This is a genomic window from Hwanghaeella grinnelliae (assembly GCF_004005845.1).
Lineage (GTDB): Bacteria > Pseudomonadota > Alphaproteobacteria > UBA8366 > Aestuariispiraceae > Hwanghaeella > Hwanghaeella grinnelliae.
Genome location: NZ_SADE01000004.1, coordinates 515,635 through 571,303 on the forward strand (window position 1 = coordinate 515,635; position 55,669 = coordinate 571,303).

Sequence of the window (55,669 nt, forward strand, 5' to 3'; positions counted from 1 at the left end):
ACCTGCCGCTTGTCGTCGATGCGGATACGGGCTTTGGCAATGCGATCAATGTGCAGCGTACCGTAAAGGTGTTCGAGCGCGCCGGCGCGACGGCAATCCAGCTTGAGGACCAAGCCATGCCGAAACGCTGCGGCCACCTGAAGGGCAAGTCCCTTGTCCCGACCGCGGAAATGACAGGCAAGATCAAGGCGGCGGTCGATGCCAGGGCCAGTGAAGAAACGCTCATTGTTGCGCGGACCGATGCTATCGCGGTTGAAGGCTTCGCGCCCGCGCTTGACCGTGCCGATGCCTATGCCGCGGCGGGGGCGGATGTGCTGTTTGTCGAGGCGCCCCGCACGGCTGAGGAAATCCAAGCGGTGATCGATCGGTTCGGAACCCGCATCCCTTTGCTGGCGAACATGGTGGAAGGCGGACAGACCCCGTTGCACGATGCGGCGCAGTTGGAGGCGCTGGGCTTTTCCATCGCGATTTTCCCGGGCGGCCTGGCCCGTGCCTTGGCCAAGGCCGGGGCGGACTATTTCGCCAGCCTCAAGCAGCACGGCACAACGGATGCCTTCCGGGACCGGATGCTCGACTTTACCGAACTGAATGCCGTGCTGGGAACCGACGACATCCTTAGCAGCGGCCAGCAATACGACGCGGAGAACCAGGAATGAGCCCGGATACGGGGAAAGTTGAAACGCAGCCGATGGATCCCGTCACGCTGGCGGTCTTGAAAGGACGATTGGAGCAGATCGCCGACGAAATGGACGCGACGCTCTTCCGCAGCGCCTTCAACCCGATCATCGCTGAAGCGCATGACGCCAGTCACGGTCTCTATCATGCGGAAACCGGGGAAACCCTGGTGCAGGGCAAATCCGGCCTGCCGGTCTTCGTCGGCGCAATGTCCTTTGCCGTGAAGGCGGTGATCGACCGGGCCGCCAAGGCTGGCGGCGTGTCGCAGGGGGACGTTTATATCTTCAATGACCCGTATGAAGGCGGCACGCATTTGTCCGACTTCAAGCTGGTCCGCCCCTTTTTCCGGGATGGCAAACTGTTCTGCTATCTGGCCTCGGTCGGTCACTGGCACGATGTCGGCGGCAATGTGCCCGGCAACTACAATCCGGTGGCGACCGAATGCTTCCAGGAAGGCATGCTGATCCCGCCGGTGAAGCTGTATGACAAAGGCGAGTTCCGGCCCGACATCGTCGAGATCCTGAAGTCAAATTCGCGTCTGCCCGGCAGCCTCTATGGCGACCTGAACGGTCAGATCAACGCCTTGGAACTGGGCGATCAGCGCTTGAACGCCTTGCTGGACGACTACGGCGCGGAAACGGTGGCCCAAGGTCTTGCCGAATTGAAGGCGCGTGCCGGACAGTTGATGCGCAGCTTCATTGCCGACCTACCCGATGGAACCTATTCCGCCGACGATTTCCTGGATAATGACGGCATTACTGACAGTCCCTTGCAGATCGGGTTGGACATCCGCATCGAAGGCGACCGGATGATGCTTGATTTCGCCCGGACGTCGCCGGCCTGTGCCGGGCCGGTGAACATCTCCCGCTCGACGGCGATCGCATCCTGTTATGTCGCCTTGAAGCATGTCTTCCGCGACGTGCCTGCGAATGCGGGCGTGTTGGAGCCGATCGACTTCAACATCCCTATCGAAAGTCTGTTGAGTGTCAGCGCGCCCAAGCCTGTCGGCGGCTATACCGAGACAATCCTGCGGGTGATCGACGTCATCTTCGTGGCCCTTTCACAGGCCGCGCCCGACATGGTGAACGGCTGCGCCTATGGCACGATCAACGCTTTGTCACTCGCCGGACACCGAGCGGACGGACGGCGGTGGGTCATGTTCTCCTTCTTCGGCGGCGGACATGGCGGCAATCCGGAAGGCGACGGGTTGAACCACGGCAACGCGCCGATTTCGACCGCGACCATACCGCCATTGGAAATCCTGGAAGCGGCTTATCCGGTTCAATTCACCCAATGGGCCTTGCGCCCGGACAGCGGTGGTCCCGGCACACAGCGCGGCGGCAATGGCGCGATTTACGAAATCAAGCTGCTTGAGAAGAATGCGGACGTTTTCCTGTTCGGGGAACGCGGCAAATATGCGCCGCCGGGGGTCTTGGACGGTGAAAGTGCTGCCTTCAATAAGTTTACCTATGAACAGGATGACGGGCCTCATGAACCGCCCATGGTGTCCAAGATGGTGGGGATCAAATTGACGACGGGGCAGAAAGTGCGTTTGGAAACGCCCGGCGGGGGCGGCTATGGCAGTCCCTTGCAACGCGATCCCGACCTGGTGGCCGAGGATGTGCGCCTTGGCTATGTCACCAGCGCGGCGGCCCGTGACCGCTATGCCTGTATCGTCGACGAAAGCGGCGAGCTGGATCGACCGGGAACCATCGTCCTGCGTCAGGAGGTCGCCAGTCAATGAGTAGCCCGTCCAACCGCATTATCGTCGGCGTCGATGTCGGCGGTACCTTTACCGATGTCTTCTTCTTGAACGAAGCCGACGGCACCTGTGATGTCGCCAAGGTTCCCTCGACGCGGGGTGATCAGTCCATCGGGATCCGCGAAGGGATCACCAGCCGGATCGCCGATCTGGGGCAGGTCGGCACCATCGTTCACGGCACGACCGTCGGCACAAACGCGCTGCTGGAACGGAAAGGCGTCCGCACAGGGCTGATCACCACGCGCGGTTTCCGCGATGTGCTGGAAATGCGCCGCCGCGACCGCCCGCAAACCTGGGGGTTGTGGGGACATTTCGACCCCATCGTGCCGCGCGATTTGCGGCTTGAGGTCGACGAACGCGTATTGGCCGACGGCACGGTCGCCGAAGAGCTTGACCCGGAACAGGTACGGGAAGCCGCACGAACCTTGCTGGAGCGGGGCGCGCAGGCTTTGTGTATCTTCTTCATCAACGGTTATGCCAATCAGCAGAACGAGCAGAAGGCGCTGGAAGCGGCGAAGCAGGTCTGGCCGAACGAGCATATTTCGGTCGCAAGTGAGATCCTGCCTGAAATCCGTGAGTTCGAACGCGGGTCGACGGCATCGTTGAACGCGTACCTTCAGCCGCTCGTCGGTTCCTATCTTGAGCGTCTGGAAGCCGGATTGCGGGACGGGGGCTTTGGTGGGGAAGTGCTGATCGTGCAGTCGAACGGCGGGGTCATGTCCGTCGCGACGGCCCGCGCCCTGCCGGTCCGGACCGCCTTGTCCGGTCCCGCGGCCGGCGTCATCGCGGCCGGCTATATTGCGGAAAGCGCAGGCTTTCCGAACGTCATCACCTGCGACATGGGCGGCACCAGCTTCGACGTCTCGCTTGTTGCGGATGGACAAAGTGCGCTGGCCGCCCAAACCAGCATCGATTTCGGCATGATCGTCCGGACCCCCATGATCGAGATAACGACCATTGGCGCGGGCGGGGGGTCAATCGCCTCGGTCGACCGCGGCGGCTTACTGCAGGTCGGACCGGAAAGCGCTGGGTCGGATCCTGGCCCGGTCTGTTACGGATTGGGCAATGACCGGCCGACCGTGACCGATGCGAATGTAGTTATGGGGCGGATCAATGCCGACAGGCCGATCGGCGGAAAGCTCGACCGACTGGATGTGGAGGCCGCCAAACAGGCGATCGAAAAGCACATTGCCAAGCCACTGGGATTGGATGTGATGGCGGCGGCTGAGGCCATCGTGCGGGTTGCGAATGCCCGCATGGCCGGCGCGATCCGCTTGGTTTCCATCGAGCGCGGCCATGACCCGAAACGGTTCTCCGCCATGCCCTTCGGCGGCGGCGGGTCTCTGCATGCGGGCGCGTTGATCAAGGAAGTCGGTTTGGCGAGTGCGCTCGTGCCGCGCTATCCCGGCGTCACCAGCGCGCTTGGCTGCGTGATCGCGGATATGCGGCACGACCGGGTGCAGACCGTGAATACGCGGCTGGACGATCTGCCGGTCGAAACCGTCGAGGCCCAGATTTTGGATATCGTCGGTCACAGCGAATCCATGCTGGGCGAGGCTGGTGTCGGGTTCGATCGGATCGACCATATCGTCGAATTCGACATGCTCTATGTCGGGCAGACTCATACTGTTACGGTGCCTGTGCCCTTACAGATCGAGGCTGGTCGTACTCAGGCTGGCCGAACGGGCCTTTCCCGCGATCTGATCAAAACGTCTTTCGAAGATGCCTATAAGGCTGCATTCGGCCGCCTTTTGGACGGCATCCCGATGCAGGTCATGAACCTGCGTGTCGCCGTGGTGGGCCGTCGTCCGAAATTCGATTTGGCCCTTCTGGCGCCGTCCGCCGAGGGACAGGTGGCGGATGCGGTGTTGGGCCAGCGGAACGTTTGGCAGGATGGCGATTGGAGGGACACGACCATATACGATCGCATGGCCTTGCCGCTCGGTGCGCGGGTGGAAGGACCGGCCTTGCTTGAACAGGCGGACACGACCATCTTCGTCGATGCAGGCTTGGCCGCTTCCGTCGATCGGTTCGGTAACCTGATCATGGAACGCCAATAACAGCCGAAGGGACGGGGCCGTGGATTTCAGCGCCATAGACAAGACTGCCCTGCTGCTGGTTGATTTGCAGAACGATTTCATCCACCCGGATGGCGCCTATGCGCGCGGCGAGGCGAAATCGGAAGACATCGCCGCCCTACCGGCACGTCTGACGCCGCTGGCGGAGGCTTTTCGGGCCAATGGCGGCTGGATCGTCTCGACCCATTTCACCCTGGTGCCGGGCAGGGGTGGGGAGCCGATGATCTCGGATCATTTGCGGCGCTTGCGACCCTTCCTCGCCAAAGGAGATTTCGCGCCGGGCAGTTGGGGACAAGGGCTGCTGGAAGGATTGGGGCCGTCGGATATCGAAGTGGAGAAGGTCGCCTTTTCCGCTTTCTATATGAGCCGCCTTGAATGGGTGCTGCGCAAAGTCGGTATTGAACATTTGGTGGTCGGCGGGATCGTGACGAATGGCGGCGTCGCCTCCACGGTACGTGACGCCCATGTGCGTGATTTTCATGTGACCGTACTGGCCGATGGTTGTGCGGCCTTCGATGCCGAGGTTCACAAGACCAATATCGAAGCGCTACGCAGTGTTGCGGATATTTCTTCCTGCGAGCAGGTCCTTGCCGGTCTGGCATCAAGATCGTGACACTCCTCTCGCCCGGTGAAGCTTCTTTTTCTGTTACGGCCCCCGTCCTGGTGATCGGGGCCGGGGCCTGTGGACTGACCGCCGCATTGACGCTGCGAGAGGCGGGGCGGGATGTCCTGGTCCTCGAAAGGGATGCCTCGCCCAGTGGGTCGACAGCACTGTCATCCGGCATGATCCCGGCGGCGGGAACGCAACGACAGGCGGCAGCGGGCGTAACCGATACGCCGGACCTGATGGCTGCGGATATTCAAGGAAAAGCAAAGGATCGCGCCGACCCGGCCGTGACGGCGGCGGTGACACAGGTGGCTGGGTCGACCGTCGATTGGCTCGACAGCCTGCCGGAAGTCGACCTGCCATTGGTGACGGGGTTTCTCTATCCGGGGCACAGCGTGGAGCGCATGCATGCGCCGCCGAACCGCACGGGGGAGGCACTGATGGGGATGCTTCTGACCGCGGCGGGCCGCATGGACATCGATATCGTGACCGAAGCGCATGTGACCGCGCTCTTCGCCGGCGAAGACGGCCGGGTCAAAGGTGTTCGCGTCACCCGGCCCGACGGGACGGTCGAGGATATCGGCTGCGACACGCTGATTCTGGCCTGCAACGGCTATGGCGGAAACAAGACGATGGTCGCCGAACACATTCCCGAAATGGCCAAGGCGGACTATTTCGGACATGTGGGGAACCAGGGTGACGCGGTGCGCTGGGGTGTCGAACTTGGCGGTGAGGCCAAGCACATGTCCGCGTACCAGGGACACGGCTCCGTCGCGGTGCCGCATGGCATCCTGATCACCTGGGCCCTGATGATGGAAGGCGGGATTCAGGTCAATGCGGCCGGCGAGCGCTTTTCAAACGAACATCAAGGCTATTCCGAGCAAAGCGTCGCTGTGTTGGCGCAACCCGGCAAGGTCGCCTGGGACGTCTTCGATGATCGGATCCACAAACTGGGCATGGAATTTGACGATTATCGCAATGCTTCAGACCAACGGGCGGTTGTTCATGCGAATTCTGTCGAAGATTTAGCGTCCAGGATCGGTGTCGATGCAAGGAAGCTCGCCGCAGCGATTGCGGAGACCCATGCGGTCGGAACGGACAGGTTCGGACGCGACCTTTCCGTGAATCCGGGATTAGACGCGCCGTTTTATGCCGTTAAGGTGACCGGCGCGTTGTTCCACACCCAGGGTGGCCTGCGGATCGACGGTGCCGCGCGCGTGTTGCGTTCCGGAACCGATGATCCTTTGCCGAACCTCTATGCCGGGGGCGGAGCCGCCTGTGGTGTCTCCGGCCCGGAGGTCAGCGGATATCTATCCGGCAACGGGTTGCTGACAGCGGTGACACTCGGGCGTCTAGCGGGGTTGGATGTGAGGAAAAGTTAGCACACCATGAAGCTAGAACCGCTTGATCAGGCCGATACGGAGATTGTGAGAATCAAATGCGGCTTCATGCTTGATGGAGGCGCCAAACACGGTCCCTCCAACCGATCTGGCGAAGGATTGGCGTTCATTGATGATTTCGGGATAGTAGCTGGAAACATAGTCCCCACGAAGTATCCAGCCATTGTCGAGGTTATATGAAACACCAAGATTCGACGATACGCCGAAGGCAATCGTGCTGTCGGTGAAATCGGAAGGGCCGCCGCCCGAATTGTCGTCGTCATAACTGAAATCATATTTGAAGTGGCCAACCGACGGACCTGCCGCAGCATGAACCATCCAATTACCGATCACGTAGCCGATTTTCGGGCGGATGCTGAAGGAGTAATTGTTTTCGATGGTGGTCCGTATCGCGAATCTCACAGGGACAGCGGCGGCCACGAAACTGCCCGACGCGTTTGACGTTTCCGAATAATTCATGACCGTTGCGTCGGCCTCTATCCCATAAACCAGTGCTCCATCCTGGAAATCGTACCCAAACAAGCCGGAGCCGCTAAACGACGTTCTGTCGATGGCTGACTGCAAGCTCGGTCTCAGGTCATCCAGATCGAATTGAGAATTGAAGTAGGGCGATAGTTCGGCCTCGCTATCCGGGCGAGATGCCCCATAGACGCCGCCGACTGTAAATCCGCCATACAAGCCTTGCCAGCCGGTATCTGGGCCTGAACCTGCGTGGGCCTTTGGCGTGAAGGTCAGAGCCATCGCAATAGAAACGGCGGCAAAGAAGGAGAAAACTATGCCGTTGTCCCTCTTGCCGCGCGGAAATGTTATTGCATGAATATGATTGCGCACGGAATCTCCCCCGAAAACGATTAATGCTCACGCGTTTTCTATAGAATACCAAAAGTATCTTTTTGGTTAATGGAACAATATTGTCGCTGTATTGCTGCGATCTAGGGAAGAGGCATTAGCTGAAAATCAATTAGAATATTCTGCAATAATACATTCTTCTGGTGTGGGCAGCACGGAAACATCGGGCGGGCCGGTCGGGGAAAATGACCGATGGCTTTTCCCCGCACCGAGTAGTCCGCAATTGGACGCCGCGATAATAAAGGGGTCTAGATCAACCCCTTATCGCGCATCGCCTGGATCACATTCTCCGCCGCTTGTTCGGGCGTCAGGTCGCCGGTTCGTAGATGCAGTTCCGGGGCCTCCGGCGGCTCATAAGGGCTGTCTATCCCCGTGAAGTTCTTGATCGCGCCCTCGCGGGCCTTCGCATACAGGCCCTTCGGATCACGCGTTTCGCAAACTTCCAGCGGTGCATCGACGAAGACCTCAAGGAATTCGCCATCTTCCACCATTTGCCGCACCATGTCCCGCTCGCTGCGGAAGGGTGAAATGAAGGAGACGACGACGATCATGCCCGCATCAACGAACAACTTCGCGGTTTCCCCGACGCGGCGGATGTTTTCCACACGGTCGGCATCGGTGAAGCCCAGATCGCGGTTCAGCCCGTGGCGGACATTGTCGCCATCCAGAATATAGGTGTGCTTGCCCAGCGAATGCAGGCGTTTCTCCACCAGGTTGGCGACGGTGGATTTACCGGCGCCCGATAGGCCGGTGAACCAAAGAATGCTGGGGGTCTGCCCCTTCATTCGGGCACGTTCGGCCTTGTCGATGTCGATTTCCTGCCAAACCAGGTTCGTGGCCCGGCGCAGACCGAAAGAGATCATGCCGGCGGCGACTGTCTGGTTCGTGAACTTGTCGATCAGAATGAAGGCGCCGGTCCGTTGGTTCTCCGCATAAGGGTCATAGGCAATCGCGCGATCCAGCGAGAAGTTGCAGAACGCAACCATGTTCAATTCGAGTTCCTTCGCCGAGTTGTGTTCCAGCGAGTTCACATTGATCGCATGTTTGATTTCGGTGACCGTGGCGCTGACCGTCGCCGAACCGATCTTCATCAGATACGGGCGACCAGGATACATTTGCTCATCCGTCATCCAGATCATATGAGCTGCAAACTGATCGGTAATCTGGGCTGGTTGCTCGGCGGTTGAGATGACATCGCCGCGGCTGATGTCAATTTCATCCGCCAGGGTGATCGTTACCGCTTCGCCCGCTGCAGCTTCCCTAGCTTCGCCATCCTGATCCAGAATGCCGGTGACCGTGGATGTCCGACCCGACGGCATGACGGCTATTTCCTCGCCGATCGCGATCTTGCCGCTGGCGACAGTTCCGCTGAAACCACGGAAGTTCAAGTTTGGCCTGTTCACCCACTGAACCGGCAGACGGAAAGGGGCGTTTTCCAAGGTGTCGGTGACGGAGATCTTTTCCAAAGCGCCCAGAAGTGTCGGCCCGTCATACCATGGCATGGCGTCGCCGCTTTCCAGCACATTGTCCCCTTTCAATGCGGAAAGGGGGACGGCCGTGACGCTTCGGATGCCTACTTCTTCTGCAAAGGCGCGATATTCCTTGGCGATTTCGTCGAACCGTTCTTGCGAATAGTCGACCAGATCCATCTTGTTGACGGCCAGAACGACATCTTTGATGCCGACAAGGTGTGCGATGAAGGTGTGCCGTTTGGTCTGTGTCAGAACACCCTTGCGCGCATCGGCCAGGATGACGGCCACATCGACATTCGAAGCGCCGGTCGCCATGTTGCGGGTATATTGCTCATGGCCCGGCGCGTCGGCGACGATGAACTTCCGGGCATCGGTCGCAAAAAAACGGTATGCGACATCGATGGTGATGCCCTGTTCGCGCTCTGCCTGTAAGCCATCGACCAGAAGGGCGAAATCGATGCCGTCTTCGACCGTGCCGACCTTTCGGCTATCGGTTTCGAGGGATGCCAATTGATCTTCGAAGATCAGTTTCGAATCGTAGAGCAGGCGACCGATCAGCGTGCTCTTACCGTCGTCGACACTGCCGCACGTAATGAAGCGCAGCATCGGCTTTTCGCTCTGCTCACGAAGATAAGCGTCGATATCCTTGGCGTGGAGGGCGTCCATCAGAAGTATCCCTCCTGCTTCTTCTTTTCCATGCTACCGGATTGGTCATGATCGATGATCCGCCCCTGGCGCTCCGAGGTGCGGGCGATCAAGGTCTCGGCTACAATTCCCTGTAGCGACGTGGCTTCGCTTTCGACCGCGGCGGTGAGGGGATAGCAGCCCAGTGTGCGGAACCTGACGCTCCGCTCTTGGACCTCTTCACCCGGGTCCAACGGCAAACGGTCGTCATCGACCATGATCAACTGGCCGTTCCGTTCGACGACCGGCCGCTTGGCCGCGAAGTAGAGGGGGACAATCGGGATCTCCTCCATCAGGATGTATTCCCAGATGTCGAGCTCGGTCCAATTTGAGATCGGGAAGGCGCGCACACTCTCCCCCGTCTTGATCCGGCAATTGTAGAGGTTCCACAATTCCGGCCGCTGGTTCTTCGGGTCCCAGCGATGGGTCGAGGTCCGGAAGGACATAATCCGTTCCTTCGCGCGTGATTTTTCCTCGTCCCGGCGTGCGCCGCCGATGGCGCAGTCGAATTTATAATGGCTCAGCGCCTGTTTTAGGGCTTCGGTCTTCATTGTATCGGTATAAAAGGACGACCCATGCGTGAACGGATTGACGTTGTCCCGCACGCCCTCTTGGTTTGTGTGGACGATCAGGTCCAGCCCCAATTCCGCAGCCCGTTGGTCACGGAAAGCGATCATTTCCCGGAACTTCCAGGTCGTATCCACATGCAGAAGCGGGAAGGGGGGGCGCCCGGGCTGAAAAGCCTTCATCGCCAGATGCAGCATCACCGACGAATCCTTGCCGATGGAATACATCATGACCGGGTTACGGAACTCGGCCGCGACCTCCCGGAAAATGTGAATGCTCTCCGCTTCCAACGCGCGGAGATGAGAGCGTCTGCTCAAACTCATGACGGGATATTTGCCTCAATTTCGGAGGATTTGAATAATTGTGCAGCCGTGTATCGGCCTACCTTGCGGATGTAAACATTTAGATAGGCGAAACGTATTGGCACTGCTCAGGCTTTCGATCGTTCAATTTTGCTGCGGGACGCTTCAACGAGACGGTCGTATAGGGCCGAGACTTCTTCCAACAGGGACGGATCTGCGGAGGCGTCGTCCTTCGCATTACTGATGACGAATGACTCCGCGCTGCTGTCGGTATCCTCAATTTCGCAGATCACGGCGAGTCGATTCCAGGTTTCTGGATCGCTGCACAGATCCTCATAACACACGAAATAGTCTTCATCGGACGCGTGCTCGAGTAACCACGAATAGGTCTGCCGCCAGATCTCAAGCCAATACTCGATGCCGTCTGGAGCCAAATCGGAAAGGCGCTTCTGTCCTTCGCGATCGAATTGGAAATGCCGGTGATCGTGCCCAAACTCATGGTGCCCAAGCCATGTCATGTAAGATTGGACAAATGGGTCTTCCTTCTGTTGCTTGAGGAAGTTGGCATGCTGACGCATTAACGATCCGGCATGTGTTATGGGATCCCTGAACGGGATCAGAGTGATGGCATTCGGGAAGGTCTGCCGAATGGCCTTCAACCTGAGAATATTGTTGTTGTTCTTGGAAAGATACCGTCGGCGCCCGTCACTATCCGCATTTAGGATGGCGGAGACATAAGCAGCAAACTTCTCAGTAACATCCTGTGCCGGTAAATGCGGTTTTAGGCATGTCTTGGTGATATAGTTTTCGCCGTCGAATATGCGCCAAAAGACTTCGTCCAGGCTTTCGGGGCTATCGACACCGACAAGAATGCGGTCACCATGCGCCCGCTCGGATAGGCTGTCGTCGCCCTGCGACCGGGCCGCGACCTTGCCCCAAATCTTAGGGGCCAAGACAAATGGCATGTTTCGATAGGTAAGCGAACAAAAGGCGCCGGATGCATAGATACGGCGCATCAGAATGGTTGTTCCCGCGCGGGCCAAACCGGAAACGAAGATGTGCCGGGTGTAGCGATCCTGTTCTACATTGTGATCGCCGGCCTTTTGATCGATGTCGAAGCTCAGCTCCGCAATCGGCGTAAATTGAAGGGCAATCCGATGGAGGATCCGGTCTAGAAAGCTATATTCAACCATGGAAAATTGCCTTCCGTACCCAAACGTACAGACTGGCTGCGACGACGCTTGCAGCAATACCGATCCAAGTGAGGATGAAAGACTGGAACCCGCTGAAAACCCAGTCGAATCCAACAACCAATAGACCGGCAATACTCAGGACGACGGCCAGAAGGAAAGCGATTTTAAGCGACGCCCCAAATGTCCGTTGGGCATAGGCGGCCATTGCTTTTTCTTTCCAGTGATCCGACACGGATTTCGCCATGACGGTGCGCAAAGCGCTTTGGCTGGAATTGCTTAGCCTTCGCAGTGGGGGCAAGAATGGCAGGGCCATGACGACTTCGACGAGGACGACACATAGAATGGTTGTCAGAAACCAATTCACGGCTTGTCGGCGCCTTTCGTGTCGTCGTCCACGGCGGGATCGGTCGCGACAGCCTGCTTGGCAGCCTTGCGTTTCTTCATGATCCGTTTGACCGGGTACCAAAGGATTGCGAAAAAGGCCATGACAATTGATGCCAATATTCCGAGCACGACGGCGATTGTACCCGCGCCGGCCCCTGGGCCGATGTAAGCCCAAGCGGGGGCTGGCGTTAAAGCAACCAACGCTATCAGAAAAACAACTGCTCTTATTCTTGAGTCCGGCATTCGAAAATCCTTTCGTCAAAGAAATCCTGTGGCAGCCACTTCATTTCTGAGACCACATAGTTTGTATCATTGGTACCAGGTTTCATGTTTGCGACTTTGAACACGACCTCTCCATTGCTGTCGACTTCAAAGGCTTCGCCTTGTTGGGCGCTTGTGACGAAAATCGATCCGTTTTCAATGATTTGCGCTTTTCCGCGGATCCTGGAGTAAAAGCCGTAGTCGTTGCCATCAACCAACACAGACGTTTCAAAAGTGTCCGGATCGATAGCTACGATTTCGCTGAAATCCCGGCTCATTCTATTGTTAAAGATCGAAATTCGTCCATCGGGCAGCCAATCCGGGTCGTGTTGCCGTTGCGTCGCTCCGACACGCCACCACTTGATCTTATGTGACTTCCTATCCAGGACAAAAACCAAGTTCAGCGAACGGGCGCTGATCAGCAAGTCGCCGGCCTCAAAGGAGTCAAACTGGTTGGCAATGGAGGCGGGCAGGGGGTCCACATCGTTGAAATGGATGGCGTCCTGCAACCAAGTGCCTGTCGTATTGCGGCTGTTACCGCCGAGATCGTCCGAATGCTTACGTCGAACTTCCAGGACATCGATTGTCGGGTTTGCAGAAATGATTTCGGCCAGCGAAATCTGATCCAAAATGCTTCCATCGGACACGGACACTTGGGTGATCGTTTCAGGGTCAAAAAAGGTCCAAACGCTCTTGCCGTCGATATCCGCTGTCACCGCGTGGTGGAAGTGACCGGGCGTTGTCCAATCTCTCTCGCCGCAAGCAGTGAATTTCTGGATTGAGACACTGCCGTCGAAAGTAAAAACAATCGAGCCATCGGGAAAGATCTCGACACCGTGAACAAATTTTCGATGTTTTGGGCGCGGGGTTACCTCGCCTACCGACACTTCGTCGAGAATCCAGGACTTAACCAATTTGAGATCTGGCGACAGCAAGAGCACGGCGTTCTCAATGCTGCCGTTGATGTCGAATGCTCCGATCAAGGCGCGCCATCCAGAAGCCATTTTCGTTGGATCGGCTTCCATGACCAAACCATTGAGCTTTAGGCTAGGTGCATCCGGCACTGGGGTGAAACCGGAATAATCGACCCCTGCCGGCCGCGGTGTCCGAACCGGTTCATCTTCGTAGGCCCCTGAAACGAAGCTCAGCAATTCATGCACGACTTCTTTCGTGGTTGTCGGAAATGAAGCGACATGAACTGCAGCTTCACCGAACCACCCCGACTTATCGCTACCGGCGATCGTTGATTTTATCGACCAACCAAACGCAACCGTGAAAAGGAGCCATAAAAGGAGACATAGAAGGAACAACCATATCGGAATACGTTGCTGCATGCTGCGTTTTAATCCTACGTCACAACGTCTAAGCTGGCGAAACTGGCTTATTCTTTAGTCGGCATTCCTAGCATAGTTGACTTTGTGCTCAAACCTTTACGGGCATATGTTCGAATATATTATTACCTTAAATGGGGCCTAGTTTACCGCTCCAGCCGCTTTAACGAATAGTTTTCCTGACGGCCACGTTACAATCTCTATGCGGCTTTTTTCGCCGGCTTTTTAGCCTGCAGATCTTGGTCATGGGTCCGGATCCATTTTTTGACGACCGGCGCGATCTGGTTGCGCCATTTGCTGCCGTTGAAAATACCGTAATGGCCGGCAGCCTTCTGAAGGTGATACAGCTTTTTGTCGTCCGATAGTCCGGTGGCCAGTTTTAGCGCGGCTTTGGTTTGGCCCACACCGGAGATGTCATCCAACTCACCTTCGACGCAGAGAAGCGCCGTCCGGTCAATCTTACCAACGTCCACCGGGTGCCAGCGCGCCATCATTTCACCCTTTGGCAAAGCGTGGTCCTGGAACACGGTCTTCACGGTTTGCAGATAGTATTCCGCCGGCAGATCCATCACCGCACGATATTCTTCATAGAACGCGATCTTCTTCTCCGCGGCGTCATCGTCGCCCTGAACAAGATGATCGAACAGTTCATGATACGACGCCAAATGCCGGTCCAGATTCATGGAGATGAAGTTCGTCAACTGAATGAAGCCCGGATAAACCTTCCGCATCGCGCCCGGATAAGGAAGGGGAACATTGACGATGACGTTTCGCTCGAACCACTCGATCGTATGTTCCTTGGCCAGTTTGTTGACTGCGGTCGGGGATTCGCGCGTGTCGATCGGTCCGCCCATCATGGTCAGCGTCGCCGGTGCGCAAAGATCGCCCCAGCCTGACATGATCGCGGTTGCGGCAAGCGACGGGACAGCAGGCTGACAAACCGCGATCACATGCGTGTTTGGGCCAAGAACGTGAAGAAAATCAACCAGGTAGTCGATATAGTCGTTCAGGTTGAACTTGTCTTCCGTCACCGGGATCATCCGTGGATCCTGCCAGTCGGTGATATAGACTTCGTGGTCGGGGATCATTTCCTCGACCGTGCCACGCAACAGCGTGGCGTAGTGGCCGCTTAACGGTGCGACGATCAGAAGTTTGGGATCGTTGCGCTTACGGGCCAGCTTCCGTTTGAAATGCACCAGATGACAGAACGTGCGATGCACAACGGTCTCATACTCGACGTCAACTTCTTTGCCGTCGATCACCGTTGTGTCCAAATCCCATTCCGGTTTGCCAAAACGGCGGGTCAGGTGTTCGAACAAGTCTGCGGTGGACATCATCGTCCGACCGGCATTGGTATAAGCTAATGGATTCATAGGGTTGCGCATCGCCAAGCGAGCGCCTTGAGCCAACATACGGCTCGGCGCCATCATCATGCGCTGCATTTCATGCATGTAATAGAGCATCTAAAATCCCGCTGAATTATTTGAATATGCGCTTAGTTTGCGTTGCAACAGTATGCGTCCCGCACCGCAACTGGGCAATCCTGCAAATTGCCTATGCCGGGCAAATCTGCCTTGCTTGGCCTGTTTACGCTACAGAGGTAACGAATTCCTTAAAATTCTAATATTTTGCCGAGGACTAGGCGGAGAGGGAGGGACTATGAGGCTTTCCGGCAAGGGGGCGTTCATCACCGGCGGGGCATCGGGCCTGGGCTATGGCTGCGCGGAAGCGTTCCTGAATGAAGGCGCGCGCGTCGTGATCGCGGATGTGGATGCGGAAAAAGGGGCGCAGGCCGCCGAAAAGCTGGGGGAAAAAGCGTTCTTCCTAAAGCTTGATGTCTCGGTTGAGGAGGAATGGGTTACCGCCTTGCGGGAGGCGGAAACATGGCTCGGAAAACTGCACACGCTAGTGAATTCGGCGGGAATCGCCTTCTTCCTGGATGTCGAAAAGACAAGCCTGGACGATTGGCGCCGGATGATGGCGGTGAACCTGGACGGTGTGTTCCTCGGCTGTAAGCACGGCATTGCCCCCATTGAACGGGCCGGCGGAGGCTCGATCATCAATCTGTCCTCGATCAGTGGCATTATCGGCGGCGCGAACCTGGCGGCCTACAATGCCAGCAAGGGCGGCGTCAGGCTGCTGTCAAAATCCGTGGCACTGCATTGCGCCCGCAAAGGGACAGGGGTGCGATGCAATTCCGTGCACCCAACCTTCGTCCAGACGCCGATGGTCGACGAATTTGTCGCCAAGACAAAGAACCCGGAACGCACCCGCGCCGCTTTGGTCGCGCAGATTCCCATTGGCCGAATCGGGGAACCCGCGGATGTTGCCGCGATGGCGGTCTATCTCGCCTCCGACGAGTCTAGCTTCGTCACGGGGGCGGAAATGGTGCTGGATGGCGGGCTAAGCGCCCAGTAGAGGAAAGAGCCTGCGGACCTTGATGCGGTTGATCTATTTGGCGGCGAAGCCGAATTCCTCGTCGAAGGCGTTATAGCTGACGACGGATTGCGGTTCGGCCACGCCTTTCATCGCGTGCTTCCCGCGGGGCGTCACAGGGACATCGGCGATCCGGCCCATTTCCTCCGAAAGAAGCAGGGGAATGCCTAGTTCCTTGGTGAGGGATTCCAACCGCGATGTCCGGTTGACGGCAGGGCCCATGACGGTGAAGTCCAAGCGGCCCGGCGCGCCGACGTTGCCATAGACGACATGGCCGAAATGAAGACCGACACCGAAACGGGTTTCCGGTTTTTTATCCCGCCGCCGAAGGCTGTTCATGACCGCCAGGCTGCTGAACGCGTCTACCGCAGCGTCCAGGGCGGCCCGGCAGGCGTCACGGCGTGCGGTTTCAGGATGCTTGCCCTCTTGAACAGGGAAGACAATCAACATCGCGTCACCGATGAAACGCAGGATTTCTCCGCCATAGGCGGTGACGGCGGTGTGGACGTGTTCGAAATAGGCGTTCAGCAGGTCGAGGACATCGTCGGCGGTATAGGCCTCGGTCAGGTGAGTGAATTCCCGTAGATCGCTGAACCACAGGGCCGCGTCGATTTCTTCGCCGTCACCCCGTTTTATGAGGCCGGCGAAGACTTTCCTGCCGGTTCGCGGTCCAAGATAGGTATCCAACAGCCCGACCGCGATGGTGTGTGTGACGAGAACCTCGACAATGGGGCCCAGATGTTTCACCAGCCTGTCAAATTTGGCGATATCGCTTTCCGTGAACCCGCCCGGTACATCCGTGTTGACCAGGAAAGTGCTCTGCCGTTGGAAGGTGAAAGGAATAATCTGCCCGTAATAGTCGGTCACGCCGGCCTTGGCCAAGTCGAACAGCACCTGATGATCCCGGTCGGGGTCTAGGTCGGTTAGTTTGCGGTGATAAGGCTTGCCGGTCGTAACGATGGTTTCGATCGGGCTGCCCCTGTACGCATCTGTCGACCAGATATTGTGATCCGACCGACGGTGGGAAATCATTCCCTTGCCGCGTTCCCAAAGCACGCGTTCAGCCGAGAATTGCGGATGCAGTGTTCGAAATGTCATGACCAGACGCATGATTGGCGCATCCGCTGCAACCAAGGCGCGAGCCAAGCCGGACGTGAATTCGTCCAAGGATTGGCACTTGCGACCATCGTCAATCATCCAATCGATGACGGTGTCGAGGTCCCAGTTTTTACCGCTCAAATCAACATTCCCCGATATGCCCGCCCTGTTTGCCTTGGCTTCATTCAACTGTACCGCGCCGCGTGTTCTGAACCGGCACCGCGTCCAAGCGTATGTTTATCGATGGCAACCGCTTTGATCAGCGCATAGACAAGAGAACCGGTCCGCAGTCCCAATTCGTCGAGCGATTTCCGCGTGATCCTGACGCGCAGGGGTGCACCGATGTCGACGGAGACTTCCACCATTGCGTCCGCGGCGGCGTCGCTGCGTGTATGTATGCGCTCCCCAATCTCACGAACAGTGCCGCTCAAGATATTTTGAAAGCTTGTCCCGGTGGGGCGCTCTATGGCCAGTGCCACGTCACGCGCGCGGATTCGCAAGCGAAGCGATTGTCCGGGGGGAAGCGATAGCTGCGGAACCCGGATGTCGCCGCCGGGCGTGTCCAGCACTGTCAGTCCATAATCGGCGTCCTGGTCCTTGACCGTCGCGGCCAGCACGGACCCCGCCTCGTAACGTCCGGTGAGGGGGTAGAGATCGAGCCTGCTGGTGATATCGCCGACATCGCCGCTGGCGGCGACACGTCCATCGTCGATCAGCACCATGACATCGGCCAGCCTCACCACTTCCTCGATGGAATGGCTGACATATATGATCGGCAGGCCCAACTCGTCCCGCAAGCGCTGGATGAAGGGGAGGATTTCGGCCTTCCGAGCCCCGTCCAGAGAGGCCAGCGGTTCGTCCATCAACAAGATCCGTGGATTTGAAAGGATGGTTCGTCCGATCGAAACGCGTTGTTTTTCCCCACCCGACAGCTCACCGGGGCGGCGTGTAAGAAGATGCCCGATATCCAACAGATCGGTGATCTGGCCCAAGTCGAAACGTGTTTCCGATTGCCGGCCCGCACCGTAGAGCAGGTTCGATTTCACCGTCATATGGGGAAACAGCCGGGCATCCTGGAAGACGTAACCGACATCCCGCCGATAGGGCGGTATGTCGACCCCGGCCGCGCTGTCGAACAGGACACGTCCGTCAATCGCGACCTTCCCCGCGTCGGGGCGCAACAAGCCGGCGATCATGTTGATGATGCTGGTCTTGCCGCAACCCGATTTGCCGAACAGGGCGACGATGCCGGATTCCTCCGGCTCGATAACGATCTCCGCATCGATCGCGAAGGAGGGGAAATGCTTCCTGGCGCGAAGCTCTATCATTCCGTCCCCCCGATCGATCGTCGGATCCGTCGCGCCATATATTCCGAAGCAATCATGGCGATAAGCGCCACAGCGATGGATATTGCGGCCAAGCGCGCAGCCGCGGCTTCACCGCCGGGCGTTTGGATTTGGGCGTAGAGCGCTAGTGGAATGGTCTGGGTCTCGCCGGGAATGTTCGAGACAAAGGTGATTGTCGCGCCAAATTCGCCGAGCGCCCGGGCAAAGGCCAGCAGGGCGCCGACGAGAATGCCGGGTGAGATCAGCGGCATGGTGACGGTCGCAAACACTTTCAGCGGCTGCGCCCCCAAGGTCTTCGCGGCGTCTTCCAGGCCACGGTCGACGCTTTCGATGGCAAGCCGCATTGCGCGGACAGCCAGCGGCAGCGCCATGACTGCAGCGGCAACGGCGGCGCCTTTCCAGGTGAAGGCGATGCTGATCCCGAAAACGTCGTAGAGCCAAGCCCCGACAACGCCTTTCCGGCCGAGCAGAACAAGCAACAGATAGCCGACGACGACCGGTGGGACGACCAGGGGGAGATGGATCAGCCCATCGACCAATGCCTTGCCGGGAAACCGGAAGCGCGCCAACAGGAAAGCGAGGGCCAAGGCGACCGGCAGGCAGCCGAGCATGGAAACGACGGCGACGCGGAGACTCAGCGCCAATGCCTCCCACTCAGCCGGGGAAAGAAGATCCGTCACCCGTAACTACCCTCACGTCACTGTCTTGCCGATAGCGGTTCGAAACCATAGCGACGAAACATGGCGGCGGCATCCCCGGTCTGCAAGGCGTTCAGCAAGCCTTGCGCCTTTTCGCTGAGCAGTACTGATCGATAGACAACGGGATCGTACAGGCCGGGGCTTATTTCCTCGGCAATTCGTAACTTGGTAGATGCCACCGCGTCGCTTCTATAGACGATCGCGCCGTCGACCTCGCCCCGTTCCGCGAAAGCAACTGCCATCCTGACATTGGCGCCGAAAACCAGACGCGGTGACAGCTTGTCCCAGATTTTCAAGGTTTCCAGGGCTTGCTTGGCATATTGCCCGGCGGGCACATGGGCGGGATCGCCGATCATCAGCCGGCCGCTTTCGGCGAAGTCCTTTAGCGTCACTGTCGCCTTGGCTTCCGCGGGCACGACCAAAACAAGACTGCTGGAGAGCAGATCGACGGTCCGATCCGCGGGGATGCCATTCTCTTCGATCAACCAGGCCGCCCATCGCGGGTTGGCGGAAATGTACAAATCCGCGGGAGACCCTTGCGCGATTTGGCGCGCCAACGTGCCGCTGCTGGCGTAGATGGTGAGAATTCGGTTCCCGTCGATTTCGCCGCCGTAGCCCAGGATGAATTCTGAAAGCACCGGTTGCAGGCTTGCGGCCGCCATCAGGTAAATGTCGCCCGCGCGCGCCGATTGGCCGGATGATGCGATTTGGCCGACCAGTACGGCACAGCCCAATAACCCGGATAGCAGAAGGCCTGTCAGGCGGCGCATTGTGGCCTAGCGCCGAGCCGAATTGAGGCGATCGAACCCAGCCGTCAGGTCGTCGATCAGGTCCGCGGTGTCTTCCAGTCCCACATGCATCCGCAAGGTGGTGCCGCCGGCTTCCCATTTTGTCGCGCTGCGCATTTTGGATGGGTCGCTGGGCAGGATCAGGCTTTCATATCCACCCCAGCTGGCCCCCATGCCGAACAGCGCCAATCCGTCCAGCATCGCGCCCAGCGCGGCGCGGTCGGTGCAGTCGACAACGAAGCCGAACAACCCGCTGGCCCCCGTGAAATCACGCTTCCAGATCTCATGCCCGGGATCCTCCGGCAGGGCGGGGTGCATGACCCGGATCACCTCCGGCCGGTCGCGCAGCCATTCGGCCATTTTGATGCCGTTCTCGTGCTGACGGTTCATGCGCACCGCCATGGTCCGCAAACCGCGCGTGCCCAGATAGACATCGTCCGGACCGGCGCAATTGCCCTGCTGCAGGAAGGTGTCCAGCACCTTCGGATAAGCGGCTTGGTTGCAGGCGATGGTGCCCAGCATCGCGTCGGAATGGCCGACGATGTATTTCGTGGCGGCCTGGACCGAGACATCGACACCCAGCGTCAACGGTTTGAAGAAATACCCGCCCGACCACGTGTTATCGATGGCGGTCGGCACACCGTGCTTTTTCGCGGCGGCGACGATGGCGGGCACGTCCTGCATCTCAAATGTCAGCGACCCCGGGGATTCCATCCAGATCAGATTGGTGTTCGGGCGGATCAGCGCCTCGATCCCATTGCCGATCAACGGGTCGTAGTATTCCGCTTCGATGCCGAGGCGCGCGAGCAACCCGCTGGCGAACTTGCGGGTCGGGAAATAGGTGCTGTCGGTCAGCAGGACATGGCCGCCGGCCTGGACAAAGCTCATCAGCGTGGTGGTCACCGCCGCCAGACCCGAGGGGGCAAGCACCGTGCCATGTGCTTGTTCCAAGGCGGAAACAGCCTCTTCCAGCGTAGATGTTGTCGGCGTGCCTTTCCGACCGTAAACATATTTCCGGTCGCGACTGTCGAAATCCGCCAGAGTCGGAAACAGGATCGTGGAAGCGTGATACACAGGGGTGTTCACGGCGCCATGGTTCTCATGGGGATGCCGGCCCGCATGGGTCAGTTTTGTATCGTCTTTCATAACAAGGCTCGGTGATTTCGTGTCGTTGGGTGGCGGCTAGAGTGCAGTGCGCTGCACCGGGGAGCAAGCGCCAGACAAGGAAGTAGGCATGGAAGAAGCGGAAGTCGAAACAGTTGTGATCGGGGCCGGTGTCGTCGGGCTTTCCTGTGCGCGGTCGCTCGCGATGGCGGGCGATGACGTCATCGTACTGGAGGCGGCGGACGCGATCGGCACGGAAACCAGCAGCCGGAACAGCGAAGTCATCCATGCAGGCATCTATTATCCGACCGGCAGCGACAAGGCGCAGCTCTGTGTCGAGGGTAAATGGATGCTCTACGACTATTGCGCCAGCCACGGCGTGCCGCATTCCAATTGCGGCAAGCTGATCGTCGCGACGGAAGACGCGCATCTGGAAAAGCTTCAGGCGATCCTGGACAAGGGCGCGGAAAACGGTGTCGACGACCTTGAACAGATCGGTGCCAACCACGCGATTGCGATGGAACCGGCGCTGTCCTGTGTCGCGGCCATCAATTCGCCCTCGACCGGCATCGTGGACTCCCATTCTCTGATGCTCGCCTATCAGGGCGACGCGGAAGATCATGGGGCGATGATCGCCTTCAATTCCCCGGTGATCCGGGGTGAGGTGACACCGACCGGAACCGTGCTGGATGTGGGGGGTGAGAACCCGATGCGCTTGCGCGCCAAGAAGGTGGTGAACTCCGCCGGCCTGCACGCCATGAAGCTGGCGGCGATGATTGAAGGTCTCGATCCGGCGAAGATTCCACCGACCTTCTATTGCAAGGGCAGCTACTTCACCATGGCGCGGAAAAGCCCCTTCAAAGGTCTGATCTATCCCATGCCGCAGGCGGCGGGCCTCGGCGTCCATGTCACGCTCGACATGGGCGGGCAGATCCGCTTTGGACCGGATATCGAATGGGTGGATGAAATCGATTACGAGGTAGACCCCGCGCGCGGCGACAGCTTCTATGAAGCCGTGCGCGCCTATTGGCCGGATTTGCCGGACGGCGCTTTGGAACCCGGTTATTCCGGCATCCGTCCGAAAATTGCCAAGCCCGGCGGTGCGGGCCTGGATTTCATGATCCAGGGACCGGAAGAAACCGGCGTGGACGGTTTCGTGAACCTGTTCGGAATCGAGTCCCCCGGGCTGACCTCTTCGCTCGCCATCGGCAAGCGGGTGCAGGGCCTGCTGGCCCCTTAACCGGGGATGACGCCCAATGCCCTTGGGTCGGGCACCTTGTTCAGTTCCCGTGCATAGGGCGTGAACCCTGCCTTTTGATAGGCGCCCAATGCGGACGGGTGGTCCAGCGTACAGGTATTGACGGTCAGGCGCTTCGGTGCTGGGTCGCGGTCCCAAGCGCAATGCACGGCCCAATCCAGAAGATAGGGGCCAAGACCCTTGCCGATGAAGTCGGGCATCAGTCCGAAATAGGCGATGTCGGCCTCGTCGGGCATGTCTCGGAAATCCAATTCTACGAAGCCGGCAGGGACGCCGCCTTCGGAAAGCACATAGATTTCGACATCCTCGTCGGTGATGATGGCGTGGATCTGTTCGTCGTTCATTTTGCGGCGTTCGTACCATAGCCACGGATCGCCGACCGTATGCTGGATATAGCGGTAGTAGCCGACGGTCGGTCTATGCAGACGGACGAGCGAGAGGGGCGACCCCGTCACGGGAATAGGGCGGGGCGGGGCGGTCGGACGGGACGTCATCTCCAGGAAAGTAACCGTAACGTCCAAAAGCGGCACCGTCGGATCGGCCGGTGTCACCTCGACCGGTGTTTCGGTTTGCGCAACAGGCGGTTCGACCAGCCATTTCGCCATCAGAATACGGTCTTCATGCGTGTATCCGACTGCTTCATAGAAGGCTGCCACCGGCTTGTTGCTGCCCCGTATGATCAGTTCCACCTTCGGACAGTCCTGTTCCGCAAGCCAAGCTTCGGCGGCGGACAAAATCTTGCGCCCGGCGCCGGTGCCCCGCAAATCCGGATGGGTCGCGACGTAATAGAGCCAACCACGATGGCCGTCGAAACCGCACATCGCAGAGGCGACAACGTCATCGCCATCCATACCGACAAAAATCTCCGATGCCGGCGCACGGCGCGCCAGGGCGATATCGGCGGTCGGGTCGTTCCACGGGCGGACCAAATCACAGGCGGCCCAAAGGGCAACAATGCCTTCTTCGTCCCCATCCCGAATGGGTCTGATTTCCATTTCTAAACTCATTTGCTCGATTTTCGAGGTCGCGCGCCTATCAGGTTTCGATCGGAAGTTCTTCCCGTAATCCCCATTCAGACCAGGACCCGTCATAGACCGCCGCGTCCTCACGGCCCAACACATAGAGGGCAAGCGCCAGATTGCAGGCGGAAACGCCGGAACCGCAGGAGGTTATGATCGGGTTTTCCAGGTCGATGCCGGCGCCGGTGAAGATGGCTTTCAGTGCATCGGGGGATTTCAGCGTCCCGTTATCGGCCAGGATATTCTGGAAGGGGATGTTGAAGCTGCCCGGGATATGGCCGGACCGAAGCCCGGGACGCGGTTCCGGGTCCTTCGCCAGAAAACGGCCGGCGGAGCGGGCGTCGATAATATCGGCTGTCTCCAGCGCATCCAGGACGTGCTGCGCGCTACGGACCAAATGTGGGTGGAAGCTCGCCTTGAATGTCGCCGGTTTCGGCTGGGTGGGAGAGGTCGTTTCCACATGCCGGCTTTCGTGTTCCCATTTCGGCAAACCGCCGTCGAGGACCGCGACATTTTCATGCCCGAAGGTGCGGAACATCCACCAGCAACGGGAAGCGGAGAAGATGCCGTTGACGTCATAGGCGACGACGAAGCTGTCGTTCGAGACGCCAAGCGCGCCCACTTCCCGTTCGAATCGGTCGGGGGAGCAGAGCATATGCGGCTGATCGGCGTCGGGATCCTTGATCTTGCCGTCGAAGTCGAAGAAACGCGCGCCCGGAATGCGCAGACCCTCAAACTCGGTGGCCGCGTCGCGTTTGACCGTGGGCAGGTGATAGCTGCTGTCCAGGATAACGACTTTCGGGTCGTCCAGATGATCGGCAAGCCATTCGGTGGATACGGTGGGCGTCGGATAGGCGTCGGTCATGTCTCGGCTCCGCTGCCGGCGAGAACCCGCCGGACCGTTGAGAAAAGGGATCAGTCAGTATCGAATACGATGTTAACGCGGCGATTCCGCTTGCCCTTGTTCTCGATCTTGGACACGCGCACGGGACCGATTTCGCCGGTATTTTTTACATGGGTTCCGCCGCAGGGCTGCAGGTCGACTCCTTCGCCGATCTTCAACAGGCGAACCTTGCCGGACCCGCGCGGCGGTTGAACGGACATGGTGCGGACCAGATCGGGGCTCGCGTTCAGTTCCTCGTCAGTGATCCATTGCGCGGTGACCGGGTGATTTTCCCGGATCAGCGCATTCAGTTTCTCGGTGATTTCTTCCTTGTCCAGCGTGTGCTCGCCGACATCGAAGTCCAGGCGGCTTTTGTCGATGCCGACCTGGCCGCCGGTGACGCCGCAGGGAACAATGGAACAAACCAGATGCATGCAGGTATGCATCCGCATCAGCTGGTGGCGGAAATCCCAGTCGATCGTACCGTGAACCTTGCTGCCGGGCGCAAGCGTCGGCTGGTCTTCCCCCGGCACATGGACGATGTCGCCATCCGCCTTGATGGTCGTACCGATCTCCACAATGGTGCCGTCCTCGGCCGTCAAGGTACCCTTGTCGCCCGGCTGCCCGCCGCTGGTGTAGTAGAAGAGTGTTTGGTCGAGGACGATGCCGCCGCGCTCGTTCACCGCCGTCACGGTGGCGTCGAATTCGGTTTGATAGGCATCGTCGCGGAACAACAGCGCCGTCATCGGACCTCTCCCTTTTTCCCGGTTTTCTTTCCCTATTCTGTGGCGGAAGCGGCGGCTCAAAGCAAGGGGGCGCAAGGCTGAAAGCCTTGCCGTTCGGCCTCAGGTGCTTGGACGGAATGTCACAGCCAATCGGGAACAGGTAGGTCCTTCGACTTCAGAAATTCGGGGTTGAACATCTTGGATTGATACCGTTGGCCGCCGTCGCACAAGACGGTGACGATGGTGTGCCCAGGGCCCATCTTCTTGGCCAATTTGATCGCGCCCATGACATTCAAGGCCGCGGACCCGCCCATCAGTAAGCCTTCATGTTTCAGCAGGTCGAAGCAAACCGGCAGCCATTCCGTGTCGGGTACCTGGAACGGTTCGTCCACCGCAAGGCCTTCCAAATTGCCGGTGATGCGGCCCTGGCCGATCCCTTCGGTGATGCTGGTGCCGTCGCTGGAAAGCTCGCCCTTGGTGAAATAGTTGAACATCGCGGCCCCCATCGGGTCGGCCAGGCCGATAACGATGTCCTTCTTCTTCGACCGCAGATATTCGGCGGTTCCGGCCAAGGTGCCGCCGGTGCCGACCGCGCAGATGAAGCCGTCTACCGTGCCGTTTGTTTGCTCCCAAATCTCAGGCCCGGTGGATCGGATATGGGCGTTCCGGTTCGACAGATTGTCCCACTGGTTGGCATAGAGAACGCCGTGCTTTTCGGTCTTCGCCAGTTCTTCCGCGGTGCGTTTGGCGACATGGACGTAGTTGTCCGGGTTCTTGTAGGGCAGCGCCGGGTTTTCGCGAAGCTGTGCGCCGCACAGGCGCAGCATGTCCTTCTTTTCCTGGCTTTGCGTTTCCGGAATGATGATCAGCGTTCGGTAGCCGCGCGCATCGGCGACAAGCGCAAGGCCGATGCCGGTATTGCCCGCGGTGCCCTCGACGATCAGCCCGCCGGGTTCCAAGTCGCCGCGTTCTTCGGCATCCAGGATGATGTGTTTCGCGGCGCGGTCCTTGACCGACCCGCCCGGATTGAGGAATTCGGCCTTGCCCAGGATGGTGCATCCCGTTTCCTCGGAAGCCTTTTTCAGTTTGATCAGCGGCGTGTTGCCCACCGCATCGACGAAACCGTCACGTATCTGCATGCGTCTTGCTCTTCCGTCTCTTCTTGTTGCGCGTCGGGCGGTATTGGCGGCCGCGGCGCGGAATGCGTCAAATCACACTGTCGCGTGAGTTGTTTGAGTTATTATGGTGCGCCCCATTCCCGGAGCAACCTTTCCCGGTGACGCCACAGCCATAGCAATGGCAGCGCGCCGAAGGCCGATTGGATCTTCCCGGCATTGAAAAGGGCGATAGCCTCGTCGAAAGGGAACACCGAAACGCGGATGTTCTCGCCTTCGCGTGCGATGCCGTGGATGCCGCCGACACCGTCGGTCGAGGTTTTGCCGATGAACAGGTTCGTTCGTTCCGAGAAGGCACCCTGGGATGAATAAAGCGGCCCGCCATAGTCGAGTTCCGTGACCGTACAGCCTGTCTCTTCGCCCACTTCACGTTTCGCGGCCTCATTCTTTTCCTCGCCGGGCTCGATGAATCCCGCAGGGGCTTCCAGCATCCAGGGATGTTCCTCACCGGCCGCATAGGCGGCGGCACGGAACTGTTCCACCAGCACGACCTCGTCCCGGAGCGGATCGTATGGAAGGCAGCAGATGCTTTGGTTTCCGATCAGCACTTCGCGTTCGATTTCCGGGCTCATGCCGCCACGGAACAGTTCGAATCGCAACGTGAAGACATCCATCTTGAAGAAGCCGTCATAGGCGCGGTCACGTGCCGCGATGTCCACCGTGTTGGGCATCGTCATGTCCACTTCGCGCGCAGGGCGTCGCGGTGTTGCGCCAGCCACAGCAACAGGATTGCCCCGGCCGCGGTTTGTCCCTGACCCGCGTCGACGAGGCGGATGGCCTCTTCGAATGGTTGGGTGAAGACGCGGATGTCCTCGGCCTCGTGGTCCAACCCGTGGATACCGCCAATGCCTTGGGTCACCGTGCGCCCGATATACATGGCGACCCGTTCGGACGTGGCACCGGGGGACGGGTAGAGGTCCATCACGAATTCAAGGTCGGTGACGGTGCAGCCCGCTTCCTCCTGCACTTCGCGGCGGACGACGGCATCCGGTGTCTCGCCCGTCTCCACGATACCGGCCGGCGCTTCGATCAGCCAGGGGCGGGGATCGTCCGCGGCCAAGGCACCGGGCCGGAACTGCTCTATCAAGACGACCTCGTCCCTGGCGGGATCGTAGGGAAGGCAGCAGGCCGATTGTCCGCGTTCGAACACCTCGCGCTGAAGAATCGGGCTCATCCCGCCTTGGAACAGCGGGTGGCGCAGAAAGTAGATGTCGAGCTGGAAATATCGGCGGAAGGGCGTTTCTTTCGCGACGAGTTCCACATCGCGGCGGTTGAACGGGGCAGGATCGGGCATGACGAGGATTTCCGGAAGCCGTCAAAGTCATTGTGTATGGACCCGCATGCCAGCCTGTGATTCATAATCGGACAGTCGGCCATTCGGGGAATAAATTGTCGGGCAGACATAGCAGCCCGGCATTGGGCTGGCCACCGCGGGGCGGCGCACGGCGGAAGAGGGTGTTGGGGACAGTGGGTCACAAACGGGCATGAGAATAGAGCGGATCGAAATCTCCCGGCACTCGCTCACGCTGGAGCCGCCCTTCGCCGCCGCTTGGGACAGCCGCCCGCGCCGCGACTTCATCGTGGATATCGTTCAAGTCTATGCAGATGACGGATCCGTCGGGATCGGGTCCGGCGACAGCATGGCGGGGATCGACGACTATCTCGACCATTTCATCGGCGGGGATCCGCGGGATATGGACCGGCATTTCAAGGTCCTCGACAATATCGCCTTCCATGTCGGCCGACCCTGGCCCTTGGATGTCGCCCTGTGGGATCTGCGCGGAAAGGCGGAAGGCCAGCCGGTCTACAAGCTTCTCGGCGGGACGCAGGGAAGGCTTCGGACATATGCCTCTCTCGGTGTCCTGCGGTCGGAGCCGGATATGGCGGCGCAAGCGCGCCGGTTGGCCGCGGCTGGCTTCCCGGCACTGAAGATCCGCTTCCAACGGCCGGATGTGGCCGAGGATCTGGCTGTCCTTGCCGCGGTTCGGGCCGCCGTCGGCCCCGATATTGAATTGATGGTCGACTGCAACCAGGGTTGGCGCATGCCCTGGGACACCCAACCGCCTTGGACCTATGACAAGGCGTTGACGGTCGCCAGGGCGTTGGAAGGCCTAGGCGTCTATTGGATGGAGGAACCGCTCCATCGCGGCGACTATGCCGGCATGGCGTCGCTGCGGGCCGCGACGGGACTGATGATCGCGGGTGGGGAGATGACCCGCGAATTGCACGAACTGCGCACCCTTGTGGAACGCCGGTGCCTGGATGTCCTGCAACCCGACTGTGCGTTGACCGGCGGGATAACGGGCCTTCACCGTGTCGGGCTATTCGCCAAGCACAATGGGGTCGTCTTCACGCCGCATACCTGGGGCAACGGGATCGGCCTGATGGCGAACCTGCACCTGGCCGCCGGTCTTGGCGGCGCGCCTTACCTGGAATTTCCGTATGACCCCCCGGACTGGACGCCGGACCGGCGAGACTTTCCCCTGGCCCTGCCGCTTTTCCCCGATGCCCAAGGATACATCACCGTGCCGGACGCACCGGGGTTGGGCATCGATTTGAACGAAGAAATGCTGGAGAGAACCCGGATCGGGTAACGATAACCTTGCCGTCCCCGGACGCATATCGAAGAATTAGGTAAAACAAAGTCAGGGGGTTCTATGTCGGGAAATGGTTCGGTCACGATCAGGCATGCGACATCGGCGGACAAGGATGCGGTGGGGGACTTGGCGCACCGGCTGTTGTCCGATGTCGACGCCCCCAGATTCGACCCGCAAGGCTATGCCTCCGTCGCCGCGGACTTGTTGGATTCCGATTCCGGTTTCATCGCCTATCTGGCCGTGACCGGCGGTCGCGATGACGGAGAGTTCACGGAAAAGGTCGTGGGGCTGATCACCCTGGCGGAAACCTGCGCGCTGTTCTCCGGCGGGCATTTCGGCGAGTTGCAGGAATTCTTCATCGATCCGGACTATCGCAGCGGCGGGCTGGGCCAGCGCATGCTGCGCTTCGCGGTCGAGGAAGGGAAACGGCGAAACTGGCAACGCCTGCAGGTCAATGCACCGGCGCCGGAGAAAAGCCAGCGATCCTACGATTTCTACAAAAAGGCGGGGTTCGAGGATATCGGCCCCTTGATGCGTTACTTTCTGGACAAGGACGGGCTGGACAAGGACGGGCTGGACAAGGACGGGCTGGACAAGGACGGGCTGGACAAGGACGGGCTGGACAAAGATGGGGCGTAGACGGGCATGTCCTTTGGTGTCAGCAGGAAGCGCCGCGCGACCTCAGCATATCCCTTGAACACGTAACCGCCATTACGCCGTGCGATGGCTTCCTTGTTCCGTTCGTAGGCGGCGGGGATCTTGTACCACGCCAGTTTCGGCTGGGCGTGATGGACGACGTGAAGGTTGTTGTTGAGATAAAGTAAGCGCGTGAGCCAACTGCCCTCGACCACCGCAGTGCGTTCCTTCTGCGTGGCGCCCGGCCGATGCTCGACGAAAGAGCGCATCAGCAAGAGCGACGTCCCCGGGAAGACGAAGAAGGCGAGATACATCCACACTGGCATGCCGCAAACCCCGACAATCCAGGTCAGCAGGACGGCGACCGCGGCGGCATGGCCACCCCAGATCGCCGCCCTGCTACCCGTACCCCCAACGGCATTGACGAGTTCTGATTTCAGGAAGCCAAACGGGACAAGCACCGGGCCCAGCAGCAGTCGCCCCAGCAACGTATTGTTCGCCGTCAAAAGGGCCTTCGACACGCCCGACAGTGACGCCCAGCGTTCGGCGGGAAGGTAGTAGGATTCCGGGTCATCCAGGGGATCCGCCAATGTCTGGCTACGGTGATGGGCCAGATGCTGTTCCTTATAGATTGGATAGGGGATCCACAAAGAGAGAGGCGGGAAGGCGAGTGCGTCATTAAGCCCTTGATTTCGGGTCGGATGGCCGTGGATCAACTCGTGCTGCAAGTGTCCCTGCCAGCAGGTCACAAAAGCCGCTGCCGGCAGCAGCGCCCACCAGGGCAGATCGGTGCCGAAATACGTCAAAGCCAGCCAGGCCCCGTAGATCATCGTGATCAAAGCCCAAGTCGGCCATTCGATCTCAGTCGTTCTTCGGAATACGGCGGGACCATCACGCACTTTCGAACCTCCTCACGGTTTCATGTTTGACCATGAGGAATTGTTCCTAGCTATGTTGCATTGCGCAATATGATCATAATAAACTGAAAGCCGCATCTGTTGCGTAAAATCACCAGACTGATGGAAAATAAACTAATATGCGGAGTTTTGAGCGGCAGGAGACGGTCAGGGTCTTTCGGGAAAGATTGCATCTGGCGATGGATCGCGCGCATATGTCGAAATCGGGTCTGGCCAGGGCCGTCGGGATAGATCGGTCGACCTTGTCGCAATTGCTGTCCCCGGAAAACGACCGATTGCCGAGGGCCGATACGGTTGCGGGCATCGCCTCCACGCTGCGGGTCAGTCTTGATTGGCTGATGGGACTGACGGCGGATGAGCGATCCCACGCCGCGATTCTGCAGGAATCGATCATTTTTTCCCCGGCGACGCGAAGCCCGGTGGATGAGAACCTGGCACGCTGGCATCAGGAATCCGCAGGACGGAAAGTGCGTTACGTACCTTCATCGCTTCCGGATCTGGCGAAGACCGAACGGACCTTGATCCACGAATATCAGGACTTCGCCTCGAAATCGACGGATCAAGCCATCTTGGCGACGCGTGACAAACGGGCCTATTCGCGTTTGCCGGATACGGATATCGAAGTCTGCATGTCGACCCAGGGGCTGGAAACATTCGCGGCGGGCAAGGGTATCTGGACCGGGTTTGAACTGGATGCGCGGCTGGAACAATTGGCTGAACTTCAGTCACTGTTGCGGGAACTTTATCCCCGCCTGCGTTTGTTTCTGTTCAATGGGCGGACCCATTATGCCGCGCCCTATACCATCTTCGGCATGCAACGCGCGGCGATTTACCTGGGCCAGATGTATTTCGCCTTCACCACACGGGAACATGTGCGGACGCTGACCAATCATTTCGACGATCTGATACGCGCAGCTTCTGTCCAGTCGCACGAGGCGGCGGATTTTGTCGGCGGGCTCTACGAACGCACACAAAATTCTGAATAAGGGGCCAACATCATGACCGGCCGCGTATCCTTGCCCATGTACGACTTGCCCGGCCTGCAGCCGGTTTGGGATGCTTGGTGGCGCGGCATGTGCCGGGCGATGACCGATGCTGGTGTCGGCGGGTTGGACGAAGACCTGACCCGACTTTCCGATCATGTGTCTCATTGGCGCGACCCGGCCATGCGCCTATCCCAGACCTGCGGATATCCGTTTACCTTGGGGCTCGATCGAGACTGGCAGCTTGTTGCGACCCCAATCTTCGCCGTCGATTGGTGCATGGGGCCGAAATATCGGAACCTTGTGCTGGTCCGGCAGGATGATGCGGCGGAAAGATTGGAAGACTTGAAGGGCAGACGTGTTGCCTTCAACAGCGAGGATTCCCATTCCGGCTATAACAGCATCCGCTGGATGATCGCGCCTTGGGCGGAGAAGGGACGGTTCTTTGGTGCATCCGTCCAATCGGGAAGTCATCTTGCCAGCATCAAGGCCTTGGCGGCGGGGGAGGTCGATTGCTGCAGCGTCGATTGTGTCACGTTCGCGCTGATCGCCAAACACGGCATTGTTCCGACAGACGGCTTGCGGGTTGTGGCGGAAGGGCCCTTGGTGCCGGGGCTTCCTTTCATAACCCCCCGTTCGACGCCCGACGCTGCGGTTGAAGACATGCGGTCGGCCTTGATGGCGGCCGTGGCCGAACCAGGCATGGCGAACATAAACGAGACGCTGCTTTTTGACGGTTTCGCGGCGGTTCCGGCTTCGGCGTATAAGGCCATCGCGGAAATGGAATCCGTGGCGGTTGACCAAGGTTATCCTGCGCTGATCTGACCCGGGAGAAACGCGGGGGTCATATTAGGAACGCGTCGTCCTCATCTTCACCATTCCCATCTGTATCGTCAGCTTTGTCCGACTCATGCCCCGCGGATGCGGTTTGTTGATCCATGACGGACGTTTCCAAGGTGCGGGTTCCTTGGGAAAGATCCTGTAATAGGCAGTCCAGGTCCGCCCCCTTTTCGATCATCGAGCGCATATTGGTGGCCAAGATGTTGTAAAGGGCGGCAATGAAGGCGTCCTCTGTCTTCAGCTTTTCCGTAAGCTTGTCGCGGTGAATGACCACGCATTTGGTGGGTAGCTCTGCAACGGCACTGTTCGGCCGTGGCCCAATGGACAGCAGCGCGTGTTCCCCAAAGACCTGGCCAGGGCCTGCATGGCCGATCACCTGCTTCTGGCTGGATGATCTTTCCCGTTGGATTTTAACACGGCCTTCGCGGACGAGGTAGGCCATCCGGCCGACTTCCCCTTCACGAAAGATCGTGTCGCCTTCTTGGTATGACAGGATGGCGATTACATCGCTGCTCATCGCTTGGCGCTCCCCGTCGCCAAGGGGGCGGCGCCATCGTCCTCTTGAGCGACCCGTATCAACTCCTCGGCAATCTTGTTGCTCTGGCCGCCATGCTCGGCAAGCGTCCTGATCATTCGGATCATCATGAGGATCAGCATTCGCACGACCGGATCGGCACGTTGCAATTTCTTCTGGACGACTTCCTTTGGAATCGTGATCAGAACCGTCGGCTCTTCGGCCCGGGCAGCGGCCATGCGGGGGCTGTCGTCGACCAGGGCCATTTCCCCGAAGATCGCGCCTGTTTGCAGCGATCCAAGTTTTACCGTGCTGTCGTCTTTGTTTGTTTTCTCAATCAAGACACGACCGGATTGAATCACATAGGCGTGGTGTCCCGTGTCCCCTTGGCGGAAGATGAAGGCGCCGGCCTTCACACTTCTCCGGTTCAGAATATCGGTCATCCCCGGTGCTCCAATCGCAGCCAATGCAAAACGATAACCCAGGATGGAAGTGATCCAGGCATACAATCCCCCTACCTAACCTTGCTGAAGTATCGGGGTTAACCGCAGCTTCACGCAACAGGGATGTTGTGTCCTTGATTGTACGTCACGAAACCTGGCGCAGGATCAATCGAAGAGCGCGTCAATCTCATCCTGGCTGATGCCCTCGTTTCCGAGTTGCGGACCTTGCAACAGATTGTCGTCGCCATCGGCAGCACCGTCTTCACTGCTGACGCCATCCGCTGGGACGGGCAGATCTTCAAACGCCTGTGCGCCCCAAATAGCGATCATCGCCAGGATCCGATCTTCGATGAAGCGCACTGTCTTGACCACCTTGGTGATCCGCTGGCCCGTAATGTCCTGGAAGTTGCAGGCCTCCAGGATTTGGGTGACCTGATCGTTCAGGTTGTCGACCATCTCGAGCATTTCCTGGTCCTCTTCGGCCAGGACGGCGAGACTGCTGAAACCCGCCTCCAATTTTTCGGTCGCCTCAAGGATGGTCTGGGTAGCTTGCTCGGTCGCCATGACGATGGCGTCGAGCTCGCTATGGGCGCGCTCAATCTTGTCCCCCTCGTTGCCGAAGGGGTGTTTGATCTGGGAAATTTCCTGTTTGGTTTTGGCGATCACGCGAACCATTTGGGCGATTTCGATGCGCACGTCACGTGCCATCTCGTCCATTTCAGGAGATTGCTCTGCCGCGACTGGGGCCGCTGCTGCCGGCATTTGACCCTGCATTTCCTTCAGTTCGCGGACTTCTTCGCGCAATGCCGTTATGGCTTCGAGAATCGCGGCCCCGTCGCCAGCCAGTTGGGCCCCGGTTTGCGGCTCCTCAAAAAAATCGCCGGTATCGACCCTTTGTTTCCGCATCATACGTTCTACGGAAAACTCTTTGCGCGGTGCCGAATTCGACATGTTTGCTCCCCTGCATCGGAATCATTCACAGTGTTATACGTGTTATTTTTCCAATTGGTAAGAGCATGCTAATAGTTACTGGCATGTAACGACAGTTGATGCGGGGATGTTCGGCTTTGGCCGCTTCCGATCAACTAAGACGGTTCAGCACCCGGGCCCGGATCGTGCCGCCAAGAGAGCGGATTTCCTGGACAATTTTTTCCGGGGTGGGGACGTTGCCGTCGGCGTCAAGGACGACGTAACCGATCTCGCCGTCGGTCTGATAATACTGCGCCGCGATGTTCACGTCATGCCGCGCAAAGACGTCGTTCAAGCGGCCCAGCTCCCCGGGCAGGTTGCGTTGCACCTGAATAAAGCGAGTACCCGAGGGCTTCGGCGGCAACTGGACCTGCGGGAAATTCACGGCACCGATGGTCGAGCCGACATCGGAATACTCAACCAGCTTTCTGGCGACTTCATCGCCGATCCGCTCCTGTGCCTCGATCGTCGAACCGCCGACATGGGGGGTCAATATCACATTGTCCAAGTCTTGCAGCGGGGAGGTGAATGCGTCGGCGTTGGAGGATGGTTCCGACGGGAAGACATCGATGGCGGCCCCGCCGAGGCGTCCGTCGCGCAGGGCGTCCGCCAGGGCTTCCAAAACGACAACCGTGCCCCTTGCATTGTTGATCAAGTAGGCGCCGGGCTTCATCCAGGCGATTTCCTGGGGGCCTATCATGTTTCGGGTCGACTCGGTCTCGGGCACATGCAGGCTGACCACATCGCTTTCCTGAAGCAATTCCCGCATTGAACCGACAGGCAGCGCATTCCCGTGGCGCAGTTTGTCCGTATGGTCCAGGTACAGCACCCGCATGCCCATCGCTTCGGCGATGACCGCAAGCTGCGAACCGATGTTTCCGTATCCGATGATGCCGAGCGTCTTGCCGCGAATCTCACTGCTGCCTTCGGCCGATTTGTCCCAACGGCCGGCATGGGCGGCGACGGATTTCGGGAAGGTCCGCCGGAATAGCATGATGATCTCGGCGATGGTCAGTTCCGCCACGCTCCTGGTGTTGGAGAAGGGGGCGTTGAATACCGGAATTCCGCGGTCGCGCGCCGCATCGCCGTCTATCTGATTGGTGCCGACGGAAAAACAGCCGACGGCCGTCAGGCTGGCATTTGCCTCCAAGACCTTGTGCGTGACTTTTGTGCGGGACCGAATGCCGAGGAACCGGACGCCCTCCAGCGACTGGATCAACTCCGGCTCATCCAGGGCGCCCTTTATGCGTTCGACATTCCGGTAGTTCGAGCGCGCCAAGACGTCGTCGGCGGTCGAGGAGATTCCTTCGAGCAGAAGAAACTTGATCTGCTCTTTGGGGAGCGAGGGGTTTTGAATTTGGCTCATCTTTGTCCCGGGAAATGTCGCTATGGTTGCGATGGGTGTCGCTTTGGGGCTGTTCTTCAAGCATGGCCGTCACGCTATGTCTACCAGGAAGCTGCCGGAAACAGCTTTCGGGCCTAAAGGCTACGGGTGTCGATCGTGGTCAGCAGCGCCCCATCCACGGTCGACAAGACGCCCGTGACCGGTTTCAAATTGATTGTTGTGTGGGATTGGCATCGGGTCCCAAACACCTGCCGCGCGTCGCTTCGCACCGGTGTCGCATAGGCACTGGCGGGGAGGGCGATCACGTCCAAGCGCACCTCATTTCTCTCGATCGGTCCGATCTCAGCCGGTAATTCCAAGGGCGCGTCAATTAGACGCTCCCAGCGCACTGCAATATTCATCGTGAAACAGTGCTTGTTCAGCGCGGTTCGAAACGTAATGGCCTTGGGAGGCGAAACATTTTCGTCTTCCCAGGCAAAACGTAATCGTGGTGGGTTGTCCGGTGTCTGGCTTAGGCGCGCGAAAAGCGGCACGGCAACGGGCTTGTCGCGCACCATGTCGATGAGCGCGAGGAACCGCTGATCAGGGTTCGACAATAGTGGGTCCGTCTTGGACGCGAAGTAATCGGCCAGTTCGACAGACAAGTCGGTGTCGCCGTCCAGCCAGAAATTTGCAGCGATTGCCCCGATAACCAAAGCTGACGCTTCCTTGCCGGGTTCCAGTTGCGGAGGCTCAAATAGCCGAATGACGCGGTTCCCGGGCGCTGTAAGCGGCGAATTGACGCCGGGTGGCTCGTCGATCCGAGTTTGGGAAAACGCCTGTGAAGCTGCCGCCACACAGAAAAATGCCGCAGTGATGAGGAGCGCCAGGAAAAAGCGTGGCGCAAACGACAGAAGGCTCAAGGCCTTGGCCTTTTGTCGGTCCTGTGTCGACCAAGTTCGGTGCAGGATACCGCGCTTAAAATCAACCGGAACGGGCGGTAATCTAACCTGATCTGCTTTTGTTACCAAAATATGTAGCTTGCTCAAGGGGATGATACCGTGCAAAGCTGATTCATCCTTCAGGAGGTTATTGGGTCATTCGCCGATGGGACCGCCGGTAAGCGGTTTGCCCAACGGGGGGTAGAGGAGTGTTTTGCGGTGAATGCGACAACTGATCAAGCATTCAACGAGCGGTCACGACGCCAATCCGGCATCAGTCTTCGCAAACCGAAACAGGAAATGAATTCCGCTTCGGGCGAGGAATTGTTCGAGGGGCTCGACTCCATGGACAAGGAGAAGATTGCCGGGCTGCACAAGGTGTTCGCCGCTGCCGATTTCCGCAGCCTGATAGAAATGGTCCATAAATGCATCTCGACCGAATTGGCCAGCGTCGAAGACTCGCTTTCCCGGCAGGATGTCGGCACTGCGATGATTGCGGCTCATAAGATAACGGGCTCGTCCGGCAATTATGCGCTCAACAAGGTATCGAAATCCGCCGCTAAACTCTCCGATGCCCTGAGCAATGGGGGGCGTGACGATGTCGACTCGGCCCTGGCTGATCTGCGGACCCATTCCCATGCGGCGATCATCGATTTGGAAGCATTGCTTTCGCGCTTGCCGGCTTAGAGCTGCGCATAGGTTTTGTTCGGGCGGCGTCCGACCGGAGCCCGATTTTCCAAACTCACAATTCGCTCTTTAAGATTAAGACGCTTGGCTCGACGCTGCCGCAGCGCGCTTTACCTGCTGGGTCAATGCCCGTGGCGATTTCCGCCAATGCATAACGGTCCGCATCGCCTGGCGTGAATCCAGGTCGCGATATAGCGATAGAACTTCCTTGAACTTGTTGCGGTCCAATTCGAAATTCTCGCCCTTCAGTACCGCCACCGTGCGAGAGAAGGTAAGGGGATCCGCACCCTTGGCCTTGTACAAGGTGGCCAGCAGTGTCGGGTCGTCTTCCAGCAAAATCGTCCGCACCGCGGCGCCTGGAAGCTGCGACCAATGTTCCACCAAACGCTGGGCCGTCGTGACGTCGCCGTTCCGCAGGGCATTTATGATTTGTTGTTCCAGGCGTCCCGAAGGACCGTCCGAACTTTCCGTATCGGGTGGCGGGGCCGGCGGTTTGTGGGCGCGCCGCCGCTGCGACATTTCCTGCAGCGACGCATCGCGGGCCCTGTCCGCAATCTCTGTAAGATCGTCTATCGACATCGACCATTTTGCCGAAATCGACACGAGCAGCGCCTCGGAAACCAGCGAAACCACTTTTTCGATCGCCGGCCACGGTGTGTCCTGGCGATTGACGAGGGGCTCGTGCAGGTCCGTCGTCGACGCGCAAAGGTCGGCGATCTTCAGGAAGGATTTCTCTGAAACGTCGGCTGTGTGGTTGCGTAGCAGGGTGGTCAGCGCCTTCACATCGCCCGTATCGACGATGGCTGCTGAAACCATTTCCGAAAGCCGCGCCCTGATGGCGATGGCGCTGCGATGATCGGTCGTCCGGTTCGTGACGATGTCGATCAGATCTTCATCGAGCAGAACGGCGCTGCGTGTCAGAATGGGGCGGGCAATCTCAATCTCGTCATTACCTAGGACGACGATCAACTGATGGGGTGCATCCAGTCGGCGCGCCAATTCCTCGGCGAATTTGGAACGCACCACCGTTTCCACATCCCGAACGATCAGTTCGTAGATTTGGGAAATCAATTCCCATTCCATTTCGGTCGGAGGGGCGTCCTGACTTTGAAGAAGTCCGGTCAAATGCTCGCCCAACTGGCCGCGTGCAGCCGGTGTCTTCGCCATGGCAAGCTTTTGCATTTCCTGAAGACGGTCCTGGATCGGCATCATCGACCGACCCCTATTCCCAGGCACGGTCGCACGATGGAACGGTCGAAGAACCGCCGATCGCCTATGCCACGCCTGTAAATCATCTGTTAGGCACCCTTATCCTGGTTTCGCGTCACATCGATTAGGCGATAGCCGATGCCGCGAACCGTTTCGATGATCAGAGTGTCGTTATGATGCTCCCGCAGTTTTGCGCGAATACGGCTGATGAGCGTGTCGACCGTGCGGTCCGACGTATCGGCGCTGTTCGCGCTGACCACGTCCAACAGAAAGTCGCGACTGACCGGCGCGCCGCGATACTTCAACAGCGCACTCAAAAGGTCGAACTCACCGCGCGTTACGCGGACCATGTTACCATCGTCTTCGGTGATTTCACGCCGGGTCAGATCGACAAGCCACTTGCCCAGTCTGACGGGGCCTGCGCTGTCGTTTCCACTTTGCTTTTCCGTCGCGCGGCGCAAGACAGTCCGGACACGGGCTCGCAGTTCCGGCAGGCTAAAGGGCTTGGCGACATAGTCGTCCGCGCCCAGTTCCAACCCCAGGACTGTGTCGATTTCGGTCGACCGCGACGTGACCATGATAACCGGCGTAGCGGGGTAGTTTGCGCGAACTTCGCGCAATACTTCGAACCCATCGTCGTCCGGTAAGTTTACGTCCATCAAAACCACGTCGAATTCACGAGAACTGATTTCCAGTCTTGCCGACATGCCGTCCTCGCAAGCCGTCACCATAAATCCCTCATTCCTAAAATAGGTCGTAATGAGGGCGCGGGTAGCTTCTTCGTCTTCGACAACGAGGAGAGAATTTTTATGTGATGCCACCGTGTTCTCTCAACTGTTGCCGTGTTTGCATACTCTACCAGCCACAAACACAGAATGTGCTGCGGCAGGGCGCGTCCAACCTCGTTCCATTTTATCCCCTCCCGGGCGTACCCTTGGGCCGACCGCAATTGTGTTCTCATTAGGGGGCGCCGTGTGAGCGCTCGAGTCATACAAACACAGTATGTGTACCATGCTTGGGTCCAGTAAATACATTTTTCATACGTGTCATTGTTAACTAGCAGACACAATCTCAAGAGGATACGCGCTACCGTTAACAATTGCACAAAGATTTAGACAAAACTTAAGCATTCGTTAAAGCCTCCACTTTGAATTTAAAGTGAAAATCCATGGGACGAACCAGTGACCACATGTAGGCGAGTGTCAATCTAAAGAGTGATTCTGGGATTATGCTACCGCATTTTACGGTGCGGCCTAAACTGCGGTCCGGCCGCGAATTTCGGTTGGTTCGGGCGACCTGATTTCGTGAATCGGGCCCGCGCAAACGAGTCCGGAAAAGCACGTGGCGCTATGAGTAGAGCGTGGACACTTGCCTGTAATTGTCGTTGTCGTGGACAGTCGACCCGGCGGATGCCTAAGATGCAAGGGGTGTTCCTTCTTGCTGTTTTGATTGTGGTTGGAATAGGTGACGGATGTCATGAGATCAGGGCGAACCATTGGGGCCATATTGCTGGCGAAGAGCGGGCATGTGGCGGTCTTCGGGCCGTTATCGGATCCCCGACTGGGGGCCATGGTCCTGGAGCGCAAATGGCTCGCCGAGATAAAGCGGCGCCGGATAGCAACTTTGTCTCTCGACGGAAAAAGCTACACGATATTTTGCATTCCCACGGACGCGGGTGAGCTATTGCTCTTCAATACCGGTGTCGGCGATGCGCTCACGACATTCCTTGCGACCGTCGATTTTGCCTTTGATGCTCTGACCGATCTAATCGACGACCCCGACTGCGCAATGACCGTGATCGACCGGGAAGGGCGCCTCTCCTACTTGTCGCCCCGTCATGAGACTTTTTTCGGGACCGATCTGCAGGGCGGATTGGGCGGCAGCGCGCGGGATGTCATCGGAAATACCCAATTGGACCGCGTTCTGGGTACCGGTAAGGCGGAACGGGGCGATGTCCAAAATATTGACGGCGTCAGCAGGCCGATCGTGCGGATACCGGTTTCGCAGGACGGCAAAGTCGTCGGGGCGATTGGCAGGATCGCCCTGGAAGCCCCCGATGAAATCGAAGGGCTGACACGGAGGATCAATGAGCTTGAGCGCGATGTGGCCTTCTTTCGTCGGCTGTCAGGCACCGGTCAGGTCGATATCGCGGGTGAAGAAGCCATTATCGGCGGGTCGGACAATGCCCGACGAGTAAGGATGGATGCGGCGAAGGCCGCCCCTTTGGGCAATCCCGTTCTGATCCGCGGTGAAGCAGGCACGGACACAGCCCAGATCGCCTATGCAATTCACCGGACCGGGCCGCGCCGGGAAGGACCTTTCGTGATCGTCAATGCAGCGGCCTTGCCATCCTCTATGTTGGAAATTGAATTGTTCGGCTGTGAACTGGGTGCCATTCCCGGGGCCGACAAGAAGGCGGCCAAAGGCGCGGTCGAACGGGCAAATGACGGGACGCTTTTTATCGAAGGGGTTTCGACCCTTTCCCTGTCGCACCAGCAGGCATTGTTGGACGCGCTTCAACGGCGGGAGGTAATGCGGATCGGCGCGGCGCAAGGTCGAAAGGCCGATGTCAGACTCATTGCGGCCAGTTCCAGAAACCTGCATGGACTTGTGGAATCCGGCGCGATGTTGCCGGCCTTCCTGGACCGCATCAGCCCGATTGTCATAGACGTGGCACCGTTGCGAGGACGTTTGGACGACCTGCCGGATTTGCTGTCGGATATTCTGAAGGCGGTGGCCATGCGCCATCACCATGCCGTGCCCGCTATTGCGGATGACGTCGTGCCTTTTTTGAAAGGACAGGGCTGGCCCGGCAACGACCTGGAGCTTCGCCAGGCGGTCGAGCGGGCCTTCGCCGTCGGGGACGGCGAGACCCTGCGCATGGCGGATTTCGTTCCGCGGCGCGGACGGGTTCGGTCGGTTGATGCGGCCGTCGCCCCGACGGGAAGCGGGTTGCATGCGGCGACCGAAGCGCTTGGCATGGATTTGATCTACGATGCTTTGGAACGGTGCGGCGGAAACAAGAAGAAGGCCGCGGCCCAGTTGGGGATTTCCCGGTCATACCTTTATAAGCGGTTGGCCGAAGCAAAGGCCTGACCCGTCCTGATTCAACTCTCTTTTTTTGTCCCGGTCCAGCACCGGCGTTCCACCGCCCGGTTGGGTGCGTTCGCGTATTATTGCCATTGTTTTGATTAGGCCTAAATTGGTATCACAAGAACAAGATGAACAGTGGCAAGGTCCGGCGCCGAGGGCGGTACGCGACCTTTGGGAGGGGATATGACGGATCAAATGCATGTCTATGCGTTGGATTGCTATCCGGATCCCAACGGGGATCCTTCGGTGGTGATGATCGTCGCTGCGCGTTCTGAAACAGATGCGGTGGAACTGGCTTTCACCCACCCGAACGCCGCGCAGTACAAAGCCGTGCAACTCAATCCAAAGAGCAAGCCGGGGCGGGCGATCACCATCGACCGGGGTGTGCATGGTTTTGTAAGTTGGCGCGCCTATAAAGCGCTTTGAATGTGCAACCGTTGCCGACGGGTTCTTTCCGGGGTCGGCGCAAACTAATCTTATTATGGGTGGAAGTATGACGGATGCGGGCGGCGCGCCTGAGCGGCAAGAGAAGGTTCTGATCTGCGATTGCGAAGGAACGATGACCCTGGACCGCAAGGCGCTGGAAGGCGGGTTCGCCGAAGGCTGCGCCAAAGCCGGTTTTACGCAATTGTGCCGGGGAGAACTCAGTCAATTCATTGACCAGGCCCGGACTGCATCAGGGCTGATGGTCGCGTGCACTCAGGAACAGCAAACCTTTCACGAAGCGCTGGGGGAGGCGGATATAGATCTCCAGCCGTCTTTCGTGAATATCCGCGAACAGGCGGGTTGGTCCGAACAAGGAAGTAAGTCTGCGCCCAAAATGCGCGCCCTGCTGACAGCGGCCGAGGTTCGAATGCCGGATGTCCCGACAATCGACATGGCATCTGCTGGCGTGTGCCTGATTTACGGGGCGGGCGATGTCGCGCTTGAAGCGGCATCGCTGCTGAAGGACCGGTTGAACGTCTCCCTCTTGCTCACCGATGCCGGCGACCTCATGCCTCTGGGCGCGATGGATCTGATGATCGCGGCGGGGCGGATCGCCGGGGCGACCGGTCACCTGGGTGATTTCGAAATCCACGTGAACGGCTACGCGCCTGTCAGGCCCTCCTCGAAGGATGGGCTGCAGTTCGACATCAAGCGGGACGGGGCCGCGGCAAGGTGTGACCTGATCGTCGACTTGTCGGGCGGCGCGCCGCTTTTCCCGTCCCATGAACGCCGCGACGGCTATTTCAAGCTGGACCCGGAAGACCGACCCGGGCTGTACAAGGTGTTGTTCGACATCGCCGATATGGTGGGCGAGTTCGAAAAGCCGAGATATGTGGATTTCCAGGATGCCCTATGCGCCCATTCGCGTAGCCGGGTTACGGGATGCACCCGCTGCCTCGATGTCTGCCCGGCCTCTGCCATCAAGCCGGACGGCGACCATGTCACCATCGATCCCTATCTGTGCGGCGGCTGCGGCGCGTGTAACAGCGTCTGCCCGACCGGCGCGGCAGGTTATGCGGCTCCCTCGACGGAAGCCCTGTTGCGGCGTGTGCGGACCCTGTTGTCCAGCTACGCGCAGGCGGGCGGCAAGGGCGCGGTTCTGCTGGTTCACGATCCTCGGCACGGGCCAGCGGCGATCGAAGCGATGGCGCGCTACGGGCGCGGTTTGCCGGCCGATGTTTTGCCTTTCGAAGTTAACGAAATCACGCAGGTCGGACTCGATTTCCTGCTTCCCGCCTTGGCCTATGGCGCCGACGGCATCGTCATCATGGGACCGACCGCAAAGCGGTCTGAAATCGACGGGCTTGCGGGGCAGGTCGCCATGGCGGAAGCGGTCGCGACCGGCCTTGGCTATGACAGTGGATTGGTGTCGCTTGTTCTGGAGGACGACCCCCAACCGGTCGAAGACCTATTATATGCCATGCCTGCCGTAGCGTCGGATCGGGCCGCAGCATCCTTCAACCCACAGGCACAAAAGCGCACCAATATCCGTTCCGCCTCGACGCATCTGCATGCCCATGCGCCAGCGCCGGTCGACAATATCCGGCTGCCGGCGGGCGCCCCGTTCGGCGCGGTTCGTGTCGATACCGACGGCTGCACGCTGTGCCTTTCCTGCGTCAGTTCCTGTCCCACCGGCGCGCTGACGGACAACCCCGACAAGCCCCAACTCGGGTTCCAGGAATCCGCCTGTATTCAGTGCGGGTTGTGCAAAAGCACCTGTCCCGAGAAGGTCATCACCCTTGAGCCGCGGTTCAATTTCGCCGCGAACGCGGTCGAGCGGCACGTGGTGTATGAGGAAGAACCGTTCGAATGCGTTTCCTGCGGCAAGCCATTCGCGTCCAAGAGCACGATCGAGAAGATGGTGAAAACCTTGGCCGAGAAGCACTGGATGTTCCAAGGGGCGGCCGCCGAAAAGCTGAAAATGTGCGAGGATTGCCGCGTGCAGGCCCAGTTCAACGAACCCGGTGGGCCGATGAAACTGGGTGAGCGCCCGACGCCGCGCACGACGGAGGACTATCTCCGCGAGCGCGAGGAAGAAAACGGTAAAAACTAGGCCGTTAGGCGCAGGGCCTTAGCGGCGTAATGCTCAGGAACCCGGCGTGCGTTCGCGCGACGGAAGCCTCGACACCGTAGACATCGCGCAGCCTCTCCTCCGTCAGGACATCGCCCGCCGGGCCGCTGGCCACGACCGTTCCCCCAGACAGGCAGATGATTTCCTGCGCGAATTGCGCCGCCAGGGACAGGTCGTGCATGGCGGCGATGGCGACCACGCCCCGTTCACGCGCATGGTCGCGAACGGCGTTCAAGACGACCAACTGATGCCGCAGGTCCAGGGCCGCCGTCGGTTCGTCCAGCAGCAGGACGTCGGGGTCGCGGAACAGGGCCTGTGCCAAGAAGACCAATTGCTTCTGACCGCCGCTCAAGGCGTCCAGTGATCGGCTTTCAAGATGCCCGATACCGAAGCGGTTCAGCAGCGCCAGGGCCTCGGTAGGAAGATGGGCCGGTACGGAAAGACCGAGCGAACGCAGCCTGCCGAGCAGAACGACCTCCAGCACCGTCAGGGAGGAAGCCCCCCCGACATCCTGCGGCATGTAGGAAACGGTCTTGCTGCGCTGGCGTTGCGGGATTTCCAGTCCGCAAAGGGCAATGCTGCCGGTTGCCGGGATCAATCCGGCGATGGCCTTCAAGAAGGTCGACTTGCCGGTACCGTTCGGACCGATCAGCACGGTCAATCCGCCGGGCCTCGCGCAGGCCGACGCGCCGGCGATGATCGTGGTTGGGCCGTATCCTGCCGTTAGGGATTGTATATTGAGTGTCACCATAACCTCCGTCGGCGGTCCAGGATCAGGAAATACAGGAAAGGCACGCCGATCACCGCCGTTACGATACCGATGGGAACGACGGTGCCGGGAGACAGGATTTTGGAAACGATGGAAGATCCGACCATGATGATCGCGCCCATCGCCGCTGCCATTGGAACCAGAATGCGTTGATCCTCCCCGACCAGCATGCGCGCAATATGCGGCGCGACCAGGCCCACGAAACCGATCGTGCCAACGAAAGAAACGGCACCGGCGGTCAGCAGGGCAACCACCGCGAAGACCCGCATGCGCAGGTGGCGGACATCGACCCCTATGGCGGAAGCACGGTCATCCCCCAGACGCAGCGCGGTCAGACGCCAGAAATCGGGCACCAGCGCGACGGCGCCAAACAGAACGATCACGGCGGTGATGCCGACATTCGACCAATTCGCCTTCAACAGGGACCCGAACAGCCAGAAGACGATCTGCTGCAACACTTCGGGGGAGGCGAGGTACTGCACCATCGATTGCAGCGACTGAAATAGGAACATCGTCGCGATCCCGGCCAGAACCATGACTTCCGCGCTCATCCCGCGGATGCGGGAAAACCCGAACACCGTGACAGCGGCCAAGGCGGCCATCACGAAGGCCGCTACCGGAATGGTCAGGTGCGGTAGCATCGGCAGGCTGACGCCCAGCAGAATAACCGCCGCCGCCCCGAAACCCGCGGCCGCCGAAAATCCCAGGGTGAAGGGACTGGCCAGGGGATTGCCCAGGATCGTCTGCATATGGGTACCCGCGATCCCCAATCCCGCGCCAACAAGGATGGCCATGCAAGTCATCGGCAGGCGAATGGCGTAAACGATGGCTTGTGTCGTCTTGTCCGCCGTTTGCGGGGCGAAAATGGTATTCAGAACTTCGCCCACCCCCAGAAAGGCGGGGCCGATCAGGATGTCCGCCAGGGACAAGACCGCCAACGCGCCAAGCGCGACGGCCAGGATACCCATACGACGGGCGATAAGCCGGCCATAGCTTCCGGACGGTGACGGCCCGACTGTTGAAGAATGGGACGCCCGGTCAAGGGCGCCCCGTTCTGTTGCCGTGCTCATCGTGGAAGCTGCGTCATGTAAGTGCCGTCCGCCGGGATCGGCAGATAGGTCGCGAAGAAGCGCTTCAACGTTTCCTGCGGGTCCACATCCGCGAAGGCGTCCGGATGCAAAACCTTGGCGACATACTGCAGGAAGGCGTAGTCGTAGAGCGTCCGGGCGCCGCCGTGGTAAAGGGCATAGACATCGCCGGTCTCTACTGCGGCCAGGCCGGACCAGCCGACACGCTGGGTGAACGGGCGCATCCTTTCATAGGTGAATGACGCGTCGACGCCGGGTCCCATGACGATCGCGCGGTCGCGGCCCGCCCAACCGGATCCGCCAAAGAAGATCACCTGCGGGTTCTTGCCCAGGACGTATTCCGGGCTGAGTGGCCCCCAATTGGAGACCTGGCCCAGCGCGATATTGTCGCCCCCGGCCATGGCGATGACGCCGCCCCACATCTTTTCCCCATAGCTGTTACCCATGGTATCGGGATCCTTGTTCCCGATTTCGACATAGACCCGCTTGATGGGTTCCTTGGAAGATGCGACGCGGGCGCGAACATCGGCAACCGCCGCCTCATACTCCTCGGCCAGTTGCGTGGCGCGCGCTTCGCTATCCATCACCTTGCCGATGATATGCGTGGAAGAGACGTGTTTCTCGACCGTCTGGGCGTTGTAATCGACGACGACGACAGGAATGCCGGCGGCCTCGAACTTTGACGCGGCATCGCCCATCATTTTGAACTGCCAGGCGGCCAGAATGGCGACATCCGGCTTGGTGGCGACGGCAGTCTCGATGGAGAAAGTGCCCGCCTCGAACTCCCCGATATCGGTCAGTTCCAGAATGCGGGGTATGGTCTTGGAATAGGCTTTCCATTGCAGGTTCCGCCAGCCTTCCCAGGTATCCTTGGAAATGGCGACGACCCGCTCATACGCATCCGGGCCGACGATGGCCAGAAAGTCCTCGAAATAAAAGCCCAACAACACGCGTTCGACACGGTCGGGCACCTCGACCTCCCGTCCCAAAACGTCGGTTACGGTCTCGGCTTGGGCCTTGGTGGTGACAAGCATGGTTATGGCGATCGCCGCCGCGGCGATGCCGTGCACAAGTTTGTACGACATAAATAAGTCCTTTTTGAACAAGCATATTGGGTCCGCCAAAGGGATGGGCGGACAGCTATTTCAGGGCAGTGCTGTTCAAGCGGGAGGGGCGCGGCTCAGGAAACCGGTTTGGATGCCGCTATTGGGAGCCGTGCGAAGGGATGCCAGACGATATTTGAACTGGGTCGCGTGGCATACCGCTGTGGCGGCCATGTCCGGCAAGGGTGGGGCGGTGAGCGAGCCGAAGGACTGGCACCATTCGCAATGGGATGGGGCGGATTTTCCACCGCCCTGCGGCGCATCCGCATCCAGGGTGGTCGTTCCATCCGGGGAGCAGATCGCGACCTGTTGCAGGCCAAGGGCTTTCCAACCCAGGTTATCGGTACCCGGGTCGGAAGTCGGCGGCGCGGCAACCGCGCCGGTCATGGCCAATTGGATCAGCAGCCAGATGACTGCCGGCACCACTGCCAGACCGCGAATTTGCCGAAGCCGTCTCATGAAAACCGGACCATCCCCCATATCGACCGTTTAGGCCAATCGAATGCCGGTTTACATCAGTTCTACCCGGTTAGGCCATAGGGAAGCGCGCCAGTGAAACGCGGTAAATTGGCGCGGTAGACTGTCCGGCGGGGACTGTTTTCGTGTTCACGCCGACAAATCCGGCACTTGCGCATCTGGCATGCCGGTCGCGAATGACATATCTGTTTCATGTAACATCATCGAACCGGGCGGGGGCCAGCAACCATGGCCGTCACCGAAAGTAGAAACGAATAGAAGCCGATGAACACCGTTCCGCAGTACATCTTCAAAGCGTCGGACAAGCCGTCTTTGCCGACGATCCAAGTGCCCCTGGTCGTGGCGACGGATGAAACGGTCACGGGGTACGGCAAGCTTGTCGACGACCCAGGCCTGTTCGATATCGAAATTACCCGCTGGCCTGCCCAGGGGTGGCGGCCCGTCGACGAGGATTCGGGGGACGAGGGCGGCACGGTCGAAGGTATCTTTACCTGCGAATGGGAAGGCGACGTACTGTTCGGGCGGAATGAAGCCGTCCACGGATATTACGTGTTGGGGTGGAGCCGAGACCCGCAGGAGGCATCGGAAAGCTCAAGAACCGTGCCGCGCGACCAAGTTTTGCTATGGCATATGAATTATCACCCGGATGGCGGCCAATTGTTCTATCCGCTGGAAAACAAACCCTTCGTCGTGCCGGTTGCCATGCCCGGCGACGACCTGAAGCCGGAAGACGTCATCGCGCTGTGGTGCGACGGAAGCAAGGGCCTCTATATCCACCCGAACATTTGGCATGAAGGCATCTTCAGCGCGGCGCCCAGCTTCCGCTTTCTAGACCGCCAGGGCGCGGTGCATGCCCGGGTCAGCTGCAATCTGGGCGATGAATTCGGCCACTACCTTTCCGTCCCGCTGGTGCGGGAAGCGTGATCAGGAAAGAGTGATCGCGGGCAGGCTTGAGCCTGATATCGCGCACGCCGTACTCTTCAATCACTGGGGGATACGGCTATGACCTATGACGAATACAACGCGTTCTGCGGCAGCCTGCCGGCGACCACCTATGTTTGCCAGTGGGGCGGGTCGCATGTCTGGAAGGTCGGCGGCAAGGTCTTCGCCATCGGCGGCTGGAAGAAGGACGGGGAGGTGGGCATCACCTTCAAAACCTCCGACCTCTCCTACGAAATCCTGAAGGAACAGCCGGGCCTCCGCCCCGCGCCCTATCTGGCGTCACGCGGCATGAAGTGGATTCAACACTACGCCGAACCCGGCCTCGACGACGACGGCTTGAAACAATACCTCACCGAAAGCCATCGGATCGTGGCACTGGGGCTGTCGAAGAAGAAACGCAAAGAACTGGGGCTCGAAGACAGGCTTGATGCCGAAATTCGATAACCCCAGTCCCATAGCTTCAGTCCGAAACCTCCAGGTCTAACGCGCCAACCGGTGGTCTATATGCAAAGGTCTAGATTTCCCGGCCTATTTTTCGATCAAGGGAAAAGGCGCCGCCGCCTTTAACAGCGAAGAACAAGGCGGCTATTCCCCATAAAAGCGGGTATTCAAATCCCTTTGCTGGCCAAAAGAAGCCGTTTGCCGCATGGAACTGGACGGCGGCGGCCATGAATATTGCGACCGCGACGGATACCGGCCGGGTCAACAGTCCCAAAACCAGACAAATGCCCCCGACAAATTCGATTATACCGACCAAAAGGGCCATCAATTCAGGCGCGGGATAGCCCACGGACCCGAAGAAATTGGCGGTGCCCTCAAGCCCGCCACCCCCGAACGCACCAAACAATTTTTGCGCGCCATGCGGAATCAACAAGGCACCGGTCGCGACCCGCAGAGCGAGCCAGGCGAGTTTATCCAAAGATGAGTAAAGCGGCGCCAGCGCTGGTATCACCAGCTTAGAATTCGCCCCCGTTTCGGCATCAACAGCCATTTCAACCTCCCAACGGTTCATTGATCATCTGGCTCTTCCGGCCAGCAAAAGTCACATTAGTTTCATTTGAAACTAAGTCAACGGTATTGGGGGAGGGGTATCCTGACCCGCTTTTGGGTGTCGGTAGTGGTTCGCTGCCTTCGCAAGCATTCGGCAAAGGTGCTCACGACCGTGCTCATGATCTCTATCTTGCCCGTCGAAGGCGGCAGCGCGCCGTGTCTTGTACCCAATCTCGCCCACGTTACGGCAACAAACACGATCGGTCCTTTTTCAGCCGGGATCGGGATAGGCTGTCCCTCGGCAAGGGCTGGCCTGCGGACAATTGTTTCAATGGTTGTTGTACCTGTTTGGCGGTGGAACCGGTCCGACCTCTCACTCGATCTCGATCTCACCGTCGATGGTGATGTCGAGTTCGACGCCGTCTACCGTCAGGCTGACCTGGGCTTTCAGCGGGCCGCTGCCCAGCGTTCCGGCATCGGCGGCGGCGCGCACCGCGGTTTCGATTTCCCGTTGCGAGGTCACGCCGACCTTCTTCAGGAATTTCCGGATCGACATGTTGAAGGCTTCTTCGTTCATTCTGCTTCCTCCCGTAAAGACAATTGCAATCAGGCCGACCGCTTCAGCGGCAGGTTCACCAACAGGTTCTGCGGTTTCATCTGCACCCGGTCGGTCTCGTCCATGGCCAAGGCCAGGTAGACCGGCTTGCCGGCAACATCGTCCAGCACCAGCGCCTGGTCCTTGATTTCCAGCCGGAACAGGCTGAGCAGCCGGGACATCTGGTCCTCGCTCACATCCTCGCCTTGGTAGAGTGTGTTCAGAATAGCGGTCGCGGTGCTGTCCAGGCCGATATGCCAGCGCCATTTCTCGTCGCTGATCGATTGCACCGGATGGATGCGTGTCTCCATGCCCAGGAAATGGCCGATCCAGACCTCCATGGCGCGGCACAGCGCGTCCAGGCCCGGGCGCGGGAAGGTGATGTCCAGCACCGTGTCGAACCGGTCCGAGCGGTCCCAGTACAGATCCGCATTGTCTTCCGTCAGCACGTCCAGCGTGACTTCCCGCATGGTCGCCTGGCCTTCCATCAGCAGGCGCCCCAGATCGCCGAATCCGCCGGTCTGGGAATACATTTCCACCGTGTCTTCGTCGGCCAGCATGATGGCGCCGTCCTCGATGGTCGTGCGCTGGGAACGGAAGAACAGTTCCCCGGCGCGGGCCTGTAGCGGGTTCGCCACGCCGTCCAGCACGTTACGCGTCAAGGCATGGGCCATCTGATCGATGAACAAAGGCGGGATCGCGACTCGTCCGCTGCGGAACAGGCCCAGGTAAAAATCCTCCAGCGTGCCCGCCGTCTTCAAATCCCGCAGGAAACCGCTTAGGACGCGGAAATTGTCCGCCGCGTCCTTGTCCGCGAAAGCATCCAGGCGGGCCGGGTCCGGCTCGGCGGTCGGGTTTTCAAACATTGCCGCATGCAGCGCGCGTTCCGCATCGCAGGATTCCTCAACGGGCGCGACCTCCGGCCGGCGCCAGAAGGCGCGGCAGTATTCGTCGGTCACCGCAAGGCGTCCCTCCGCATTGCGCTCCAATATGTGGAAGCCGCTCGTGCGCCAAAAATCCATCATGCTTACGCTTTGTCCTCATCATCGTGATTGTCGTCCGGAACCAGCGTCCAGATCTTGGTGTGGTCCAGTTTGTCCGGCCGGGCGGCGGTACGGAATCGCTCGATGATCTGGCCGTCCTCGATTTCCCGTTCCACCATCAGCAGGCGTCCGGCGGCATGGCCTTCGCACAGTTCCTCCGCGAAGTCGATTTCCAGTTCCGCGGCCTGGCGGGCAGCTTCTTCCGAAGGCGCGCCATAGGCGTCGACTAGATGTTGAGTTAATTGCGCCACGGCCTGGGCGCGTTCCGCCGCCGTGACCGACGCGACGACGGCCAGGGTCGAGCGCCCGAAACTGCCCAGCCCCAGGAAACCCTGCCCGAAGGCAAGGCGCTGTTTCGCGGGCATCGCCTCCGGATCGGCGCCAACGAATTCGAATCCGCCGGGGATCGCCCATTCACCGGCAGGCGCCGGATGCTCGAAGGCATGGGTGTCGGATTCGTCCAGCCGGATGGTCTTCGGCAGTTTCACGGCGGGTTCGGGCGCGGCGTGGGTATCAGCATTCATTGTCATCACCTATTCCGCCACCCAACTTGGGCCGTGCAAAAGCCAACGCAAGGGGGCTTGCCGTTTCTTGCCGTCGCGGCTGACCATCAAGCCGCCCTGTTCGTCGAGGCCCAGCAGGCGGCCCTTGATCGACCCGCCCGGCAGTTTGAACGCGATTTTCTCCTGATATCCGTCGGCCCGACCGTCCCAGGCGTTGCGAATGGGATCGAAGCCGTCCGCTTCCCATTTCGACACCCAGTTCAGGAAATGCCGTGCGATGCTCTCGACGATCAAGGTCGGTGCGATATCGACGCAGCCTTCATGCATCAGCGATGTGCGCTCAATCGGTTTGCCGGGAATGTCGTCGGTCGGCTCCCCCAAGACGTCCAAGCTGACACGCAGGATCATCCAGTCGGGGACGGGGTCGCTTTTCGCGGAGTCCGGACCCAATCCTTCCGGCAAGGTCACCCTCAGGCCGCCGGCCAGCGCGCCGTTGATCATGATCCTGTCCGGCCAGCCGAAGGTGACCGCGATTTGCGGCGGGATGATGGCGCCCAAGGCGTCGGTGATAGCGACCATCATCACGTGAACGACCTTCAGCGCATCCATCAACGGGCGGTCCGGGCCGAGGATGAAGGCGGCATCGGCGATATCCACCCGGTCGGCGACCACGACGGTGCCTGTCGCATCTTCCCCGCGCGCAATTGTCGCCAATGCGACGTCCAGCGGCGACTCGGACGGGCCGGACAGCATCGGTGTGAAAATAGGGGGCAGGGCGGGTAACTGGCCCGTGCCCGGCATTGTCGGGTTGTCTGTCATTCGATTGGAAAATCTCCCCGTACCCGATATCTGAAACCGGCTTCTTGTTGTGAAGTGGAAAATAGCCTTTGTTTCGGAGAAGACAATTCGGATAGCGACCGGCCATGAGTTTGGCGGGGTGATCGGCGGGCGGATCGGGTAAATGACGGATTTTGAAGAAGGGGCCGATGCCCTGATGACGACGGCGGAGGTGGCCGCCTTGCTGCGCGTCAAGGAGCGGAAGATTTACGAACTGGTGTCTGAGAACCAGATTCCGCATACGAAAGTGACAGGCAAGCTGCTGTTCCCCAAGGCGCTGGTGCGCGATTGGATCAAGTCCGGAACATCGACGGCGGGTGCCCGGTCCCATGTGGACAGGCCCTTGGTGGCGGCGGGCAGCCATGACCCCTTGTTGGACTGGGCCTTGGCGGAATCCGGCTGCGGCATCGGCCCGATGTTCGACGGGTCGCTGGACGGGTTTGCCCGGTTCCGGCGCGGGGAGGCTCTGTTCGCCGGAATCCACGTGCCGGACCCGACCGGAACGACGCATAATTTTCACTTGCTGGACAAAGCGCGGGAGGAGGACCTCTCCCTGGTTTTGGTCACCTGGGCGGTTCGCCGGCAGGGCCTGATGTTCCGGCCGAGGGAAGGCCTGCCGCCGGGCGGCGGGGATCCCTTGTCCGGGCTGGCTGGGTCCGGATTGCGGGTTCAGCGCCGCCAGGATACGGCGGGCAGCCGGGTTCTTCTCGAAGGGTTGTTGGAACGCCACGCGGCAGCGCAAGGCGGAATCGATGCGGTGAACTGGTCCGAAACAGCGGCCCGGACGGAAACGGAAGCCGCGCTGGCGGTTCTGGAAGGGGCGGCGGACGCGACCTTCGGGATAGAGACGGTCGCGAAGCGTTTCAAACTGACCTTCGTGCCCGTGGCGACCGAGCGCTATGACATCTTGATCGCTCAGAACGACTTCTTCGCATCCGCCTTTCAGAAACTGTTGGTCTTCGCCCGCTGCGCAGCGTTTGCGGAAAAGGCAGCCGCGCTCGGGGGCTATGACATCGCTCTACTAGGGACCACGCCAGACCGAACTGCGTCATTTAGCTAAATAGAAAACGGGCGCCGGTTTCACCCAACGCCCGCTTTAAAGATATTCAGCTAAATCAGTTTTCTAGCAGAGATATCTGCTGGAAAGAATTAGCTTCCGGCTTTATCCGCATTCGGGAAGAACAGCTGCTTGCCGTCCACCATATAAGCGCCGATTGCCTCTTGCCCGGCGGGCGAGAGCATCCAGTCGATGAAGACCTGGCTTTCCTTCACCTTCACATGCGGGTGCTTTTCCGGGTTCACGGCGATGATGCCGTACTGATTGAACATGGCGGCATCGCCTTCGACGGCGATTTGATAGTCGCCCTTGTTGCCGAATTTGATCCAGGTGGCGCGGTCGGTCATCACATAGGCCCCCATGCCGATGCCCGTATTCAACGTCGCCCCCATGCCGGATCCGGTTTCCCGATACCAGCCACCGGCCGGTTCGACACCGGCGGCCTTCCACAAGCTGCGTTCCTTTTTATGGGTTCCGGAATCGTCGCCGCGGGAAGCGAAGGGCGCTTCCGACGCGGCGATCTTTTTCATCGCCGCTTTCACCTCGCTCATGCCGGCAACCCCGGCGGGATCGTCCGCGGGGCCGACAATGACGAAGTCGTTATACATAAGGTCGGACCGTTTCACGCCGAAGCCGTCGGCAACGAACTTTTCCTCGGCGCTCTTGGCATGAACCAGCAACACGTCGCCATCGCCGTTGCGGGCGTTCTTGATCGCCTGGCCGGTGCCGACCGCGACGACGCGGACCTCGATGCCTTTCTCCTTCTGGAAGATCGGCAGCAGATAGTCGTAAAGGCCGGAATTCAGGGTCGAGGTCGTGGATTGCACCGTGATGAACGGCATATCCGCGGCGACGGCTTGGCCCAGGGTCACTGCCGCGGCGCCGGCAAAGGCGGCGGCGAGGACAAATCTGCGGGTGAAGGTTCTGTTCATGTTTCTCACTCCCGTGTTTTCGTTGAAAGGATCAGATGACGAGTTGGCCGCTCAGATAGGCGCGGGCCTCTTCCGATTGCGGCTGGGTAAAAAAGGTCTCAGCCGGTGTGAACTCCGCGATCCGACCTTGCGACACAAAGACCACCTCGTCGGCGATCCGTTTCGCTTGGCCCATGTCATGGGTCACCATGACGATTTTTGTGCCGCGTTCGTGGCTGCTTTGGATCAACCCTTCGATGGCATGCGTCGCCTGTGGGTCCAGGCTGGCGGTCGGCTCGTCAAGCAACAGCATTTCCGGAGATGCGGCTAAGGCCCGTACTGTGGCCAGCCGCTGTTGCTCACCGCCGGAAAGGGACCGGGCCGGCTGGTCTCGCCGATCCTGGAGATTTCCCAGCGTGAGCAGTTCTTCGAGCCGGGCGGCGCGTTCGGCGCGCGGTACCCGCAGCACACGCAGAGCATGGGTCAAGTTCGCCGCGACGGACCGGCGCAGCAGCACCGGGCGCTGCAAGACGATCGAAACCGGGGGCGCGCCAGACGGCATGCCGCCCGTCGCGCTCCCCGGCGTACCCCCCTGGGTACCTTGTCTGGAATTCCAATCCCGTCGCCAGGTAAGCTTCCCGCGGGTCGGGCTTATCAATCCCTGCATCAGGCGCAGCAGCAGGCTCTTGCCGGCGCCGTTCGGGCCCATGATGACGGTGCGGTTGCCTGGGCCGATGGTCAGCGAAACATCGTGCAGCAGATCAGCTCCATTGACCCCGAAGCAGACGTTTTCCAGTGATACCGGCAGCAAGGGCGTCGGGGCAGTTCGGTCGGACTGCCCGATCCCGGCAAAGCCTTGTTGCGTGCTCATCGTGTCCTCAGACATAGGCCAACCGCTTGGCGCTGCCGCGCAGGCTCATAACCGCCGCGTTGATCAGCAGGGACAGGGATATCAGCACCAGCCCCAGCCCCAAGGCCAACGACAGGTTCCCGCGCGACGTCTCCAGCGCGATGGTCGTGGTCATGACCCGTGTCACATGGTTGATATTGCCGCCGACGATCAGCACCGCGCCAACCTCTGCCGCGGCCCGTCCGAAACCCGCCAAGGCCCCGGTGATCAGGGAGTAGCGTGCGTCCCAGAGCAAGCTGGGAACGGCGCGGGCGCCGAATAGGCCCATGCTGCGGAACTGTTCGTCATATTCCTGATAAAGGTCCTCGACCACCTGCCGGGTCATAGCCGTGACGATCGGGGTCACCAATACGGCCTGCGCGATGATCATCGCGGTCGGTGTATAGAGCAGGGCGAGCGGGCCGAGCGGTCCGGACCGGGACAGCAGCAGATAAAGAAACAGGCCGGCGACCACCGGCGGCAATCCCATGAAGGCGTTCACGATGACGACGATGACGGTTCGGCCGGGGAAGCGCGCCACGGCGAGGAAGGCACCGAAGGGGAAACCGATCAGGCAGCCGATGAAGACCGCACTTAAAGTGACGCGCAGGGATAGGAAGACGATCTCAGTCAGGTCCGAATCGAAGGTCAGCAGCAAAC

57 protein-coding genes (2 of these 57 running past the window's edge) are annotated in these 55,669 nt (G+C 59.5%); 18 read left to right on the forward strand and 39 right to left on the reverse strand.

Features of this window, described 5'->3' with window-relative positions; all coding sequences use genetic code 11:
* The 5 genes in view from EOI86_RS23170 to EOI86_RS23190 are tightly spaced (at most 19 nt apart) and all read left to right on the forward strand, a layout consistent with a single transcriptional unit that may run on beyond the window.
* On the forward strand, nt 1-656 hold the 3' portion of the coding sequence (locus EOI86_RS23170; RefSeq protein ID WP_127768056.1) for an isocitrate lyase/PEP mutase family protein. Its footprint begins 226 nt before the window's first position; 656 of the gene's 882 nt are visible here — the last part of the coding sequence; its start codon lies off the left edge, out of view; it ends in the stop codon at nt 654-656.
* The gene (locus tag EOI86_RS23175; RefSeq protein WP_127768057.1) at nt 653-2,419 is read left to right on the forward strand and encodes a hydantoinase B/oxoprolinase family protein; all 1,767 of its coding nucleotides are present in this window, start codon (nt 653-655) and stop codon (nt 2,417-2,419) included. The genes EOI86_RS23170 and EOI86_RS23175 overlap by 4 nt, the downstream gene beginning before the upstream one ends.
* Entirely contained in the window at nt 2,416-4,497 is a 2,082-nt protein-coding gene (locus EOI86_RS23180; RefSeq protein ID WP_127768058.1) for a hydantoinase/oxoprolinase family protein, read from the forward strand. The genes EOI86_RS23175 and EOI86_RS23180 overlap by 4 nt, the downstream gene beginning before the upstream one ends.
* 19 nt (nt 4,498-4,516) lie before the next feature.
* A complete protein-coding gene (locus EOI86_RS23185; protein WP_193555809.1) occupies nt 4,517-5,128 on the forward strand; it encodes a cysteine hydrolase family protein in 612 nt (203 codons plus the stop codon).
* Complete coding sequence (locus EOI86_RS23190; RefSeq protein ID WP_127768059.1) at nt 5,125-6,504, forward strand: FAD-dependent oxidoreductase; 1,380 nt, start codon at nt 5,125-5,127, stop codon at nt 6,502-6,504. The genes EOI86_RS23185 and EOI86_RS23190 overlap by 4 nt, the downstream gene beginning before the upstream one ends.
* 12 nt (nt 6,505-6,516) lie before the next feature.
* On the opposite strand, the gene EOI86_RS23195 is transcribed toward EOI86_RS23190, so the two are convergent.
* The 8 genes from EOI86_RS23195 to EOI86_RS23230 all read right to left on the reverse strand — a co-directional run bounded on the left by EOI86_RS23195 (nt 6,517) and on the right by EOI86_RS23230 (nt 15,028).
* Entirely contained in the window at nt 6,517-7,353 is an 837-nt protein-coding gene (locus EOI86_RS23195) for an outer membrane protein (protein ID WP_127768060.1), read from the reverse strand.
* Between the two features lie 266 nt (nt 7,354-7,619).
* Nucleotides 7,620-9,509 carry a sulfate adenylyltransferase subunit CysN gene (gene cysN / locus EOI86_RS23200; protein WP_127768061.1) on the reverse strand — a complete coding sequence of 630 codons (1,890 nt, stop codon included), beginning with the start codon at nt 9,507-9,509 and terminating at the stop codon, nt 7,620-7,622.
* Complete coding sequence (gene cysD / locus EOI86_RS23205) at nt 9,509-10,417, reverse strand: sulfate adenylyltransferase subunit CysD (protein WP_127768062.1); 909 nt, start codon at nt 10,415-10,417, stop codon at nt 9,509-9,511. The genes cysN and cysD overlap by 1 nt, the downstream gene beginning before the upstream one ends.
* 107 nt (nt 10,418-10,524) lie before the next feature.
* Nucleotides 10,525-11,589, reverse strand: coding sequence for a sulfotransferase (locus EOI86_RS23210; protein ID WP_127768063.1), 1,065 nt, complete (start codon nt 11,587-11,589; stop codon nt 10,525-10,527).
* Nucleotides 11,582-11,953: a 6TM ABC transporter family protein gene (locus EOI86_RS23215; RefSeq protein WP_127768064.1), complete on the reverse strand. Its 372-nt coding sequence runs from the start codon at nt 11,951-11,953 to the stop codon at nt 11,582-11,584. Before EOI86_RS23215 ends, EOI86_RS23210 begins: the two co-directional genes overlap by 8 nt.
* On the reverse strand, nt 11,950-12,075 hold the full coding sequence (locus EOI86_RS24915; RefSeq protein ID WP_275668607.1) for a hypothetical protein: 126 nt from the start codon (nt 12,073-12,075) through the stop codon (nt 11,950-11,952). The genes EOI86_RS23215 and EOI86_RS24915 overlap by 4 nt, the downstream gene beginning before the upstream one ends.
* A gap of 122 nt (nt 12,076-12,197) precedes the next feature.
* On the reverse strand, nt 12,198-13,568 hold the full coding sequence (locus EOI86_RS23225) for an arylsulfotransferase family protein (protein WP_127768065.1): 1,371 nt from the start codon (nt 13,566-13,568) through the stop codon (nt 12,198-12,200).
* A gap of 197 nt (nt 13,569-13,765) precedes the next feature.
* Nucleotides 13,766-15,028: a polyhydroxyalkanoate depolymerase gene (locus EOI86_RS23230; protein ID WP_127768066.1), complete on the reverse strand. Its 1,263-nt coding sequence runs from the start codon at nt 15,026-15,028 to the stop codon at nt 13,766-13,768.
* Between the two features lie 196 nt (nt 15,029-15,224).
* On the opposite strand from EOI86_RS23230, the gene EOI86_RS23235 reads away from it, so the two are divergent.
* Entirely contained in the window at nt 15,225-15,983 is a 759-nt protein-coding gene (locus EOI86_RS23235; protein WP_127768067.1) for a glucose 1-dehydrogenase, read from the forward strand.
* Between the two features lie 33 nt (nt 15,984-16,016).
* Here the strand turns inward: EOI86_RS23235 and EOI86_RS23240 are convergent, their stop codons facing one another.
* From EOI86_RS23240 to metC, 5 genes are read right to left on the reverse strand one after another with little or no spacing between them, the layout of a single operon-like run.
* The gene (locus EOI86_RS23240) at nt 16,017-17,240 is read right to left on the reverse strand and encodes an adenylate/guanylate cyclase domain-containing protein (RefSeq protein ID WP_127768068.1); all 1,224 of its coding nucleotides are present in this window, start codon (nt 17,238-17,240) and stop codon (nt 16,017-16,019) included.
* A 44-nt stretch (nt 17,241-17,284) separates the two neighbouring features.
* Nucleotides 17,285-18,427, reverse strand: coding sequence for a molybdenum ABC transporter ATP-binding protein (gene modC / locus EOI86_RS23245; RefSeq protein WP_127768069.1), 1,143 nt, complete (start codon nt 18,425-18,427; stop codon nt 17,285-17,287).
* Nucleotides 18,424-19,125 carry a molybdate ABC transporter permease subunit gene (gene modB, locus EOI86_RS23250; RefSeq protein WP_127768070.1) on the reverse strand — a complete coding sequence of 234 codons (702 nt, stop codon included), beginning with the start codon at nt 19,123-19,125 and terminating at the stop codon, nt 18,424-18,426. The genes modC and modB overlap by 4 nt, the downstream gene beginning before the upstream one ends.
* A gap of 17 nt (nt 19,126-19,142) precedes the next feature.
* Nucleotides 19,143-19,913, reverse strand: coding sequence for a molybdate ABC transporter substrate-binding protein (gene modA, locus EOI86_RS23255; RefSeq protein ID WP_127768071.1), 771 nt, complete (start codon nt 19,911-19,913; stop codon nt 19,143-19,145).
* Nucleotides 19,914-19,919: 6 nt separating this feature from the next.
* Nucleotides 19,920-21,077 carry a cystathionine beta-lyase gene (metC, locus tag EOI86_RS23260; RefSeq protein ID WP_127768072.1) on the reverse strand — a complete coding sequence of 386 codons (1,158 nt, stop codon included), beginning with the start codon at nt 21,075-21,077 and terminating at the stop codon, nt 19,920-19,922.
* 88 nt (nt 21,078-21,165) lie between these two features.
* On the opposite strand from metC, the gene EOI86_RS23265 reads away from it, so the two are divergent.
* The gene (locus EOI86_RS23265) at nt 21,166-22,275 is read left to right on the forward strand and encodes an NAD(P)/FAD-dependent oxidoreductase (protein WP_127768073.1); all 1,110 of its coding nucleotides are present in this window, start codon (nt 21,166-21,168) and stop codon (nt 22,273-22,275) included.
* Here EOI86_RS23265 and EOI86_RS24860 read toward each other — a convergent pair.
* From EOI86_RS24860 to EOI86_RS23300, 6 genes are all read right to left on the reverse strand, one after another.
* On the reverse strand, nt 22,272-23,288 hold the full coding sequence (locus EOI86_RS24860; RefSeq protein WP_240035793.1) for a GNAT family acetyltransferase: 1,017 nt from the start codon (nt 23,286-23,288) through the stop codon (nt 22,272-22,274). The two genes, EOI86_RS23265 and EOI86_RS24860, sit on opposite strands and share 4 nt — an antisense overlap.
* Nucleotides 23,289-23,328: 40 nt before the next feature.
* Complete coding sequence (gene sseA, locus EOI86_RS23280; RefSeq protein ID WP_127768074.1) at nt 23,329-24,177, reverse strand: 3-mercaptopyruvate sulfurtransferase; 849 nt, start codon at nt 24,175-24,177, stop codon at nt 23,329-23,331.
* A 50-nt stretch (nt 24,178-24,227) separates the two neighbouring features.
* Nucleotides 24,228-24,941 carry an alanyl-tRNA editing protein gene (locus EOI86_RS23285; RefSeq protein ID WP_127768075.1) on the reverse strand — a complete coding sequence of 238 codons (714 nt, stop codon included), beginning with the start codon at nt 24,939-24,941 and terminating at the stop codon, nt 24,228-24,230.
* Nucleotides 24,942-25,060: 119 nt separating this feature from the next.
* Complete coding sequence (locus tag EOI86_RS23290) at nt 25,061-26,059, reverse strand: cysteine synthase A (protein WP_127768076.1); 999 nt, start codon at nt 26,057-26,059, stop codon at nt 25,061-25,063.
* 101 nt (nt 26,060-26,160) lie between these two features.
* Nucleotides 26,161-26,772: an NUDIX domain-containing protein gene (locus tag EOI86_RS23295; RefSeq protein ID WP_127768077.1), complete on the reverse strand. Its 612-nt coding sequence runs from the start codon at nt 26,770-26,772 to the stop codon at nt 26,161-26,163.
* A complete protein-coding gene (locus EOI86_RS23300) occupies nt 26,769-27,389 on the reverse strand; it encodes an NUDIX domain-containing protein (RefSeq protein ID WP_127768078.1) in 621 nt (206 codons plus the stop codon). The genes EOI86_RS23295 and EOI86_RS23300 overlap by 4 nt, the downstream gene beginning before the upstream one ends.
* Nucleotides 27,390-27,579: 190 nt before the next feature.
* On the opposite strand from EOI86_RS23300, the gene EOI86_RS23305 reads away from it, so the two are divergent.
* Both EOI86_RS23305 and EOI86_RS23310 read left to right on the forward strand, forming a co-directional pair.
* Nucleotides 27,580-28,689, forward strand: coding sequence for a mandelate racemase/muconate lactonizing enzyme family protein (locus EOI86_RS23305; protein ID WP_127768079.1), 1,110 nt, complete (start codon nt 27,580-27,582; stop codon nt 28,687-28,689).
* 63 nt (nt 28,690-28,752) lie between these two features.
* Nucleotides 28,753-29,331 carry a GNAT family N-acetyltransferase gene (locus tag EOI86_RS23310; RefSeq protein ID WP_127768080.1) on the forward strand — a complete coding sequence of 193 codons (579 nt, stop codon included), beginning with the start codon at nt 28,753-28,755 and terminating at the stop codon, nt 29,329-29,331.
* On the opposite strand, the gene EOI86_RS23315 is transcribed toward EOI86_RS23310, so the two are convergent.
* Entirely contained in the window at nt 29,229-30,227 is a 999-nt protein-coding gene (locus EOI86_RS23315) for a fatty acid desaturase (RefSeq protein WP_205032302.1), read from the reverse strand. The genes EOI86_RS23310 and EOI86_RS23315 overlap by 103 nt on opposite strands.
* A 137-nt stretch (nt 30,228-30,364) precedes the next feature.
* On the opposite strand from EOI86_RS23315, the gene EOI86_RS23320 reads away from it, so the two are divergent.
* Nucleotides 30,365-31,231, forward strand: coding sequence for a helix-turn-helix domain-containing protein (locus tag EOI86_RS23320; RefSeq protein ID WP_127768081.1), 867 nt, complete (start codon nt 30,365-30,367; stop codon nt 31,229-31,231).
* Between the two features lie 12 nt (nt 31,232-31,243).
* Nucleotides 31,244-32,053: a phosphate/phosphite/phosphonate ABC transporter substrate-binding protein gene (locus EOI86_RS23325; RefSeq protein ID WP_127768082.1), complete on the forward strand. Its 810-nt coding sequence runs from the start codon at nt 31,244-31,246 to the stop codon at nt 32,051-32,053.
* A gap of 19 nt (nt 32,054-32,072) precedes the next feature.
* Here EOI86_RS23325 and EOI86_RS23330 read toward each other — a convergent pair whose 3' ends face one another.
* From EOI86_RS23330 to EOI86_RS23350, 5 genes are all read right to left on the reverse strand, one after another.
* The gene (locus tag EOI86_RS23330) at nt 32,073-32,585 is read right to left on the reverse strand and encodes a cyclic nucleotide-binding domain-containing protein (RefSeq protein ID WP_127768083.1); all 513 of its coding nucleotides are present in this window, start codon (nt 32,583-32,585) and stop codon (nt 32,073-32,075) included.
* On the reverse strand, nt 32,582-33,025 hold the full coding sequence (locus EOI86_RS23335) for a cyclic nucleotide-binding domain-containing protein (RefSeq protein ID WP_127768084.1): 444 nt from the start codon (nt 33,023-33,025) through the stop codon (nt 32,582-32,584). Before EOI86_RS23335 ends, EOI86_RS23330 begins: the two co-directional genes overlap by 4 nt.
* A 165-nt stretch (nt 33,026-33,190) precedes the next feature.
* Nucleotides 33,191-33,976: a protein phosphatase CheZ gene (locus EOI86_RS23340; RefSeq protein WP_127768085.1), complete on the reverse strand. Its 786-nt coding sequence runs from the start codon at nt 33,974-33,976 to the stop codon at nt 33,191-33,193.
* 130 nt (nt 33,977-34,106) lie between these two features.
* The gene (gene serA / locus EOI86_RS23345; RefSeq protein WP_127768086.1) at nt 34,107-35,360 is read right to left on the reverse strand and encodes a phosphoglycerate dehydrogenase; all 1,254 of its coding nucleotides are present in this window, start codon (nt 35,358-35,360) and stop codon (nt 34,107-34,109) included.
* A 113-nt stretch (nt 35,361-35,473) separates the two neighbouring features.
* Nucleotides 35,474-36,385 (reverse strand): hypothetical protein, encoded by a 912-nt coding sequence (locus tag EOI86_RS23350; RefSeq protein WP_127768087.1) that lies wholly within the window; start codon nt 36,383-36,385, stop codon nt 35,474-35,476.
* A 93-nt stretch (nt 36,386-36,478) separates the two neighbouring features.
* On the opposite strand from EOI86_RS23350, the gene EOI86_RS23355 reads away from it, so the two are divergent.
* Entirely contained in the window at nt 36,479-36,946 is a 468-nt protein-coding gene (locus EOI86_RS23355; protein ID WP_127768088.1) for an Hpt domain-containing protein, read from the forward strand.
* Nucleotides 36,947-37,021: 75 nt separating this feature from the next.
* On the opposite strand, the gene EOI86_RS23360 is transcribed toward EOI86_RS23355, so the two are convergent.
* Nucleotides 37,022-38,158: a DUF2336 domain-containing protein gene (locus EOI86_RS23360; protein ID WP_127768089.1), complete on the reverse strand. Its 1,137-nt coding sequence runs from the start codon at nt 38,156-38,158 to the stop codon at nt 37,022-37,024.
* An 86-nt stretch (nt 38,159-38,244) separates the two neighbouring features.
* Nucleotides 38,245-38,976 (reverse strand): response regulator transcription factor, encoded by a 732-nt coding sequence (locus EOI86_RS23365; RefSeq protein WP_127768090.1) that lies wholly within the window; start codon nt 38,974-38,976, stop codon nt 38,245-38,247.
* A gap of 655 nt (nt 38,977-39,631) precedes the next feature.
* Here EOI86_RS23365 and EOI86_RS23370 point away from each other — a divergent pair.
* The 3 genes from EOI86_RS23370 to EOI86_RS23380 all read left to right on the forward strand — a co-directional run bounded on the left by EOI86_RS23370 (nt 39,632) and on the right by EOI86_RS23380 (nt 43,787).
* A complete protein-coding gene (locus EOI86_RS23370; RefSeq protein WP_127768091.1) occupies nt 39,632-41,251 on the forward strand; it encodes a sigma 54-interacting transcriptional regulator in 1,620 nt (539 codons plus the stop codon).
* A 180-nt stretch (nt 41,252-41,431) separates the two neighbouring features.
* Nucleotides 41,432-41,674 carry a hypothetical protein gene (locus tag EOI86_RS23375; protein ID WP_127768092.1) on the forward strand — a complete coding sequence of 81 codons (243 nt, stop codon included), beginning with the start codon at nt 41,432-41,434 and terminating at the stop codon, nt 41,672-41,674.
* A gap of 67 nt (nt 41,675-41,741) precedes the next feature.
* A complete protein-coding gene (locus tag EOI86_RS23380) occupies nt 41,742-43,787 on the forward strand; it encodes a 4Fe-4S dicluster domain-containing protein (protein ID WP_127768093.1) in 2,046 nt (681 codons plus the stop codon).
* Nucleotides 43,788-43,791: 4 nt separating this feature from the next.
* On the opposite strand, the gene EOI86_RS23385 is transcribed toward EOI86_RS23380, so the two are convergent.
* From EOI86_RS23385 to EOI86_RS23400, 4 genes are all read right to left on the reverse strand, one after another.
* Nucleotides 43,792-44,556 carry an ABC transporter ATP-binding protein gene (locus EOI86_RS23385; RefSeq protein WP_127768094.1) on the reverse strand — a complete coding sequence of 255 codons (765 nt, stop codon included), beginning with the start codon at nt 44,554-44,556 and terminating at the stop codon, nt 43,792-43,794.
* A complete protein-coding gene (locus EOI86_RS23390) occupies nt 44,550-45,644 on the reverse strand; it encodes a FecCD family ABC transporter permease (protein WP_127768095.1) in 1,095 nt (364 codons plus the stop codon). The genes EOI86_RS23385 and EOI86_RS23390 overlap by 7 nt, the downstream gene beginning before the upstream one ends.
* The gene (locus tag EOI86_RS23395; protein WP_127768096.1) at nt 45,641-46,747 is read right to left on the reverse strand and encodes an ABC transporter substrate-binding protein; all 1,107 of its coding nucleotides are present in this window, start codon (nt 46,745-46,747) and stop codon (nt 45,641-45,643) included. The genes EOI86_RS23390 and EOI86_RS23395 overlap by 4 nt, the downstream gene beginning before the upstream one ends.
* Before the next feature lie 75 nt (nt 46,748-46,822).
* Nucleotides 46,823-47,224 carry a DUF2946 family protein gene (locus EOI86_RS23400; protein ID WP_161973986.1) on the reverse strand — a complete coding sequence of 134 codons (402 nt, stop codon included), beginning with the start codon at nt 47,222-47,224 and terminating at the stop codon, nt 46,823-46,825.
* 282 nt (nt 47,225-47,506) lie between these two features.
* On the opposite strand from EOI86_RS23400, the gene EOI86_RS23405 reads away from it, so the two are divergent.
* Both EOI86_RS23405 and EOI86_RS23410 read left to right on the forward strand, forming a co-directional pair.
* Nucleotides 47,507-48,166, forward strand: coding sequence for an ureidoglycolate lyase (locus tag EOI86_RS23405; protein ID WP_127768098.1), 660 nt, complete (start codon nt 47,507-47,509; stop codon nt 48,164-48,166).
* 78 nt (nt 48,167-48,244) lie between these two features.
* On the forward strand, nt 48,245-48,628 hold the full coding sequence (locus EOI86_RS23410) for an MmcQ/YjbR family DNA-binding protein (RefSeq protein WP_127768099.1): 384 nt from the start codon (nt 48,245-48,247) through the stop codon (nt 48,626-48,628).
* A gap of 70 nt (nt 48,629-48,698) precedes the next feature.
* On the opposite strand, the gene EOI86_RS23415 is transcribed toward EOI86_RS23410, so the two are convergent.
* The 5 genes from EOI86_RS23415 to EOI86_RS23435 all read right to left on the reverse strand — a co-directional run bounded on the left by EOI86_RS23415 (nt 48,699) and on the right by EOI86_RS23435 (nt 52,134).
* On the reverse strand, nt 48,699-49,175 hold the full coding sequence (locus EOI86_RS23415) for a DoxX family protein (protein ID WP_127768100.1): 477 nt from the start codon (nt 49,173-49,175) through the stop codon (nt 48,699-48,701).
* Nucleotides 49,176-49,547: 372 nt separating this feature from the next.
* A complete protein-coding gene (locus EOI86_RS23420) occupies nt 49,548-49,751 on the reverse strand; it encodes a DUF6494 family protein (RefSeq protein ID WP_127768101.1) in 204 nt (67 codons plus the stop codon).
* A 29-nt stretch (nt 49,752-49,780) separates the two neighbouring features.
* A complete protein-coding gene (locus EOI86_RS23425; RefSeq protein ID WP_127768102.1) occupies nt 49,781-50,794 on the reverse strand; it encodes a DUF6352 family protein in 1,014 nt (337 codons plus the stop codon).
* Nucleotides 50,795-50,796: 2 nt separating this feature from the next.
* Nucleotides 50,797-51,336, reverse strand: a complete 540-nt coding sequence (locus EOI86_RS23430; protein ID WP_127768103.1) for a DUF6505 family protein — start codon at nt 51,334-51,336, stop codon at nt 50,797-50,799.
* A gap of 9 nt (nt 51,337-51,345) precedes the next feature.
* Complete coding sequence (locus tag EOI86_RS23435) at nt 51,346-52,134, reverse strand: biotin/lipoate--protein ligase family protein (protein ID WP_127768104.1); 789 nt, start codon at nt 52,132-52,134, stop codon at nt 51,346-51,348.
* 142 nt (nt 52,135-52,276) lie between these two features.
* Here EOI86_RS23435 and EOI86_RS23440 point away from each other — a divergent pair, with 142 nt between their 5' ends.
* Nucleotides 52,277-53,212 (forward strand): helix-turn-helix transcriptional regulator, encoded by a 936-nt coding sequence (locus EOI86_RS23440; protein ID WP_205032303.1) that lies wholly within the window; start codon nt 52,277-52,279, stop codon nt 53,210-53,212.
* An 89-nt stretch (nt 53,213-53,301) separates the two neighbouring features.
* Here EOI86_RS23440 and EOI86_RS23445 read toward each other — a convergent pair whose 3' ends face one another.
* The 3 genes in view from EOI86_RS23445 to EOI86_RS23455 are tightly spaced (at most 31 nt apart) and all read right to left on the reverse strand, a layout consistent with a single transcriptional unit that may run on beyond the window.
* Nucleotides 53,302-54,141 (reverse strand): ABC transporter substrate-binding protein, encoded by an 840-nt coding sequence (locus EOI86_RS23445; RefSeq protein ID WP_127768105.1) that lies wholly within the window; start codon nt 54,139-54,141, stop codon nt 53,302-53,304.
* A 31-nt stretch (nt 54,142-54,172) separates the two neighbouring features.
* The gene (locus EOI86_RS23450; RefSeq protein ID WP_127768106.1) at nt 54,173-54,991 is read right to left on the reverse strand and encodes an ATP-binding cassette domain-containing protein; all 819 of its coding nucleotides are present in this window, start codon (nt 54,989-54,991) and stop codon (nt 54,173-54,175) included.
* Nucleotides 54,992-54,998: 7 nt separating this feature from the next.
* Nucleotides 54,999-55,669, reverse strand: partial view of an ABC transporter permease gene (locus tag EOI86_RS23455; protein ID WP_127768107.1) — the 3' portion only. The gene runs 37 nt beyond the window's last position; 671 of the gene's 708 nt are visible here — the last part of the coding sequence; its start codon lies beyond the right edge, outside the window; the stop codon is at nt 54,999-55,001.

What these genes read in the sequence shown, in the direction of transcription:
- EOI86_RS23175 (WP_127768057.1), top strand. Translation starts at nt 653, where the DNA reads ATGAGCCCGGATACGGGGAAAGTTGAAACGCAGCCGATGGATCCCGTC.
- EOI86_RS23180 (WP_127768058.1), top strand. Translation starts at nt 2,416, where the DNA reads ATGAGTAGCCCGTCCAACCGCATTATCGTCGGCGTCGATGTCGGCGGT.
- cysN (WP_127768061.1), bottom strand. Translation starts at nt 9,509, where the DNA reads ATGGACGCCCTCCACGCCAAGGATATCGACGCTTATCTTCGTGAGCAG.
- cysD (WP_127768062.1), bottom strand. Translation starts at nt 10,417, where the DNA reads ATGAGTTTGAGCAGACGCTCTCATCTCCGCGCGTTGGAAGCGGAGAGC.
- EOI86_RS23210 (WP_127768063.1), bottom strand. Translation starts at nt 11,589, where the DNA reads ATGGTTGAATATAGCTTTCTAGACCGGATCCTCCATCGGATTGCCCTT.
- EOI86_RS24915 (WP_275668607.1), bottom strand. Translation starts at nt 12,075, where the DNA reads ATGGCCTTTTTCGCAATCCTTTGGTACCCGGTCAAACGGATCATGAAG.
- EOI86_RS23225 (WP_127768065.1), bottom strand. Translation starts at nt 13,568, where the DNA reads ATGCAGCAACGTATTCCGATATGGTTGTTCCTTCTATGTCTCCTTTTA.
- EOI86_RS23230 (WP_127768066.1), bottom strand. Translation starts at nt 15,028, where the DNA reads ATGCTCTATTACATGCATGAAATGCAGCGCATGATGATGGCGCCGAGC.
- EOI86_RS23235 (WP_127768067.1), top strand. Translation starts at nt 15,225, where the DNA reads ATGAGGCTTTCCGGCAAGGGGGCGTTCATCACCGGCGGGGCATCGGGC.
- modC (WP_127768069.1), bottom strand. Translation starts at nt 18,427, where the DNA reads ATGATAGAGCTTCGCGCCAGGAAGCATTTCCCCTCCTTCGCGATCGAT.
- modA (WP_127768071.1), bottom strand. Translation starts at nt 19,913, where the DNA reads ATGCGCCGCCTGACAGGCCTTCTGCTATCCGGGTTATTGGGCTGTGCC.
- metC (WP_127768072.1), bottom strand. Translation starts at nt 21,077, where the DNA reads ATGAAAGACGATACAAAACTGACCCATGCGGGCCGGCATCCCCATGAG.
- EOI86_RS23265 (WP_127768073.1), top strand. Translation starts at nt 21,166, where the DNA reads ATGGAAGAAGCGGAAGTCGAAACAGTTGTGATCGGGGCCGGTGTCGTC.
- EOI86_RS24860 (WP_240035793.1), bottom strand. Translation starts at nt 23,288, where the DNA reads ATGGAAATCAGACCCATTCGGGATGGGGACGAAGAAGGCATTGTTGCC.
- sseA (WP_127768074.1), bottom strand. Translation starts at nt 24,177, where the DNA reads ATGACCGACGCCTATCCGACGCCCACCGTATCCACCGAATGGCTTGCC.
- EOI86_RS23285 (WP_127768075.1), bottom strand. Translation starts at nt 24,941, where the DNA reads ATGACGGCGCTGTTGTTCCGCGACGATGCCTATCAAACCGAATTCGAC.
- EOI86_RS23290 (WP_127768076.1), bottom strand. Translation starts at nt 26,059, where the DNA reads ATGCAGATACGTGACGGTTTCGTCGATGCGGTGGGCAACACGCCGCTG.
- EOI86_RS23295 (WP_127768077.1), bottom strand. Translation starts at nt 26,772, where the DNA reads ATGACGATGCCCAACACGGTGGACATCGCGGCACGTGACCGCGCCTAT.
- EOI86_RS23300 (WP_127768078.1), bottom strand. Translation starts at nt 27,389, where the DNA reads ATGCCCGATCCTGCCCCGTTCAACCGCCGCGATGTGGAACTCGTCGCG.
- EOI86_RS23305 (WP_127768079.1), top strand. Translation starts at nt 27,580, where the DNA reads ATGAGAATAGAGCGGATCGAAATCTCCCGGCACTCGCTCACGCTGGAG.
- EOI86_RS23310 (WP_127768080.1), top strand. Translation starts at nt 28,753, where the DNA reads ATGTCGGGAAATGGTTCGGTCACGATCAGGCATGCGACATCGGCGGAC.
- EOI86_RS23320 (WP_127768081.1), top strand. Translation starts at nt 30,365, where the DNA reads ATGCGGAGTTTTGAGCGGCAGGAGACGGTCAGGGTCTTTCGGGAAAGA.
- EOI86_RS23325 (WP_127768082.1), top strand. Translation starts at nt 31,244, where the DNA reads ATGACCGGCCGCGTATCCTTGCCCATGTACGACTTGCCCGGCCTGCAG.
- EOI86_RS23330 (WP_127768083.1), bottom strand. Translation starts at nt 32,585, where the DNA reads ATGAGCAGCGATGTAATCGCCATCCTGTCATACCAAGAAGGCGACACG.
- EOI86_RS23335 (WP_127768084.1), bottom strand. Translation starts at nt 33,025, where the DNA reads ATGACCGATATTCTGAACCGGAGAAGTGTGAAGGCCGGCGCCTTCATC.
- EOI86_RS23340 (WP_127768085.1), bottom strand. Translation starts at nt 33,976, where the DNA reads ATGTCGAATTCGGCACCGCGCAAAGAGTTTTCCGTAGAACGTATGATG.
- serA (WP_127768086.1), bottom strand. Translation starts at nt 35,360, where the DNA reads ATGAGCCAAATTCAAAACCCCTCGCTCCCCAAAGAGCAGATCAAGTTT.
- EOI86_RS23360 (WP_127768089.1), bottom strand. Translation starts at nt 38,158, where the DNA reads ATGATGCCGATCCAGGACCGTCTTCAGGAAATGCAAAAGCTTGCCATG.
- EOI86_RS23370 (WP_127768091.1), top strand. Translation starts at nt 39,632, where the DNA reads ATGAGATCAGGGCGAACCATTGGGGCCATATTGCTGGCGAAGAGCGGG.
- EOI86_RS23375 (WP_127768092.1), top strand. Translation starts at nt 41,432, where the DNA reads ATGACGGATCAAATGCATGTCTATGCGTTGGATTGCTATCCGGATCCC.
- EOI86_RS23380 (WP_127768093.1), top strand. Translation starts at nt 41,742, where the DNA reads ATGACGGATGCGGGCGGCGCGCCTGAGCGGCAAGAGAAGGTTCTGATC.
- EOI86_RS23385 (WP_127768094.1), bottom strand. Translation starts at nt 44,556, where the DNA reads ATGGTGACACTCAATATACAATCCCTAACGGCAGGATACGGCCCAACC.
- EOI86_RS23390 (WP_127768095.1), bottom strand. Translation starts at nt 45,644, where the DNA reads ATGAGCACGGCAACAGAACGGGGCGCCCTTGACCGGGCGTCCCATTCT.
- EOI86_RS23395 (WP_127768096.1), bottom strand. Translation starts at nt 46,747, where the DNA reads ATGTCGTACAAACTTGTGCACGGCATCGCCGCGGCGGCGATCGCCATA.
- EOI86_RS23400 (WP_161973986.1), bottom strand. Translation starts at nt 47,224, where the DNA reads ATGAGACGGCTTCGGCAAATTCGCGGTCTGGCAGTGGTGCCGGCAGTC.
- EOI86_RS23405 (WP_127768098.1), top strand. Translation starts at nt 47,507, where the DNA reads ATGAACACCGTTCCGCAGTACATCTTCAAAGCGTCGGACAAGCCGTCT.
- EOI86_RS23410 (WP_127768099.1), top strand. Translation starts at nt 48,245, where the DNA reads ATGACCTATGACGAATACAACGCGTTCTGCGGCAGCCTGCCGGCGACC.
- EOI86_RS23415 (WP_127768100.1), bottom strand. Translation starts at nt 49,175, where the DNA reads ATGGCTGTTGATGCCGAAACGGGGGCGAATTCTAAGCTGGTGATACCA.
- EOI86_RS23420 (WP_127768101.1), bottom strand. Translation starts at nt 49,751, where the DNA reads ATGAACGAAGAAGCCTTCAACATGTCGATCCGGAAATTCCTGAAGAAG.
- EOI86_RS23425 (WP_127768102.1), bottom strand. Translation starts at nt 50,794, where the DNA reads ATGATGGATTTTTGGCGCACGAGCGGCTTCCACATATTGGAGCGCAAT.
- EOI86_RS23430 (WP_127768103.1), bottom strand. Translation starts at nt 51,336, where the DNA reads ATGAATGCTGATACCCACGCCGCGCCCGAACCCGCCGTGAAACTGCCG.
- EOI86_RS23435 (WP_127768104.1), bottom strand. Translation starts at nt 52,134, where the DNA reads ATGACAGACAACCCGACAATGCCGGGCACGGGCCAGTTACCCGCCCTG.
- EOI86_RS23440 (WP_205032303.1), top strand. Translation starts at nt 52,277, where the DNA reads ATGACGGATTTTGAAGAAGGGGCCGATGCCCTGATGACGACGGCGGAG.
- EOI86_RS23445 (WP_127768105.1), bottom strand. Translation starts at nt 54,141, where the DNA reads ATGAACAGAACCTTCACCCGCAGATTTGTCCTCGCCGCCGCCTTTGCC.
- EOI86_RS23450 (WP_127768106.1), bottom strand. Translation starts at nt 54,991, where the DNA reads ATGAGCACGCAACAAGGCTTTGCCGGGATCGGGCAGTCCGACCGAACT.